Source organism: Streptomyces sp. NPDC091412, from assembly GCF_044756885.1.
GTDB lineage: Bacteria > Actinomycetota > Actinomycetes > Streptomycetales > Streptomycetaceae > Streptomyces.
This window is the reverse complement of record NZ_JBIVTV010000015.1, coordinates 56,549-113,598: the sequence shown is the minus strand read 5'-3', so window position 1 is coordinate 113,598 and position 57,050 is coordinate 56,549. Positions and strand designations below refer to the sequence as shown.

General features: G+C 71.8%; 52 protein-coding genes and 1 tRNA gene (2 of these 53 running past the window's edge). 34 read left to right on the top strand and 19 right to left on the bottom strand.

From position 1 onward, the window contains the following. A protein-coding gene (locus ACIQMV_RS29125) for a DEAD/DEAH box helicase (protein ID WP_402596303.1) crosses the window boundary here: on the bottom strand, positions 1–1,046 show its beginning. The gene continues 1,471 nt to the left of window position 1, outside the view; the window shows 1,046 of its 2,517 coding nt (coding positions 1–1,046); its start codon is at positions 1,044–1,046; the stop codon falls past the left edge of the window. Between the two features lie 82 nt (positions 1,047–1,128). On the opposite strand from ACIQMV_RS29125, the gene bldG reads away from it, so the two are divergent. The 13 genes from bldG to ACIQMV_RS29060 all read left to right on the top strand — a co-directional run bounded on the left by bldG (position 1,129) and on the right by ACIQMV_RS29060 (position 21,684). Further along, a complete protein-coding gene (gene bldG, locus ACIQMV_RS29120) occupies positions 1,129–1,470 on the top strand; it encodes an anti-sigma factor antagonist BldG (protein WP_009189842.1) in 342 nt (113 codons plus the stop codon). A gap of 106 nt (positions 1,471–1,576) precedes the next feature. Then, positions 1,577–2,008: an ATP-binding protein gene (locus tag ACIQMV_RS29115; protein WP_141359642.1), complete on the top strand. Its 432-nt coding sequence runs from the start codon at positions 1,577–1,579 to the stop codon at positions 2,006–2,008. A gap of 313 nt (positions 2,009–2,321) precedes the next feature. Next, entirely contained in the window at positions 2,322–4,727 is a 2,406-nt protein-coding gene (locus ACIQMV_RS29110; protein WP_402596302.1) for a sodium-translocating pyrophosphatase, read from the top strand. Positions 4,728–4,918: 191 nt separating this feature from the next. Beyond that, positions 4,919–5,536 (top strand): small secreted protein, encoded by a 618-nt coding sequence (locus tag ACIQMV_RS29105; protein WP_402596301.1) that lies wholly within the window; start codon positions 4,919–4,921, stop codon positions 5,534–5,536. A gap of 132 nt (positions 5,537–5,668) precedes the next feature. Continuing rightward, complete coding sequence (locus tag ACIQMV_RS29100; protein ID WP_402596300.1) at positions 5,669–7,213, top strand: methyltransferase; 1,545 nt, start codon at positions 5,669–5,671, stop codon at positions 7,211–7,213. Positions 7,214–7,538: 325 nt separating this feature from the next. Continuing rightward, entirely contained in the window at positions 7,539–7,736 is a 198-nt protein-coding gene (locus ACIQMV_RS29095) for a hypothetical protein (RefSeq protein ID WP_141359638.1), read from the top strand. A gap of 248 nt (positions 7,737–7,984) precedes the next feature. After that, a complete protein-coding gene (gene topA / locus ACIQMV_RS29090; protein WP_402596299.1) occupies positions 7,985–10,804 on the top strand; it encodes a type I DNA topoisomerase in 2,820 nt (939 codons plus the stop codon). A gap of 124 nt (positions 10,805–10,928) precedes the next feature. Then, positions 10,929–14,267 carry a dTMP kinase gene (tmk, locus tag ACIQMV_RS29085; RefSeq protein ID WP_402596298.1) on the top strand — a complete coding sequence of 1,113 codons (3,339 nt, stop codon included), beginning with the start codon at positions 10,929–10,931 and terminating at the stop codon, positions 14,265–14,267. A gap of 148 nt (positions 14,268–14,415) precedes the next feature. Continuing rightward, positions 14,416–15,621, top strand: a complete 1,206-nt coding sequence (locus ACIQMV_RS29080) for a DNA polymerase III subunit delta' (RefSeq protein WP_402596297.1) — start codon at positions 14,416–14,418, stop codon at positions 15,619–15,621. A 172-nt stretch (positions 15,622–15,793) separates the two neighbouring features. Then, on the top strand, positions 15,794–17,413 hold the full coding sequence (locus tag ACIQMV_RS29075) for an alpha/beta hydrolase (protein WP_402596296.1): 1,620 nt from the start codon (positions 15,794–15,796) through the stop codon (positions 17,411–17,413). Between the two features lie 117 nt (positions 17,414–17,530). Continuing rightward, positions 17,531–17,607 (top strand) — tRNA-Thr (locus ACIQMV_RS29070). 409 nt (positions 17,608–18,016) lie between these two features. Continuing rightward, positions 18,017–20,335, top strand: a complete 2,319-nt coding sequence (locus tag ACIQMV_RS29065; protein ID WP_402596295.1) for a SpoIIE family protein phosphatase — start codon at positions 18,017–18,019, stop codon at positions 20,333–20,335. A gap of 179 nt (positions 20,336–20,514) precedes the next feature. Next, the gene (locus tag ACIQMV_RS29060; RefSeq protein ID WP_402596294.1) at positions 20,515–21,684 is read left to right on the top strand and encodes a hypothetical protein; all 1,170 of its coding nucleotides are present in this window, start codon (positions 20,515–20,517) and stop codon (positions 21,682–21,684) included. A gap of 125 nt (positions 21,685–21,809) precedes the next feature. Here the strand turns inward: ACIQMV_RS29060 and ACIQMV_RS29055 are convergent, their stop codons facing one another. Continuing rightward, on the bottom strand, positions 21,810–23,456 hold the full coding sequence (locus ACIQMV_RS29055; protein WP_402596342.1) for an adenosine deaminase: 1,647 nt from the start codon (positions 23,454–23,456) through the stop codon (positions 21,810–21,812). 295 nt (positions 23,457–23,751) lie between these two features. Between ACIQMV_RS29055 and ACIQMV_RS29050 the strand changes: the two genes are divergently transcribed. Continuing rightward, complete coding sequence (locus tag ACIQMV_RS29050; RefSeq protein WP_402596293.1) at positions 23,752–24,645, top strand: glycosyltransferase family 2 protein; 894 nt, start codon at positions 23,752–23,754, stop codon at positions 24,643–24,645. Between the two features lie 258 nt (positions 24,646–24,903). Here ACIQMV_RS29050 and ACIQMV_RS29045 read toward each other — a convergent pair whose 3' ends face one another. Together ACIQMV_RS29045 and ACIQMV_RS29040 are read right to left on the bottom strand one after the other, a co-directional pair. Next, a complete protein-coding gene (locus tag ACIQMV_RS29045; protein WP_402596292.1) occupies positions 24,904–26,598 on the bottom strand; it encodes a bifunctional 3'-5' exonuclease/DNA polymerase in 1,695 nt (564 codons plus the stop codon). Positions 26,599–26,658: 60 nt separating this feature from the next. After that, positions 26,659–27,426: a Clp protease N-terminal domain-containing protein gene (locus ACIQMV_RS29040; RefSeq protein ID WP_402596291.1), complete on the bottom strand. Its 768-nt coding sequence runs from the start codon at positions 27,424–27,426 to the stop codon at positions 26,659–26,661. 125 nt (positions 27,427–27,551) lie between these two features. Between ACIQMV_RS29040 and ACIQMV_RS29035 the strand changes: the two genes are divergently transcribed. Continuing rightward, positions 27,552–28,673, top strand: coding sequence for a DUF2786 domain-containing protein (locus ACIQMV_RS29035; protein ID WP_402596290.1), 1,122 nt, complete (start codon positions 27,552–27,554; stop codon positions 28,671–28,673). Between the two features lie 10 nt (positions 28,674–28,683). On the opposite strand, the gene ACIQMV_RS29030 is transcribed toward ACIQMV_RS29035, so the two are convergent. The 4 genes from ACIQMV_RS29030 to rpmB form a co-directional block, all read right to left on the bottom strand. Then, the gene (locus tag ACIQMV_RS29030; RefSeq protein WP_402596289.1) at positions 28,684–29,253 is read right to left on the bottom strand and encodes a DUF4232 domain-containing protein; all 570 of its coding nucleotides are present in this window, start codon (positions 29,251–29,253) and stop codon (positions 28,684–28,686) included. Between the two features lie 89 nt (positions 29,254–29,342). Beyond that, complete coding sequence (locus tag ACIQMV_RS29025) at positions 29,343–29,870, bottom strand: hypothetical protein (RefSeq protein WP_402596288.1); 528 nt, start codon at positions 29,868–29,870, stop codon at positions 29,343–29,345. A gap of 76 nt (positions 29,871–29,946) precedes the next feature. Beyond that, positions 29,947–30,252, bottom strand: coding sequence for a 30S ribosomal protein S14 (gene rpsN, locus ACIQMV_RS29020; protein WP_401776350.1), 306 nt, complete (start codon positions 30,250–30,252; stop codon positions 29,947–29,949). 98 nt (positions 30,253–30,350) lie between these two features. Continuing rightward, the gene (rpmB, locus tag ACIQMV_RS29015) at positions 30,351–30,587 is read right to left on the bottom strand and encodes a 50S ribosomal protein L28 (protein ID WP_141359623.1); all 237 of its coding nucleotides are present in this window, start codon (positions 30,585–30,587) and stop codon (positions 30,351–30,353) included. 62 nt (positions 30,588–30,649) lie between these two features. On the opposite strand from rpmB, the gene rpmG reads away from it, so the two are divergent. The 8 genes from rpmG to ACIQMV_RS28975 all read left to right on the top strand — a co-directional run bounded on the left by rpmG (position 30,650) and on the right by ACIQMV_RS28975 (position 34,276). Beyond that, positions 30,650–30,814: a 50S ribosomal protein L33 gene (gene rpmG, locus ACIQMV_RS29010; protein ID WP_141359622.1), complete on the top strand. Its 165-nt coding sequence runs from the start codon at positions 30,650–30,652 to the stop codon at positions 30,812–30,814. An 8-nt stretch (positions 30,815–30,822) separates the two neighbouring features. Beyond that, positions 30,823–31,077, top strand: a complete 255-nt coding sequence (locus ACIQMV_RS29005) for a type B 50S ribosomal protein L31 (protein ID WP_141359621.1) — start codon at positions 30,823–30,825, stop codon at positions 31,075–31,077. Next, positions 31,074–32,258 carry a CobW family GTP-binding protein gene (locus ACIQMV_RS29000; RefSeq protein ID WP_402596287.1) on the top strand — a complete coding sequence of 395 codons (1,185 nt, stop codon included), beginning with the start codon at positions 31,074–31,076 and terminating at the stop codon, positions 32,256–32,258. Before ACIQMV_RS29005 ends, ACIQMV_RS29000 begins: the two co-directional genes overlap by 4 nt. A gap of 4 nt (positions 32,259–32,262) precedes the next feature. Beyond that, positions 32,263–32,496 (top strand): 30S ribosomal protein S18, encoded by a 234-nt coding sequence (gene rpsR / locus ACIQMV_RS28995; RefSeq protein ID WP_402596286.1) that lies wholly within the window; start codon positions 32,263–32,265, stop codon positions 32,494–32,496. A gap of 83 nt (positions 32,497–32,579) precedes the next feature. Continuing rightward, a complete protein-coding gene (locus ACIQMV_RS28990) occupies positions 32,580–32,954 on the top strand; it encodes a VOC family protein (protein ID WP_402596285.1) in 375 nt (124 codons plus the stop codon). A gap of 28 nt (positions 32,955–32,982) precedes the next feature. After that, the gene (locus ACIQMV_RS28985) at positions 32,983–33,330 is read left to right on the top strand and encodes an ArsR/SmtB family transcription factor (RefSeq protein WP_402596284.1); all 348 of its coding nucleotides are present in this window, start codon (positions 32,983–32,985) and stop codon (positions 33,328–33,330) included. Positions 33,331–33,398: 68 nt separating this feature from the next. Continuing rightward, positions 33,399–33,863 carry an SRPBCC domain-containing protein gene (locus ACIQMV_RS28980; protein ID WP_401776365.1) on the top strand — a complete coding sequence of 155 codons (465 nt, stop codon included), beginning with the start codon at positions 33,399–33,401 and terminating at the stop codon, positions 33,861–33,863. Positions 33,864–34,009: 146 nt separating this feature from the next. Next, positions 34,010–34,276, top strand: a complete 267-nt coding sequence (locus ACIQMV_RS28975; RefSeq protein WP_225076921.1) for a DUF397 domain-containing protein — start codon at positions 34,010–34,012, stop codon at positions 34,274–34,276. Between the two features lie 93 nt (positions 34,277–34,369). Here ACIQMV_RS28975 and ACIQMV_RS28970 read toward each other — a convergent pair whose 3' ends face one another. Beyond that, positions 34,370–34,876, bottom strand: coding sequence for an ATP-binding protein (locus ACIQMV_RS28970; protein ID WP_402596283.1), 507 nt, complete (start codon positions 34,874–34,876; stop codon positions 34,370–34,372). Between the two features lie 334 nt (positions 34,877–35,210). Between ACIQMV_RS28970 and ACIQMV_RS28965 the strand changes: the two genes are divergently transcribed. From ACIQMV_RS28965 to ACIQMV_RS28955, 3 genes are all read left to right on the top strand, one after another. Further along, positions 35,211–36,035: a helix-turn-helix domain-containing protein gene (locus ACIQMV_RS28965; protein ID WP_402596341.1), complete on the top strand. Its 825-nt coding sequence runs from the start codon at positions 35,211–35,213 to the stop codon at positions 36,033–36,035. A gap of 148 nt (positions 36,036–36,183) precedes the next feature. Beyond that, entirely contained in the window at positions 36,184–37,644 is a 1,461-nt protein-coding gene (locus ACIQMV_RS28960; protein ID WP_141359613.1) for an aldehyde dehydrogenase family protein, read from the top strand. Between the two features lie 97 nt (positions 37,645–37,741). After that, a complete protein-coding gene (locus ACIQMV_RS28955) occupies positions 37,742–38,383 on the top strand; it encodes a PadR family transcriptional regulator (protein WP_401868532.1) in 642 nt (213 codons plus the stop codon). Between the two features lie 37 nt (positions 38,384–38,420). Here the strand turns inward: ACIQMV_RS28955 and ACIQMV_RS28950 are convergent, their stop codons facing one another. Further along, on the bottom strand, positions 38,421–39,833 hold the full coding sequence (locus tag ACIQMV_RS28950; RefSeq protein ID WP_402596282.1) for a glutamate decarboxylase: 1,413 nt from the start codon (positions 39,831–39,833) through the stop codon (positions 38,421–38,423). A 120-nt stretch (positions 39,834–39,953) separates the two neighbouring features. Further along, the gene (locus ACIQMV_RS28945; RefSeq protein ID WP_402596281.1) at positions 39,954–41,237 is read right to left on the bottom strand and encodes an ion channel protein; all 1,284 of its coding nucleotides are present in this window, start codon (positions 41,235–41,237) and stop codon (positions 39,954–39,956) included. 108 nt (positions 41,238–41,345) lie between these two features. On the opposite strand from ACIQMV_RS28945, the gene ACIQMV_RS28940 reads away from it, so the two are divergent. Next, positions 41,346–42,107, top strand: a complete 762-nt coding sequence (locus tag ACIQMV_RS28940; RefSeq protein WP_141359609.1) for a MerR family transcriptional regulator — start codon at positions 41,346–41,348, stop codon at positions 42,105–42,107. A gap of 42 nt (positions 42,108–42,149) precedes the next feature. Here ACIQMV_RS28940 and ACIQMV_RS28935 read toward each other — a convergent pair whose 3' ends face one another. After that, positions 42,150–42,515, bottom strand: coding sequence for a YbjQ family protein (locus ACIQMV_RS28935; RefSeq protein WP_141359608.1), 366 nt, complete (start codon positions 42,513–42,515; stop codon positions 42,150–42,152). A gap of 161 nt (positions 42,516–42,676) precedes the next feature. Between ACIQMV_RS28935 and ACIQMV_RS28930 the strand changes: the two genes are divergently transcribed. Then, positions 42,677–43,609, top strand: a complete 933-nt coding sequence (locus ACIQMV_RS28930) for a DedA family protein (protein ID WP_401776382.1) — start codon at positions 42,677–42,679, stop codon at positions 43,607–43,609. 21 nt (positions 43,610–43,630) lie between these two features. Here ACIQMV_RS28930 and ACIQMV_RS28925 read toward each other — a convergent pair whose 3' ends face one another. After that, positions 43,631–45,370 carry a threonine/serine exporter ThrE family protein gene (locus ACIQMV_RS28925; protein WP_141359606.1) on the bottom strand — a complete coding sequence of 580 codons (1,740 nt, stop codon included), beginning with the start codon at positions 45,368–45,370 and terminating at the stop codon, positions 43,631–43,633. 120 nt (positions 45,371–45,490) lie between these two features. Beyond that, positions 45,491–45,982: an inorganic diphosphatase gene (locus ACIQMV_RS28920; protein ID WP_141366388.1), complete on the bottom strand. Its 492-nt coding sequence runs from the start codon at positions 45,980–45,982 to the stop codon at positions 45,491–45,493. 79 nt (positions 45,983–46,061) lie between these two features. Between ACIQMV_RS28920 and dacB the strand changes: the two genes are divergently transcribed. The 6 genes from dacB (at position 46,062) to folE (ending at position 54,573) form a co-directional block, all read left to right on the top strand. Continuing rightward, positions 46,062–47,678 (top strand): D-alanyl-D-alanine carboxypeptidase/D-alanyl-D-alanine-endopeptidase, encoded by a 1,617-nt coding sequence (gene dacB, locus ACIQMV_RS28915; protein ID WP_402596280.1) that lies wholly within the window; start codon positions 46,062–46,064, stop codon positions 47,676–47,678. Between the two features lie 751 nt (positions 47,679–48,429). Continuing rightward, positions 48,430–49,578 (top strand): zinc-dependent metalloprotease, encoded by a 1,149-nt coding sequence (locus ACIQMV_RS28910; RefSeq protein ID WP_225076911.1) that lies wholly within the window; start codon positions 48,430–48,432, stop codon positions 49,576–49,578. Between the two features lie 212 nt (positions 49,579–49,790). Beyond that, the gene (tilS, locus tag ACIQMV_RS28905; RefSeq protein ID WP_402596279.1) at positions 49,791–50,987 is read left to right on the top strand and encodes a tRNA lysidine(34) synthetase TilS; all 1,197 of its coding nucleotides are present in this window, start codon (positions 49,791–49,793) and stop codon (positions 50,985–50,987) included. A 75-nt stretch (positions 50,988–51,062) separates the two neighbouring features. Continuing rightward, entirely contained in the window at positions 51,063–51,623 is a 561-nt protein-coding gene (gene hpt / locus ACIQMV_RS28900; RefSeq protein WP_141366386.1) for a hypoxanthine phosphoribosyltransferase, read from the top strand. A 184-nt stretch (positions 51,624–51,807) separates the two neighbouring features. Continuing rightward, on the top strand, positions 51,808–53,847 hold the full coding sequence (gene ftsH / locus ACIQMV_RS28895; RefSeq protein ID WP_402596278.1) for an ATP-dependent zinc metalloprotease FtsH: 2,040 nt from the start codon (positions 51,808–51,810) through the stop codon (positions 53,845–53,847). 120 nt (positions 53,848–53,967) lie between these two features. Beyond that, positions 53,968–54,573, top strand: coding sequence for a GTP cyclohydrolase I FolE (folE, locus tag ACIQMV_RS28890; RefSeq protein WP_141359601.1), 606 nt, complete (start codon positions 53,968–53,970; stop codon positions 54,571–54,573). Positions 54,574–54,629: 56 nt separating this feature from the next. On the opposite strand, the gene ACIQMV_RS28885 is transcribed toward folE, so the two are convergent. The 5 genes from ACIQMV_RS28885 to folP form a co-directional block, all read right to left on the bottom strand. Then, positions 54,630–55,118 carry a DUF3180 domain-containing protein gene (locus ACIQMV_RS28885; protein WP_141359600.1) on the bottom strand — a complete coding sequence of 163 codons (489 nt, stop codon included), beginning with the start codon at positions 55,116–55,118 and terminating at the stop codon, positions 54,630–54,632. 65 nt (positions 55,119–55,183) lie between these two features. Further along, complete coding sequence (gene folK, locus ACIQMV_RS28880) at positions 55,184–55,795, bottom strand: 2-amino-4-hydroxy-6-hydroxymethyldihydropteridine diphosphokinase (RefSeq protein ID WP_402596277.1); 612 nt, start codon at positions 55,793–55,795, stop codon at positions 55,184–55,186. Then, positions 55,792–56,151, bottom strand: a complete 360-nt coding sequence (gene folB / locus ACIQMV_RS28875; RefSeq protein ID WP_141359598.1) for a dihydroneopterin aldolase — start codon at positions 56,149–56,151, stop codon at positions 55,792–55,794. Before folB ends, folK begins: the two co-directional genes overlap by 4 nt. Before the next feature lie 248 nt (positions 56,152–56,399). After that, positions 56,400–56,903 carry a nuclear transport factor 2 family protein gene (locus ACIQMV_RS28870; RefSeq protein WP_402596276.1) on the bottom strand — a complete coding sequence of 168 codons (504 nt, stop codon included), beginning with the start codon at positions 56,901–56,903 and terminating at the stop codon, positions 56,400–56,402. Continuing rightward, on the bottom strand, positions 56,900–57,050 hold the final stretch of the coding sequence (folP, locus tag ACIQMV_RS28865; protein ID WP_402596275.1) for a dihydropteroate synthase. The gene runs 806 nt beyond the window's last position; 151 of the gene's 957 nt are visible here — the last part of the coding sequence; the start codon falls outside the window, past its right edge; the stop codon is at positions 56,900–56,902. Before folP ends, ACIQMV_RS28870 begins: the two co-directional genes overlap by 4 nt.

The following is a 57,050-nucleotide window of genomic DNA, read 5'->3' as shown; positions in this document are numbered from 1 at the left end:
AAGGCGACCGAGCGCACGCCCTGGAGGGTGAGGTCGGTCAGCAGATCCGCCGTCTCGGCGGTGGCGGTGCGCCGGACGGGCGCGCCCCGTTCGCCCCGCAGCTCGGTCAGCGGGGGCTCCCAGAGGGCGAACACCAGTTCACCGCGGGGCGAGGCATCGTCCGCCACCTCCACCACGGGCACTCCGGTGAGGCGGCGGGCGGCCACGGCGGGCTCCGCGGCGGTCGCCGAGGCCAGCAGGAAGACCGGGGAGGCGCCGTAGCGCGCGCACAGCCGGCGAAGGCGGCGCAGCACCTGGGCGACGTGGGAGCCGAAGACGCCCCGGTAGGTGTGGCACTCGTCGACGACCACGTACTTCAGGGCCCGCAGGAAGGAGGACCAGCGCGGGTGGGAGGGCAGGATCCCGCGGTGCAGCATGTCAGGGTTGGTCAGGACGTGGTTGGCGTACTGGCGGATCCACTCGCGTTCCTCGGGCGGGGTGTCGCCGTCGTACACCGCGGGGCGTACGGCCTTGCCCAGCGGCCGGGCGAGTTCCTTCACCGCTCGGCACTGGTCGGCCGCGAGGGCCTTGGTGGGGGCCAGGTACAGGGCGGTGGCGCCGCGGCCGTTGGCCGCCTGGGAGCCGTCCAGCAACGTCGAGAGCACCGGGACGAGGTAGGCCAGCGACTTGCCGGACGCGGTGCCGGTGGCGACGACGACGGAGTCGCCGTCCAGGGCGTGTTCCGCGGCGCGCGCCTGGTGCGCCCACGGGTGCTCGATCCCGCACGCCTGGACCGCCGCGATCACCTCCGGCCGAATCCGGTCGGGCCAGACGGCATGGCGCCCCTCGCGCGGGGGCAAGTGCTCCGTATGAGTGATGCGCGCAGCCCGGCTCTGCCCCGCGGCGAGCCGGTCGAGAACCGTGCCCGGCGCCAGGCGGGTTGCGGGGGCAGCCGGGGATCGATCGGATCGGTGATTCTTGGCCATCGGCACCGAGTCTGTCACCGGCGTGCAGGACAATGGGACCAAGGCGTCGTGCACGCCTGCCGGTAAGTGATTGAATGCCATCGCGGCTGGCGAACCGTCCCGGGGGCTTCAAGCCGAGGTGTCCCGAGGGGCGACCGCTCGATAGCAAGGTGCTGGAGGATCCGTGGACCTGTCCCTGTCGACCCGTACCGTCGGCGATCGTACGGTCGTCGAGGTCGGTGGCGAAATCGACGTATATACCGCGCCCAAGCTGCGCGAGCAGCTGGTCGAGCTGGTGAACGACGGGAATTTCCACCTCGTCGTCGACATGGAGGGCGTGGACTTCCTCGACTCCACCGGGCTCGGCGTGCTGGTCGGCGGCCTGAAGCGCGTGCGTGCCCATGAGGGCTCGCTGCGCCTGGTGTGCAACCAGGAGCGCATTCTCAAGATCTTCCGTATCACCGGTCTCACCAAGGTGTTCCCGATCCACACCTCGGTGGACGAAGCGGTGGCGGCGACAGACTGACCACCGGCCCCGGGCCGGTGACCGGGGCGGAAGAGTCCGAACGGGGGGCCGGGCATTTCGGCGGCCCGGTCCTCCTACAGCACGCCCGTAGCTCCGAGGGGGATGCATGGCCACCGTCGAACTCCGCTTCAGCGCGCTGCCCGAGCACGTCAGGACCGCCCGTCTGGTGGCGGCAGCGGTGGCGCGCAGGGCCGGAGTGGACGAGGCCGTCCTCGACGAGGTCAGACTCGCCGTCGGCGAGGCCTGTTCCCGGGCTGTGGGGCTGCATCGCAACAGCGGGATCTCGGCACCGGTGACGGTGATGCTGACCGAGGAGGAGAAGCAGTTCTCCATCGAGGTCGGCGACGAGGCCCGGCACGCGCCGTACCACTCCGGGGATGCCCCGGGCGCGGCGGACGAGGCGGAGGCCGAGGAGGACGAGATGGGCCTCGCGGTCATCAGCGGACTCGTCGACGACGTGAAGGTGTCGGCAGGGGAGCACGGCGGGTTGATCAAGATGACCTGGCCGACCACATCGCCGGTCGCGACGCTTCCCTGACGCACCTCACCCGTTCGGCGCACTGCAGAAGGGCCCTGCTTCGGCAGGGCCCTTCTTGTTGCACGACCGCTTCCACCAGGTACATTGAATTCGTGAATGAATTCACGACCGGTCGGCAGATCATTTGATCAAGCAATGATCGAGGGTCAATGGTTTTGAACCATTACCTCTTTCGGGTTCCGTGGCGTGACGTCGATCATTTGCTGAAGAGCAGGTGAAGGGCAATTCGGTTTGCCGCGCTCTGTTTTGATCAGGTTCCGCTACCTACAATCCGTCCACATCTTGAGCTCAGCCCAAGCGTCAAGGAGGACGAATGGCGGGGCTTTCTACCCCTCATCAGTTGGGCCACCCCACAACCTTCGCAGCTGCAGTGCTGACCAACGACAATCGGATCATCGTGGCGGTCATCGCGGCCGTCGCGCTGGCCGCGCTCGTGGTCGCAGGCGTCCTGGTGCGCCAGGTGCTCGCGGCGGGCGAGGGCACCAGCAGCATGAAGAAGATCGCTGAAGCGGTCCAGGAAGGCGCGAACGCCTATCTGGGCCGCCAGTTGCGCACGCTCGGCGTATTCGCCGTGATCGTGTTCGTCCTGCTCATGCTGCTGCCCGCGGACGACTGGAATCAGCGCGCCGGACGATCGGTGTTCTTCCTGATCGGGGCCGCCTTCTCGGCGGCCACCGGCTATATCGGCATGTGGCTCGCCGTGCGCAGCAATGTACGTGTCGCCGCGGCGGCCCGTGAAGCGACACCTGCGGAAGGTGAGCCAGAAAAGGATCTCACCGCCGTCTCGCACAAGGCAATGAAGATCGCTTTTCGCACCGGCGGCGTCGTCGGCATGTTCACAGTGGGGCTCGGCCTGCTCGGCGCCTCCTGTGTGGTGCTGGTGTACGCGGCCGACGCGCCGAAGGTGCTGGAGGGCTTCGGCCTCGGTGCCGCGCTGATCGCGATGTTCATGCGGGTGGGCGGCGGCATCTTCACCAAGGCCGCCGACGTCGGCGCCGACCTGGTCGGCAAGGTCGAGCAGGGCATTCCGGAGGACGATCCGCGCAATGCCGCGACCATCGCCGACAACGTGGGCGACAACGTCGGCGACTGCGCGGGCATGGCGGCCGACCTCTTCGAGTCGTACGCCGTCACGCTGGTCGCGGCGCTCATCCTCGGCAAGGCGGCCTTCGGCAACGACGGGCTCGCCTTCCCGCTGCTGGTGCCGGCCATCGGTGTGATCACCGCCATGATCGGGATCTTCGCGGTGGCGCCGCGCCGCGCCGACCGCAGCGGTATGAGCGCGATCAACCGCGGTTTCTTCATCTCCGCGGTGATCTCACTCGCCCTGGTCGCGGCCGCCGTCTTCGTCTATCTGCCGTCGTCGTACGCCGGACTCACCGGTGTCACCGACGCGGCGATCAGAGGCAAGGACGGCGACCCGCGGATCCTCGCCCTGGTCGCGGTGGGGATCGGCATCCTGCTGGCCGCCGTGATCCAGCAGCTGACCGGCTACTTCACCGAGACCAACCGGCGTCCGGTCAGGGACATCGGCAAGACCTCGCTCACCGGTCCGGCCACCGTCGTCCTCGCCGGTGTCTCCGTGGGCCTGGAGTCCGCGGTCTACACCGCCCTGCTGATCGGCCTCAGCGTGTACGGGGCCTTCCTGCTCGGCGGTACGTCGATCATGCTGGCGCTGTTCGCGGTGGCGCTGGCCGGCACCGGGCTGCTCACCACGGTCGGCGTGATCGTCGCCATGGACACCTTCGGCCCGGTCTCCGACAACGCCCAGGGCATCGCCGAGATGTCCGGCGACGTCGAGGGCGCGGGCGCCCAGGTGCTCACCAACCTGGACGCGGTGGGCAACACCACCAAGGCCATCACCAAGGGCATCGCCATCGCCACCGCCGTCCTCGCGGCCTCGGCGCTCTTCGGGTCGTACCGGGACGCCATCACCACCGGCGCGCGTGACGTCGGGGAGAAGGTGACCGGTTCGGGTGCGCCGATGACCCTGATCATGGACATCTCGCAGCCCAACAACCTGGTCGGCCTCATCGCCGGCGCGGCGGTCGTCTTCCTGTTCTCGGGGCTGGCGATCAACGCGGTGTCCCGCTCGGCGGGTTCGGTGGTGTACGAGGTGCGCCGGCAGTTCCGTGAGAAGCCCGGGATCATGGACTTCACCGAGAAGCCGGAGTACGGCAAGGTCGTCGACATCTGCACCAAGGACGCCCTGCGCGAGCTCGCCACACCCGGGCTGCTCGCCGTCATGGCGCCCATCTTCATCGGGTTCACGCTCGGTGTCGGTGCGCTCGGCTCCTATCTCGCGGGCGCGATCGGCGCGGGCACGCTGATGGCGGTGTTCCTCGCCAACTCCGGTGGCGCCTGGGACAACGCCAAGAAGCTGGTCGAGGACGGCAACCACGGAGGCAAGGGCAGCGAGGCCCACGCGGCCACGGTGATCGGGGACACGGTGGGCGATCCCTTCAAGGACACCGCCGGCCCCGCGATCAACCCGCTGCTGAAGGTGATGAACCTGGTGTCGCTGCTCATCGCGCCCGCGGTCATCAAGTTCTCTTACGGCAGCGACAAGAGCCTCGGCGTACGGATCGTGATCGCGGTCCTGTCGCTGGCCGTGATCGTCGGCGCGGTCTACATCTCCAAGCGGCGCGGTATCGCCGTGGGCGACGACGACAACGCCGAACGGGTCTCCAAGCCGGCCGATCCCGCGGTGGTTTCGTAGGCGGTCTCATCCCGGGCCCAGCTCAGGAGACGGGCGGGCGGCGCGTACGACGCGTCGCCCGCCCGCCGTGTGCGCGGATGCTCTCCGTGAGCCTTCTCTCGCTTGGTGCAAATGGTCGCAAGACACCACACAAGGGGCGACCGAGTCCCGAGTGTGGCCGACACGACGTGTATGTTCCGGGGCCGAGAGCCATGGAAGGGACCAAACCGTTGAACAAGAAGCTCGCGGCCGCAGTGTCCGGCGGTGCGGTACTCGTACTGGCACTGACGGGCTGCACCAGCAGCGCTGCCGACAGCAAGAACGAGGCGCTGAACACCTGGGCCAAGCAGGTGTGCGACGCGGTGCAGCCGCAGGCGAAGAAGATCGAGGCCGCCAACGCCGCCATCCAGAAGGAGACTTCGGACAACAGCGAGCCGGCCCAGGTCCAGAGGACCGACGCGCAGGCCTTCCAGGACATGGCCGACGCCTACAAGGCCATCGGCCAGGCCGTGAACAACGCCGGCGCACCCGAGGTCGACAACGGCCGGAAGAAGCAGCAGGACGCGGTCAAGGAGCTCAACGGCCTGGCGGCCTCGTACACCTCCCTGAAGCAGCAGGTGGACAAGCTCGACACCAAGAACCAGGCCAAGTTCGCGGACGGCCTCAAGGACATCGCCACCCGGCTGGACACGCTGAGCCGGACCGGGAACGACGCGCTGAAGAACCTCGAGGAGGGCGACGTCGGCCGGGCGATGGCCCAGCAGCCGAGCTGCAAGTCCGCCTCCGCCACCCCGTCCACCTCGGCCTCGTCCCCGGCGACCGGCGGCTGACGCCCGCAGAGACGCGCACCACGCGCACAGACGCACGCACGGACTCACGCAGAGACGCATCGCAGACGCGCGCGCAGACACACGCAGGCACACGCGCGCGTGCGCTGTCGGAGTAGCCGACACAATGGGGGCGTGAGTGACACCAGCCTGCCCGCACTGCCCGCCTCCGACCGACCGGACGTCGCCACCCGGCTCCGGGACGCCCTGCTCGGCGTCTCCTTCACCGCCGACGGACTGCTGGAGCTGCTCGGCGCTCCCGCGTACGCGGCCCTGGCGCGTGCCGAGACCGTGCCCGCGCTCCGGGCCACGCGCGGCGACACGCCGCTGGAACTGCTGGTCCGGCTGTTCCTGCTCCAGCAGCCGGTGCCGTACGCGCGCGTGGCGGGCGTCCTGCCCGTCGAGGCGTGCCTGGAGACCGGCTGGCTGGTCCGCGCCGGCGCGGACGAGGTCGCCGCGACGGTGGACGTCCGGCCCTACGGCGGACTCGACGGCGAGGACTGGTTCATCGTGTCCGACCTGGGCTGCGCGGTCGGTGGCGCGGGCGGGATCGGCAGCCGCGACGGGGGCGTCGTCCTCGGGGTCGGCGGTGCCTCCACGACCCTGGCCGGCATCACGGTCCGCACGCCGGTCGGCTCCGCGCTCGACCTCGGAACCGGCTCCGGCATCCAGGCGCTGCACGCCGGCCGGCACGCCACGCGCGTGACCGCGACCGACGTCAATCCGCGCGCGCTGCACATCACCGCCCTGACGCTCGCGCTGTCCGGCGCGCGGGCGGCCGATCTGCGCCAGGGCTCGCTGTTCGAGCCGGTCCACGACGACGAGCGGTTCGACCTGATCGTGTCGAACCCGCCCTTCGTGATCTCCCCGGGCGCCCGGCTGACGTACCGCGACGGCGGGATGAGCGGGGACGATCTGTGCCGCACGCTCGTTCAAGAGTCGGGCGACCGCCTGAACGAGGGCGGGTTCGCGCAGTTCCTCGCCAACTGGCAGCACGTCGAGGGGGAGGACTGGCAGGACAGGCTCAGGTCATGGGTGCCCCGCGGGTGCGACGCGTGGATCGTGCAGCGCGAGGTGCAGGACGTCACGCAGTACGCCGAGCTGTGGCTGAGGGACGCGGGCGACCACCGCGGTGACGCCGCGGAGTACCAGGCGCGGTACGACGCCTGGCTGGAGGAGTTCGAGGCGCGCAAGGTCAGGGCCGTGGGCTTCGGCTGGATCACGCTGCGCAGGACGGGCTCCGCGACGCCCTCGATCACCGTGGAGGAGTGGCCGCACCCGGTGGAGCAGCCGCTCGGCGACACCGTCCGGGCGCACTTCGCCCGCGTCGACTATCTGCGGGACCACGACGACGCGGCCCTGCTCGACGGTCACTTCCGGCTCGTGCGCGAGGTGGTCCAGGAGCAGGTCGGGCTCCCCGGCGCCGAGGACCCCGAGCACGTCGTGCTGCGCCAGAACCGCGGGATGCGCCGGGCCACCACGGTGGACACGGTGGGCGCCGGCTTCGCCGGTGTCTGCGACGGCACGCTGAGCGCCGGCCGCATCCTGGACGCCATCGCTCAGCTGATGGGCGAGAACCCTCTCCTCCTGCGCGACCGCACTCCGGCCCAGATCCGCCTGCTGGTGGAGCAGGGTTTCATCGAACCGGCGCAGAAATCGGTGGAGGAAGCGGCTCGCTGACCGGTTCACGCGACCGATGAGGCCTGCGCGCCCCTGAGTGCTCGCCGGGTCCACAGGGGCTGCCGGGACAGCGGCGAGTTCTCGTCGTTCTCGGGGCGTGTGGGCCGTTTCGATGGTGCTCGGACAAGGTTTTTGATCTTTGCCCGGGGCCGAGCCGAAAAAACACGGGAAAAAAGTGGAGAGCTTGATTCCCGTCACTTCGCGGAGGGCGGTCGGGCGCCGCCCCGGGAGAGGGTCGACTCCTGTTCACCGCGGGTTGGCGTCGTCGTCGCCCGCGGGTGTCAGCCTCCCGTACCGGGGCATCCGGGGAGGGGAGGGGACGTACATGGAGAGCGGGCCGGCGATCTTCGCGGGAACGGTGTTCTCCCTGTTCGGAGCGGCCTTGCTGGTGTGGACGGCGGTCCGGGTCCGGCACCGGGAACCCGTCGCCCACGGACTGCCCCGCGGCGCGTCGGCGACCGTCGCGACCCTGGCCGCCGTGACCGCCCTGACCGTCGGCGTGTGGTGCTTCGGCCGCCTGTGACGGCCGCCGCTCCTGTCCGGTCTCCGTAACTGAGAAATCACCTTCCGCATCAGCCCGAACGGCCTGGTGAGCACTCCGGGCGGCAGGAAGGGGGGTAGTCGGGTTACCGTTCGAGTGGCCGTTGCGGGCTTTTCCCGTTTGACACGGGGGCGGGATGTACCGTCACACTCCGCAGCGTCACCACCACCCGACCCCCGGGAAATCAAGGCCTGGGGAGGCCCAAGCGTCGACCGGAGAGAAGAGCGAAGTTGTCCCCGACCAGCGAGACCGCACAGGGCGGCCGCCGACTCGTCATCGTCGAGTCGCCTGCCAAGGCGAAGACGATCAAGGGCTACCTCGGCCCCGGCTACATCGTCGAGGCGAGCGTCGGGCACATCCGCGACCTTCCCAACGGTGCCGCGGAGGTACCCGAGAAGTACACCGGCGAGGTCCGCCGCCTCGGTGTGGACGTGGAACACGACTTCCAGCCGATCTACGTCGTCAACGCGGACAAGAAGGCCCAGGTCAAGAAGCTCAAGGATCTGCTGAAGGACTCCGACGAGCTCTTCCTCGCCACCGATGAGGACCGCGAGGGCGAGGCCATCGCCTGGCACCTCCAGGAGGTGCTCAAGCCGAAGATCCCGGTCAAGCGGATGGTCTTCCACGAGATCACCAAGGACGCCATCCGGGAGGCGGTCGCCAACCCGCGCCAGCTCAACCAGCGGCTGGTCGACGCCCAGGAGACCCGGCGCATTCTCGACCGCCTCTACGGCTACGAGGTCTCGCCCGTGCTGTGGAAGAAGGTCATGCCGCGGCTTTCGGCGGGCCGGGTCCAGTCCGTCGCGACACGCCTCGTGGTCGAGCGGGAGCGCGAGCGCATGGCGTTCCGTTCCGCCGAGTACTGGGACCTGACCGGCACCTTCGCCACCGGCCGGGCCGGTGACGCGAGCGACCCGTCGTCGCTGGTCGCCCGGCTGCAGACCGTCGACGGCAGGCGGGTCGCGCAGGGCCGCGACTTCGACTCCCTGGGACAGCTCAAGAGCCCGAACACCCTCCACCTCGACGAGGCCACCGCCCGAGCCCTGGCCGCCGCCCTGGAGGACACCCGCTTCTCCGTCCGGTCCGTCGAGTCCAAGCCGTACCGCCGCTCGCCGTACGCGCCGTTCCGTACGACGACGCTCCAGCAGGAGGCCAGCCGCAAGCTCGGCTTCGGCGCCAAGGCGACGATGCAGGTCGCGCAGAAGCTGTACGAGAACGGTTACATCACGTACATGCGTACGGACTCCACGACGCTGAGCGACACGGCGATCGCCGCCGCCCGCGCCCAGGTCACCCACCTGTACGGCGCCGACTACCTGCCGCCGCAGCCCCGTACGTACGCCGGGAAGGTCAAGAACGCGCAGGAGGCGCACGAGGCGATCCGTCCTTCGGGTGATCGTTTCCGCACGCCCGCCGAGACCGGCCTGACCGGCGACCAGTTCAAGCTCTACGAGCTGATCTGGAAGCGGACGGTCGCCTCCCAGATGAAGGACGCGACCGGGAACAGCGTGACCGTGCGGATCGGCGGCGCCGCGGCCGACGGCCGGGACGTCGAGTTCAGCGCGTCCGGAAAGACGATCACCTTCCACGGCTTCCTCAAGGCGTACGTCGAGGGCGCCGACGACCCCAACGCCGAACTCGACGACCGCGAGCGCCGGCTGCCCCAGGTCGGCGAGGGCGACGCGCTCACGGCCGAGGAGATCACGGTCGACGGCCACGCCACCAAGCCGCCGGCCCGCTACACCGAGGCCAGCCTGGTCAAGGAGCTGGAAGAGCGGGAGATCGGCCGCCCGTCGACGTACGCGTCGATCATCGGCACGATCCTCGACCGCGGCTACGTCTTCAAGAAGGGCACGGCCCTGGTGCCGTCCTTCCTGTCCTTCGCCGTGGTCAACCTCCTGGAGAAGCACTTCGGGCGGCTCGTCGACTACGACTTCACCGCCAAGATGGAGGACGACCTCGACCGCATCGCGCGCGGCGAGGCGAAGGCCGTGCCGTGGCTGAAGCGCTTCTACTTCGGCGAGGGCACCGGCCACGGCGGCGCCGCCGAGGCCGGCAACGGCGACGGGGACCACCTCGGCGGGCTCAAGGAGCTGGTGACCGACCTGGGCGCGATCGACGCGCGCGAGGTGTCGTCGTTCCCGGTGGGCAACGACATCGTGCTACGGGTCGGCCGCTACGGCCCGTACATCGAGCGCGGTGAGAAGGAGACCGACACCCACCAGCGCGCCGACGTCCCGGCCGACCTGGCCCCGGACGAGCTGTCCGTCGAGTTCGCCGAGGAACTGCTCGCCAGGCCGAGCGGCGACTTCGAGCTGGGCACCGACCCGGCCACCGGCCACACGATCGTCGCCAAGGACGGCCGCTACGGCCCGTACGTCACCGAGGTGCTCCCCGAGGGCACCCCGAAGACCGGCAAGAACGCGGTCAAGCCCCGTACGGCCTCGCTGTTCAAGTCGATGTCCCTGGACACCGTCACCCTGGACGACGCCCTGAAGCTCATGTCGCTGCCGCGCGTCGTGGGCGCCGACGCCGACGGCCAGGAGATCACCGCGCAGAACGGCCGCTACGGCCCGTACCTGAAGAAGGGCACGGACTCGCGCTCGCTCCAGTCCGAGGACCAGCTCTTCACGATCACGCTGGAGGAGGCGCAGGCGATCTACGCCCAGCCCAAGCAGCGGGGCCGCGCGGCCGCCAAGCCGCCGCTGAAGGAGCTCGGCGACGACCCGGTCAGCGGAAAGCCGGTCGTGGTGAAGGACGGCCGCTTCGGCCCGTACGTCACCGACGGCGAGACCAACGCGACCCTGCGTTCCGGCGACAGCGTCGAGGCGATCACCCCGGAGCGCGGTTTCGAGCTCCTCGCGGAGAAGCGCGCCAAGGCCCCGGCCAAGAAGACCGCGAAGAAGGCCGTCGCCAAGAAGACGACGGCGAAGAAGACGGCGTCCACGGCCGCGAAGAAGACCGCGGCGAAGAAGACGACCACCGCCAAGAAGACGGCCGCCAAGAAGACCACCGCGAAGAAGACGGCCGCCAAGGCGGCGGAGGACTGATCGCGCGGCGGATCCCTCACGGCTCCTTTGCGAAAGGCACGCCCCGGCATCACTTTGATGTCGGGGCGTGCGCGCCTCCGGACGGTCACTCCAAGCTGTCGGTGGGTCCCGATAGGCTGAACGCATGACGCGAGCCGAGCAGCCAACGGCCCACCCCTCCGCACCCGACGACGCACTCATGGCCGATTCCCGCGAGCGCGCCGTCCGCGCCCTGCTGCGCCGGCCGCAGCTTCGGCGGCTGTGGAGCGCCCAACTGGTGGGAGGCGTCGGGGACACCCTCGCGCTCCTGGTCCTGGTCGTCCTCGCCCTCCAGGCGGCGGTCGCCGCGGGCCCCTTCGGCGGTGGCTACCGGGGCGTGGCCTTCGCAGTGGCGACGGTCTTCGGAGCGCGCGTCCTGGCGACGCTGCTCTTCGGCGCGGTCCTCCTCGGACCCCTCACCTCGCTCACTTCCCAGGAGGGACCGCTCGACCGGCGCTGGACCATGGTCGGCGCCGACGGTCTGCGCGCCGCCCTGCTGATCGTCGCGCCCCTGTGGATCGACTGGACGCCGGACGACGCCCTGGCCTTCCTCCTCGTCACCGTCTTCGTGACCGGGGTCGCCGAGCGTTTCTGGAGCGTGTGCCGGGAGGGCGCGGCCCCCGCGCTGCTGCCCGCCCCGCCCCCGGAGGGCGCCACGGTGCGCCCGCTGCCGGACCACATGGACGCCCTGCGCCGCCTGTCGCTGCGGACCACCTTCCTGGCGGTCCCGCTGGCGGCCGCCGCCCTGGTCACCGCCTCCCTGCTCAACAACCTCCTGGGCACCGGCATCGCCTGGTTCGACCAGCACCAGGCGGCCCTCGGCGCGTACGTCGCGGCCGGCCTGTTCGCCGCGTCCCTGTCCGTGCTGACCTACCTGGAACTGCCCGGCACCCGCACCCCGCGCCCGCGCTCACCGCTGGAGGGGCTGCGCCGCCCGAAGACGGGTTCCGGCGTCGACAAGGGCCGCACGGGTGCCGTTCCGCTGCTCGTGCTCGCCTGCGCGTCTGTCGCCGGGGCGATCGCCGCCGCGGTCGCCGTCTGCGTGCTGCACGCCACGGACCTGCGCGGCGGCCCGGTGCTGTACGGGCTGGCGGTGCTCGCCCTGACCGGCGGGGTCGCCGCCGGCATCCGTACGGCGCCGAAGGCGCTGGTCTCCCTGTCGCGGCGGCGGCTGCTGGCCCTGACGATCGCGCTCACCGGCGTCGCCCTGCTCGCCGCCGGGCTGGTCCCCGACGTCACCACGGTCCTGCTGATCCTCGCGCTGGCCGGAGTGAGCGCGGGCGCCGCGGCCAACACCGGGCACACGCTGCTCGACCAGGAGGCCGAGGACTACCGCAAGCCGCGCATGACCGAGCACCTGCACGCGGTGGTACGGGTCTTCGTGGCGCTCGGTGCCGTGCTCGCTCCCGTGGTCGCGGCCGGAATCGGCCCGCACCGCCTCGAGGACGGCCGGTTCGTGTTCGCGCACGGCGGCGCCGCGTTCACGCTGATGCTGGTCGGCGCGCTGCTCCTGCCGGTGGCCGCGCTGGTCCTCGCCAAGGTCGACGACCGCTCCGGCGTACCGCTGCGACAGGACCTCGTCGACGCCCTGCGGGGCGGCGACGACCCGGTGACGGCCCCCGCGGAGTCCGGATTCTTCATCGCCCTGGAAGGCGGTGACGGCGCCGGCAAGTCCACGCAGGCCGAGGCGCTCGCCGACTGGATCAGGGCCAAGGGCCACGAGGTCGTCCTCACCCGCGAGCCGGGCGCCACTCCCGTGGGCAAGCGGCTGCGCTCGATCCTGCTGGACGTGTCCTCGCAGGGCCTGTCCCACCGTGCGGAGGCGCTGCTGTACGCCGCCGACCGCGCGGAGCACGTCGACACGGTCGTACGGCCCGCGCTGAAGCGGGGCGCCGTCGTGATCACCGACCGGTACATCGACTCCTCCGTCGCCTACCAGGGCGCGGGCCGCGACCTGTCCCCGACGGAGATCGCGCGGATCTCCCGCTGGGCGACGAACGGTCTTGTGCCGCACCTGACGGTCCTGCTGGACGTCTCGCCGGAGACCGCCCGTGAACGGTTCACGGAGGCTCCCGACCGTCTGGAGTCGGAGCCGGCCGAGTTCCACGCGCGCGTGCGGTCCGGTTTCCTGGCGCTGGCCGCCGCCGACCCCGGCCGTTACCTCGTGGTGGACGCCGGGCAGGAGCCCGAGGCGGTGACCACGGTCGTCCGGCACCGGCTCGACCAGATGCTGCCGCTGTCCGAGGCCGAGCTGAAGGCGCAGGAGGAAGCGCGGAAGAAGGCCGAGGAGGAGGCGCGCCGCAAGGCGGAGGAGGAGGCCCGGCGCAAGGCCGAGGAGGAGCGCCTGGAGCGCGAGCGCCAGGAGCAGCTGGCACGGCTGCGCGCCGAGGAGGAGGAGCGCAAGCGGCGCGAGCTGGAGGAGGCGCAGCGGCGCGAGGCCGAGCGGCAGGCCGAGGAGGCCCGGCAGCGCGCCGAGGAGGCCCGGCGCAAGGCCGAGGAGGAGCAGGCCCGGCTGCTCGCGGAGGAGCGGGCACGGGCGGAGGCCGAGGCGCGCCGCAAGGCCGAGGAGGAGCAGCGGCGCCGGCAGGCCGAGGAGGAGGAGCGGCTGCGCGCCGAGGCCGAGGCGCGGCGGCTGGAGAAGCAGCGCAAGGCCGAGGAGGCCCTGCTGCGGGCGGAGGAGGCCCGGCGGGCGGCGGAGCAGGCCACGGCCACCGCGCAGGCGGGGCCGCGCCGGTCCACCGAGCCGACGGCCGCTGCGGTGCCGCCGGAGGAGGTGACCGCGCCGACGCCGCTGGTGACGCCGGCGAACGCGTCGGGCGGGCCCGCCGACGAGACGGCGGTGCTGCCGCCGGTGCGGGACGAGCGGGGGAGCGGCAAGCCGTCGGGCGACGGCCCCGACCACTCGGCCCACTCGGCCCAGGGGGCGGGCCGGGCCTCGGGCGAGGACTCCCGTGGGACGTCGCGCGGGTCGGCGGAGTCGTGGCTGCGGACGGCGGGCGAGTCCGAGTCCGAGGTGACCGCGAAGCTGCCGAAGCCCGTGGTTCCGCCGGGGGCCGCCGACGAGACGGCCGTACTGCCGCCTGTCCCGCCGGGCGTCACGGACGAGACCGCCGTACTGCCGGCTTTCCCGCCGGGCGCCGCGGACGAGACGGCGGTCCTGCCGCCGGTGCGCGGGGAGGACCCCACGGACCGGGTTCCGCCCGGGTTCTTCCGGGACGAGCGGGGCGAGCGGTCGCCGGCCGCGCGGCCCGACCAGGGCGACGACCGTACGCGGGAGCTGCCCCGGGTCGACGCCGAGGCGGTCGCCAGGCGGCGGCCGCGGCCGGACTGGGCCGAGGAGACGCCGCTCGACGACCTGCCGACCCTGGCGGACGAGCTGCTGGGCATGCGCGAGGACGGCAAGGGGTTCGACGACGGCGACGACGGCCGGGGCCGGCGGCGCTGAGCCATCGGACGGGCGCCGATCGGGCCGATCGGGCGATCGGGGCGGTGGTGCGCCTGCCGATGCGCGCGAGGCCGCCCGCCGTGTTGTCAGTGGTGCCCCGCACAATGGATCCCGCACCACGAACCATGACGAAAGGGCGGCGTGACCCATGAGCGTGTGGGACGACCTCGTCGGGCAGGAGAAGGTCAGCGAACAGCTGAGCGCCGCTGCGCGGGACGCCGACGCCCTGGTCACCGCGGCCGCCACGCACGCGCCGCCCCCGGAGGCGTCGAAGATGACGCACGCGTGGCTGTTCACGGGGCCGCCCGGCGCGGGGATCACGCAGACGGCGCGCGCCTTCGCAGCCGCCCTCCAGTGCGTGAGTCCCGACCGCGCCCTCGGCGGCGTCCCCGGCTGCGGATTCTGCGACGGCTGCCACACGGCGCTGGTCGGAACCCACGCCGACATCAACACGGTCGCCGCCGTGGGTACGCAGATCCTCGCCGATGACATGCGGGACACCGTGCGCAAGTCGTTCACCGCCCCGGCGACCGGCCGCTGGCAGGTGATCCTCGTCGAGGACGCCGAGCGGCTGAACGAGAAGTCCGCCAACGCCGTGCTGAAGGCGGTCGAAGAACCCGCCCCGCGCACGGTCTGGCTGCTGTGCGCCCCCTCGGTCGAGGACGTCCTGCCCACGATCCGCTCCCGCTGCCGCCACGTGAACCTGCGTACGCCGTCGGTGGACGCCGTCGCGGACATGCTCGTACGCCGAGAGGGTGTCGACCCCGCCGTCGCCGCCGCCGCGGCCCGCGCCACCCAGGGCCACATCGATCGGGCCCGCCGCCTGGCCACCGACCCGGCCGCACGCGAACGCCGCAGCTCCGTCCTGAAGCTCCCGCTGCGCGTGGACGAGATAGGCGGCTGCCTCAGGGCGGCCCAGGAACTGGTCGACGCGGCGGCGGACGACGCCAAGGCACTCGCGGAGGAGAGGGACGCCAAGGAGGCCGAGGAGCTGAAGGCGGCGCTGGGCGCGGTCCAGGGCGGCCGGCTGCCCCGTGGCACGGCGGGCGTGATGAAGGACCTGGAGGACAAGCAGAAGCGCCGCCGCACCCGCACCCAGCGCGACAGCCTCGACATCGCCCTGACCGACCTGACCGGCCTCTACCGGGACGTCCTGGCCCTCCAGCTCGGCTCCCGCGTGGCCATCGCCAACGCGGACGTCGAGGACACCCTGGAGCGCCTCGCCCGCGGCGGCTCGCCCGAGTCCACCCTGCGCCGCATAGAGGCGATCGCCGCCTGCCGCGACGCCCTCGACCGCAACGTGGCCCCGCTGCTGGCGGTGGAGGCGATGACGATGGCCCTGAGGGCGGGCTGACGAGAACGCCGAGTACGCCGAGTACAACGCCGAGAACGCCGAGGCCACGGAGTACACGGAGTACGCCGGGACGCCGGGAACGCCGAGGCCACCGGCGCCGATGGCGTCACTCGTACGGGGAACGCCCCGCACGTAACGCACTCACGCGATCGCGGAGAGTTACGCTCGCTGGATGCACATCAGGCGCGCCCTTCGTCCGAACAGCAGCACAGGCCCCCGGCCCCGAACCCCGCTCCGTGCGGCCCGTGCGGGCGGCACCCTCCTGGCGGCCGCCGCCCTGCTGGTCTCGGCCTGCACCCCCGGCACCACGCAGCGCCGGACCGAGCCCGCGGCGGACGCGGCGCTGGCCGCCCTGCCGCGGGCCACGCCACCCATCCTGTCGCCGTACTACGAGCAAAAGCCGGCTTGGCGCAGCTGCGGGGTGCCCGGCTTCGAATGCACGACGCTCAAGGCGCCGCTCGACTACGACCGGCCCGCCGCCGGCGACGTCCGGCTGGCCGTGGCCCGCAAGAAGGCGTCCGGCCCGGGCAAGCGGCTCGGCTCACTCCTGCTGAACCCGGGCGGACCGGGCGGCTCGGCCGTCGCCTACCTCCAGCAATACGCCGGTGTCGGGTACCCGGCCGAGATCAGCGCCCGCTACGACCTGGTCGCGATGGACCCGCGCGGTGTCTCCCGCAGCGAGGCCGTGCAGTGTCTCGACGACCGGGACATGGACACGTACACACAGACCGACTTCACGCCCGACGACAGCAAGGAGACCGACGCGCTCGTCGCCGCGTACCGCAAGTTCGCGGAGGGCTGCGGCGCGCGCGCCGCCCGCCTGCTGCGGCACGTCTCCACGGCGGAGGCGGCACGCGACATGGACATCCTGCGCGCGGTGCTGGGCGACGGAAAGCTGAACTACGTCGGCGCCTCGTACGGGACGTTCCTCGGGGCCACGTACGCCGGTCTGTTCCCGGACCGTGTCGGCCGCCTGGTCCTGGACGGGGCGATGGACCCCTCGCTGTCGGCGCGCCAGATGAACCTGGACCAGACGGCGGGCTTCGAGGAGGCCTTCAAGTCGTTCGCGAAGGACTGCGTACAGCAGAGCGACTGCCCGCTCGGCGGCCGCGGCGCGACGCCGAAGCAGGTCGGCGACCAGCTCGCCGCCTTCTTCCGCAAACTCGACGCCCGGTCGATCCCCACCGGTGACGCCGGGGGCCGCCGTCTCGGCGAGTCCCTCGCCACCATCGGGGTGATCGCGGCGATGTACGACCAGTCGGCCTGGCCGCAACTGCGCTCGGCGCTGGCGTCGGCGATGAAGAAGAACGACGGCTCCACGCTGCTGGCCCTCTCCGACAGCTACTACGAACGCGACTCCGGCGGCCACTACAGCAACCTGATGTACGCCAACGCCGCCGTGAACTGCCTGGACCTGCCGGCGCCCTTCGCAGGCCCCGAGCAGGTGGAGGAATCCCTCCCCGCCTTCGAGAAGGCCTCCCCGGTCTTCGGCCGCGGCCTCGCCTGGAACACGCTGAACTGCGCGTACTGGCCGGTGCAGCCCACCGGCCGGCCGCACCGCATCGAGGCCAAGGGCGCGGCCCCCATCGTGGTCGTCGGCACCACCCGCGACCCGGCGACCCCCTACCGCTGGGCCCAGTCCCTGTCCCGCCAGCTCTCCTCGGCCCGCCTGCTGACCTACGACGGTGACGGCCACACCGCCTACCGCCGCGGCAGCCGCTGCATCGACTCCGAGATCAACACCTATCTCCTCCGGGGCACCCCTCCGACGAACGGAAAGCGCTGCTCGTGACCACCGCGCGGCACCCCGGAGCCCCGGCCCCAGGGACGCTCCGGGGGGCGTGCGAAGCACCCCCGGAAACTGTGTAGACTTACCGAAGTTGCCGATCGCATCATGATGCGGCAGCGCGCCGCTTTAGCTCAGATGGCCAGAGCAACGCACTCGTAATGCGTAGGTCTCGGGTTCGAATCCCGAAAGCGGCTCCATCGGAAAGACCAGCTGGGAATGCTCCTGGCTGGTCTTTCGGTGTTCGGCCGTGGGCTGCGGAGGCGCGTGGACGCGGCGGGCGGTGAGTGTCACGCTCGCGGTGTCCTCGACTCTCGTCGTGCGTAAGTCCCGGGTTCGAATCCCGTAAGCGGTTCCACCGGAAGGACCAGCGGGGAACGCTCCCAGCTGGTCCTTTGTCGTTCCGTGGTCCCCGGCCGAGTTCGCCGCCACGACGGGCAGGCGTACTTTTGGAATCAGGCAAAGGTGACTCCCGGTCGGAACGTCCAGGCCTCGGTGGAACCACGAGGGCGCATGCGAGATCTTCGGGCGGCCTGGCGGTCCCGGGCCAAGGCCCTGGACCGCGGATCCGAGCGGGGTGCGTACTCACACAGCAGGCGCGGAGGGGTCATGGCCGAGCTCGGTAAGGCGGGCAACCCGCCGAACCCTGCCACGGTGCTGCGCGAGCCCTCACGGCTGGCCGCGGTGGACGCCGTCCGCGCGGTCGACGAGCTGACCACGGACTCCTTCGCCCGGTCCGTGTGCCTGGCCGTACGGCTGCTGGACACCCGAATGGCCCTGATCAGTCTGGCCGGGGCGGACCGGCAGTTCATCCGGGGCGGGATCGGCAGAGCCGTACCGCGGCACGGAGAGCAGGAGCGAGTCGACTGGGGTTTCTGCTCCGAGGTGGTGGTGTCGGGCCGGCCACTGGTCATCGACGACGTCCGGAACGACTGCGCGCACCGGTCCGACCCCGCGGTCGCCGCCACCGGCATGCGCGCGTACCTGGGCGTGCCGCTGCTGCTGGAGGAGCTGTCGATCGGCGCGCTGTACGTGATCGACACCAGGCCGAGGGTGTGGGACACGGGGCAGCGGTGCGCCCTGGAGCAACTGGGCGCCTCGGTGATGAGCGAGATCCGGTTGCGGCTGGACGCGGCCGAACACGGGCGGCTCTACGAGCAGGCCGCGGCCGCCGCCGTGGTCGAGCACAGAAGGTCCCAGCAGTTGCAGGACCTGGCCCGGTCCAGTCTGCGGATCAATGCCGCGCCGTCACTGGACTACGCCCTCCAGACGGTCACCGAGGAGGCCAGGTCGCTGGTGGGCACGCACCAGTCCGTCACCAGCATGACCACGAACCTCCGCTGGGCCCAGGCGATCAACGCGGTCTCCCTGTCGGACAAGTACGGCGAGTACCGCTTCTTCGACGCGCCCCCGGTCGGAGAGGGGATCTATGTCCTGGTGTGCAAGGAGAACCGGCCGATGCGGATGACCCAGGACGAGCTGGAGGCCCACCCGGCCTGGCGGGGCTTCGGCTCCTACGCCGCGGTTCATCCGCCGATGCGCGGGTGGCTGGCCGTCCCGCTGATCGCCACCGACGGTCGCAACCTGGGGCTGATCCAGCTCTCGGACAAGAAGGACGGCAGCGACTTCACGGCCGACGACGAGGCGATCCTCGTCCAGCTCTCCCAGCTGGCCTCGGCGAGCATCGAGAAGGCCGCGGCGCTGGAGAACCAGTACGAGATCGCCCGCACCCTGCAGAGCAGTCTGCTGCCGCAGCAGCTGCCTGAGCACTCGGCGGTGTCGGCCGCCTCCCGATATCTGCCTGCCGCACCCCGTGCCGGGGTCGGCGGCGACTGGTTCGACGTGATCGGGCTCTCCGGTGCCCGGGTCGCGCTGGTGGTCGGGGACGTGGTCGGCCACGGCATCCACGCCGCCGCGGCCATGGGCAGGCTGCGCACGGCCGTGCGCACCCTCGCCGATGTCGATCCCACCCCGGAGGAGCTGCTCACCAGGTTGGACGACCTGGTGAGCCGGCAGTCCGCGGAATCGGGCGCCGACGACGGTGCCGACCCGGCCGGCGGAGGCGCCGTGGACGTCGGCACCACCTGCCTGTACGCGGTGTACGACCCGGTGACCGGGTGTTGTTCCCTGGCCGGTGCCGGCCATCCGGCGCCCATCATCGTGGCCCCGGACGGCAGCGCCGACTTCCTCGACCTGCCCTCCGGGCCGCCGCTCGGTGTCGGCGGCGTGCCGTTCGAGACGGCGGAGTTGGAGGTGCCGGAGGGCTGTCTGCTCGCCTTCTACACCGACGGCCTGGTCGAATCCCGGCAGCGCGACCTGGAAGCGGGGCTGGAAGAACTGCGCGAGGCACTGACCGAGCCGTGCGACTCGCTGGAAGCGCTGTGCGACCACGTGGTCAAGACGCTGCTGCCCGAGCCCCCGACCGACGACGCGGCCCTGCTGCTGGTCCGGCCGCACAGCCTGGACGAGGCGCGGGTCGTCACCTGGGACATCGCCGCGGAACCGGCCGAAGTGGCCCGGATCCGCGCTCGGACCGCCCGCCTGCTGGCGGCCTGGGGGCTGGAGGAGATCGGCTTCGTGACCGAGCTGGTGGTGAGCGAGCTGGTCACCAACGCCATCCGGTACGGCCAGCCCCCCATACAGATGCGGCTCATCTACGACCGGAAGATCATCTGCGAGGTCTCCGACACCAGCAGCACCGCCCCGCATCTGCACCAGGCCCGCATCTTCGACGAGGGCGGACGCGGCCTGATGCTGGTCGCCCGGCTCACCCAGCGCTGGGGCACCCGCCACGCCCGTGACGGCAAGACCATCTGGTGCGAGCAGGCCCTGCCCGCGGAAGGCCTGCCGGTGGAAGTGCCCATGGAGGGTCTGCTCGCGGAGGACCTGCTCGTGGACGACCTGCTGCCGCCCGACGCACAGCAGTGACCCTGCCTTTCGTGTCGTCTTCCGAGTTCCGGGGGTGCGGGCGCGCGCCCGGTCGGGCCGCGGTGCCGGAGCATGCCCGGTCGGGCCGCCCGCCGTGATCCGTATGTGATCGGGGAGCCGTAGTCTCACCGCCCGGCTGTGACATGCGCGGAACGCGCGGACAAGGGCGGGGGACGGTCATGACGTATCGGCGCGCGGCGATACCGGCGCTGGTCGGGGGTCTGCTGATCACGGCGTTGCTGTGGTGGGCGGGGGCGAGCGTGCAGGCGCTGCACCTGGCGGGCACCGCCGACGCGATCGGCGGCCGGACCGCCGCCGAGCTCGAATACTGGCTCATCCCCTGGTCGTACGACCCTCCGGACGTCGTGCGGTTCGGTGGCGAGGCGTCCGACTGGGTCAATGGCACGCCTGCCCCGGACGGAGCGCGCTACCTGGTGCTCCACCACACCGCGATGCAGATCCGTTTCGGCGCGGTGTTCGCCTTCTTCGTGCCCGGCGCGCTGCACCTGGTCCGCAGGCTTCCGCCGGTGCACGGCCGGCTGCCCGCCACACTGCTCGCGGTATGGGCCTGGGGACTGGTGGCGGGGACCCTGGCGGTGGCCGTCTCCGCGCCGTGGCTGATCGCCTCGCGGGGGCGCGGCAGTTACCGCTTCCTGCCCCAGTTGGCGGGCACGATCTCGTCCGGGCGGCAGATCCTGGTGGTGGCCGCGCTGGTCGCGGCGGTGGGGACGGTGTTCGCGGCCCGGATCACCGCGAAGGGGGCCGGTCCGTTGCCGCGGCAGGCCGTCCCGGCGCGCGCCGCCCGTGTTGCCGCCACCGCCGGGACCGCGATCATCGCGCTGTCCCTGGTCGTTCTCTCGTACCAGTCGGTGGCAGCCGCCATCCAGAGGATCGACCCGGTCGGTGGGCTGTTCGCCGAGCCGGGTGAGCTGCTGCGCCAGTGGCTGCTGCTCGGCGGCTGGGCGGGCCCGGCGGGCGCGCCGTTCGGTGACTGGTTCCTGCACCGGCTTCCCGACGTACTGGTGCTCGTGGTGGTGTGGTGGGGGCTGCGGTGGCTGCCCGTGCTGCTGACCCGGGCCACCGTCCCGGCGATGGCGGTCGGCGCGGTGTGCGCGACCGTCCTCGGACTGCTGGCGAGCCAGTTGCTGCGGATGGCGACGGACGGGGCGGGCCTGCGCTGGGGGTTGACGTATCTGTCCGCGGGCCTCGGGAACGGCGTTCCCGCCGCACTGACCTGCGGTCTGGTGGCGGGGGTCGTGGCCGCCACGACGCTGCGGCTGACCGTGGCCGGACGAGCTGACGACGTCCCCGAAGCCGCACCCTCCGCGGAGAGCCCCGCCCACCCCTGAGACGGCCTGCGGACGACGGGGCCACGGGTCACGGGCCACGGGGGCACGCCGGGGCTCGCGCCGCGGAGTGCCCCCGTGGGGTGGGAGTGCCCTCGTGCCCACATGGGAGAGGGCACGGAGGGTGTTCAGCGCATCGCGCGGGCGTGTGTGCGCTCGAAGACGGCGAAGGCCGCCTCCTGGCGCCACTCGAGTTCCGCCTTGGGGCTGCGGGACAGCAGGAGCTGACAGGCCCGGGTCCGTACGGGCAGGCCGGGGCGCTCACCGCGGCAGGCCGGCACGACCCGGTAGCCCGTGGTGGTGGGATTGCCCTGCCACAGGCTCGCACCGGGCAGGAAGGCGTACTGGAGTGAGGCGCGCGCGAGGTCCTTCAGCTCGGCGTAGGAGAGGCCGTAGGTCGTGGCGGCGTACTGGTACTCGTGGCTGATGTCGATCCGGGACACGCCGGGGTCGTCGGTGGCCAGCACGATGGGGACGCCGTAGCGGCGATACGTGGTGAAGGGGTGGTCGGCGCCCTTCACCCCGAGGATCTGGGCGTTGCTGGTGAAGGGCACTTCGACGGCGACCTGGCGGGCGGCCATGGTGCGGGCCGTGCTCCGCCAGCCGTCCTCGTGGATGAGGTCGACGCCGTGCCCGACGCGCTCGGTGCGGGCGACGTCGACGGCCTCCTCGATGTGGAACCTCAGGTCCTTGGGCTTGACCAGCCCGGGCCACAACTCGCCTGCGTGCAGGGTGACATGGGCCTTCGGGTACTGGCCGCGCAGATAGCGGACCATGTGCATCTGGAGGCTGTAGTCGCGCAGCGCGACGTCTCCGTCCTCCGGCTGGACGAGGTTGACCGCGACGAAGCGCGGGTCGCGCTCGGCCAGCCGCAGGCCCAGGGCGAGTTGGGTGAAGACCCGCTCCGGGGCGCTGCCCCGGGAGGCCTGGGAGATCCAGCGGACGGTGAGCCGGCAGCCGGGCCGGGCCTTGCGGGTGCCGCAGCGCTCGGTCGCGCGGAACTCGGCGTCGCCGTCGTCGGCCTCCTTGCGGGCCGCGGCGACCAGCTTGTCCAGCTTGCCGCCGGCCACCAACTTGCGGTGCAGCGCGGCGAGATCGCTGTCCCAGCCGACCTCGGCGGCCAGCTGCTTCGCGCCGTCGGAGGCCGGGGTGACCATGGTCTCCAGATAGAACTGGTTCTGGCCCGCGACGTGGTCGGCGACCTGGGCGAGCAGCTTGCCCCGGTGCCGCCAGGTCACCTCGCCGAACTTCCCGAAGGTGTCGAAGAAGTGGTCGTGGCCGTTGCCGCCGGGCGGGAAGTCCTCCATGGACCACGCGCGGACCAGCGCGTCGTGGAAGGCGCGGTCGGTCCGGGCGTCCGCCGCGGGGCGGGTCCCGGGCCTGCATGGCGGCGCGACGGCGGTCAGCGTCGCGGTCTCGACGCACAGCCCGTCCTCGGCGGCCAGTTTGATCAGGTACTCCGTGGACACCGCGCCGGAGAGGTGGTTGTGCAGGTCCCCGCCCTTGGGCAGGCTCACGAAGAACCCGCGCAAGCGCACGGGCCGGGAGCGCAGCGATCTCAGGTAGGCGTCCGTACGGGCTTCCGCGACCGTCATCGGCCTGGACTGCGGCACGGCACGCGACGGGAGCCCGCCGCCGGTCTGTTGCGAGTCGGCGGTCTGTTGCGCACCGGCGGGCTGCGCGTCGGCGGACGGGGCGGTCAGGAGGGACAGGGCGAGGAGGGAGCCCACGGCGGCCGGAACGGCCCGGCGGCGTGCGGCACTTCGGAGTTGCATGCTCACTCGGGCATGATCGGGGAACAAACGCGGCCGAACCGGTTCTCCCGGACATTTTTCTCCGGACAGTACCCGACCGGGTGACCGCGCGGAATCTCGCGGACATCACCCGGGCGGCTGACGGACTCGCGGCGTGAGGTGCGGTTTTCGTACCGGTTCCGGGAGGGTTGCGGTGAGGCGGGGGCAAGAGGCCGCAAAGTGAGGTGGCGTCAGAGCAACCGGCGCCGCCCGGGCGACATCCTGGTGAACGAGGGGCGCCGCGCGGGCGCCGTTGTCGTCGGATGGGGTGAGGGCCGTGGTGGAGCCGAGGATCGCTGTCGCGGTGGTGACCATGGGCAACCGGCCTGCCGAGGTCGACGCCCTGCTGGAGTCCGTGGCCAAGCAGGATCTCGCGCCCGCGCGCATCGTGATCGTCGGCAACGGGTGCCGGCTGCCCGAGTTCGCGCGCCGGCTGTCCCTGCCCGGCGAGGTCACGGCGGTCGATCTCGACGAGAACCTCGGCTGTCCCGGCGGGCGCAATGTCGCCCTGGCCCGGCTGCGGGAGTTCGGGGACGTGGACGTGGTCGTGGAGCTGGACGACGACGGGCTCCTGGTCGACGCCGACGTACTGCGCCGGGTACGGGATCTGTACGCCGCCGACCCGCGCCTCGGCATCGTCGGCTTCCGCATCGCCGACGAGTGCGGCGAGACCCAGCAGCGGCACGTGCCGCGGATCGGCAGGTCGGACCCGATGCGGGGCGGGTACGTCACCGGGTTCCTCGGCGGCGGGCACGCCCTGCGGATGGCGATGCTGGAGCAGACCGGGGACTGGCCCGCGGAGTTCTTCTTCGCGCACGAGGAGACCGACCTGGCCTGGCGTGCCGCCGACGCCGGCTGGAAGATCCTCTACGCGCCCGAGCTGCTCCTGCGGCACCCGAAGACCTCGCCCGCCCGGCACGCGATCTACTACCGGGTCACCGCCCGCAACCGGGTCTGGCTGGTCCGGCGGCGGCTGCCGCTCCCGCTCGTCCCGGTGCACCTCGGCGTGTGGACGCTGCTCACCCTGGCGCGGACCCGTTCGCTCGCCGGGCTGCGGGCCTGGTTCGGCGGGTTCGTGGAGGGGCTGCGCGGGTCCGCGGGGGAGCGGCGGCCCATGCACTGGCGGACCGTGTGGCGGCTGACGAGGCTCGGCCGGCCGCCGGTCGTCTGACCGCCGGATCACGACGGGCGGGGGCCGCGCGAGGCCCGGTGCGTGCCGGGAGGGGGCGGGTCGCTGCGGAGTTCGGGCTGTCTGCCGGGGCCGTACGGTGTTCGGGCCGTTTGCTTTGCCGGGGCCGTACGGTGTTCGGGCTGTCTGCCGGGTCTGTACGTGGTTCGGTCCCATGTCGGGCCCCAGGCTCACGTCCTGCCCGGCGCACGTTCCGCCCCCGCGTTCACGTCCTGCCCGGCGCACGTTCCGCCCCCGCGCTCACTTCGCGTCGGCGTAGCACTCCACCACCGCCGTCGTGAACGGAAACCGCACCGGGGTCTCGCCGAACGTCAGCCGTCCCGCCACCTCCGCGGCCTGCCGGATCGCCTCGACGACCGTGTCCGCCTCCTCCTTCGGGCAGTGCACGATCACCTCGTCGTGCTGGAAGAAGACCAGCTCGGCCGCCATGTCCCGGCAGGCGCGGCGCAGCGCCGCGAGCAGCAGCAGGGCCCAGTCCGCGGCGCTGCCCTGCACGACGAAGTTGCGGGCGAACCGGCCTCGGGCACGGGAGTTGGTGGAGGCGTACCCCGGCATCCAGCCCTGGTCGGCGGGGGGCGCGGAGGCCGGGTCGTCCTGCGGAAGGCCCGCCTCCCCGGTCGCGTCCTCGGTCGTCCCGGCAGCCGGGGGACACGTGCGGCCCAGCCAGGTCCGTACGAGCCGGCCCTCCTCGCCCGCCCGCGCGGCCTCGTCGACGTACGCCACCGCCTTGGGGAAGCGGCGTCTGAGGGCGGCGAGGTTCTTCAGGCCGTCGCCGGAGGTCTGCCCGTAGACCGCGCCGAGCACGGCGAGTTTCGCCTGGGCGCGGTCGCCGGAGAAGGCCCGGTCGGACACCGACTGGTAGAGGTCGGCGTCCCGGCCCGCCACCTCCATCAGCCCCGGGTCGCGGGAGATCGCCGCCAGCACCCGCGGCTCCATCTGGGCGGCGTCGGCCACGACCAGCCGCCAGCCGGGGTCGGCCACCACGGCCCGGCGGATGACCTTCGGGACCTGCAGCGCGCCCCCGCCGTTGGTCACCCAGCGGCCGGTGACCGTGCCGCCGGCGAGGAACTCCGGTCTGAACCGCCCCTCCCGCACCCAGTCCTGGAGCCAGGACCAGCCGTGGGCGACCCAGATCCGGTACAGCCTCTTGTACTCCAGCAGGGGTTCGACGGCCGGGTGGTCGACGGACCTGAGCTCCCAGCGGCGGGTGGACTTCACCCTGATTCCGGCCCGGGCGAAGGCCTTGACCACGTCGGCGGGCAGATCCGGCCGCACCCGGTGGCCGAAGGCGGCGGACACCTCGTCCGCGAGTTCGGCCAGTCGGCGGGGCTCGCCGCCGCCCGCGTACCGCTCGCCGAGCAGTTCGTGCAGCACCTCGCGGTGCACGTCCGCGCGCCAGGGCAGGCCCGCGCGGTTCATCTCGGCCGCCACCAGCGTGCCCGCCGACTCGGCGGCGGTCAGCAGGCGCATGCGGTCGGGGTGCTCGGCTCGCTCGTGCCGCCGCTGCTGCTCGGCGTAGACCGTGATCAGGTCCGCCAGCGGCAGGCCCACGCCCTGCGGCTCGAAGAGCGAGGACTGCGCGCCGGGTTCGGCGGACCGGTGCGGCGGGTCCGGCGGTACGGGGCCGCCGCGCAGCCTGGCCAGGGCGGCGGCGGCCGAGCGGGGCTCGCCGTGGCGCCCCTCGTGGCCGAGGAGGAGCGTCTCGGCGTCCTCGACGTCGTAGCACCGCTCCACCCGCACGCCCGCGGCGAGCAGGCGTGGATAGACCTCGGCGGTGGACCGCCACACCCATCGTGTGACGTCCGGTCTGCCGCGGACCGCCTCCGCGAGGCCGGCGGCACGGTGCACCGGACCGGCGGGCAGGCCGTCCCGGCCGAGGGGGGCGACCTCGGCGCCGCCGTCCTCGGCCGGTGCCAGAGCCCACCGGTCGGTCATGTCGGCGAGTGTCGCAGGCGGGTCTGACAACGGGCTCCGGCCCGCTGCCCGGGAGGGTGGTCAGCCGTCCTGTCCGTCGTCGTGCGGCTCCTGGTCCTCGTCCTGCCGGGCGCGGTCCTTCACCAGCTCCGCCAGGGCCGCCGCGACGTACTCCTCGGTGCGTGCCTTGTCCAGGCCGAGCCCGCTGAGGACGCCCTCGCCGTTCTCCAGCTCCAGCAGGGCCAGCAGGATGTGCTCGGTGCCGATGTAGTTGTGGCCGAGGCGCAGGGCCTCGCGGAAGGTGAGTTCCAAGGCCTTCTTGGCGGCCGAGCCGTACGGGACCAGCTCGGGAGCGTCGGCGGACGCGGGTGGCAGGGCGGCGGTCGCGGCCTCGCGGGCGGCGTCCAGGGTGACGCCCTGGGCCTCGATGGCCTGCGCGGCCATGGCCTCCGGTTCGGCGAGCAGCCCGAGGACCAGGTGCGCGGGCGTTCCCTCGGCGCTCCCGGCGGCCTTGGCCTCCTCGTGGGCGATCATGACCACCTTGCGGGCGCGGGGCGTGTAGCGGCTGAAGCCCTGGCTGGGGTCCAGGTCGGCCGACTCCTTGGGCACGAACCGCTTCTGCGCGGCCTGCCGGGTGACGCCCATGCTCCTGCCGATGTCGGTCCAGGAGGCACCGGAACGGCGGGCCTGGTCGACGAAGTGTCCGATGAGGTGGTCCGCCACCTCGCCGAGGTGCTCGCCGGCGAGTACGGCGTCCTGGAGCTGTTCGAGGGGTTCCTGGTGGACCTTCTTGATGGCCGAGATGAGGTCGTCCAGACGGACGCTCGACCTGATGGTGGGGTTCGTCATGTGTCAACCGTAGGTTGCGCTTTCCGGGGTGTCAACCCGAAGTTGACACCCCGAGGGGCGCTCCGCGGCTGGTTTGTCCACAGGGTGTGGACAGAGTCGCGCGTGCCTCATGGCACGATCGAGCGGTGAGTACGTCCAGCACCGTCGACCGGGCCTTTCGGGCCGCCCTGTACGCACCCTCCGGCGACGCCCTCGACACCGGCGCCTCCCTGCTGGCGGCCGACCCCGGGGCGGACGCCGAACTTGCCCGGCGCGGGCAGGAGTTCGTGGCGACGACGTGGCAGCGGGGCTGGCGGCCCGCCGATGTCGCCCGGATCGTGCGGCGGGAGCTCGACGAGGTCCATGTGCGACTGCTCGCGGCGCTCGTCCGCACGCAGGCGGCCGACGACCGGCCGCGCGGCCCGCGCTGGGCCGCCCAGCTCGACGGACTGCCGCCCGTTGAACCGCCCCGCACCGACCGTTTCTCGCATGCCACCGCCGTCCTGGAGCTCTACCGCCTGCTGCTGCGGCTGCCCGCGCTCGAACCCCTGGACGAGCCCGCGCCCGCGCCCCGGACCGAGTCCCGCATGCTCACCCGCATCCGGGCGCTGCTCGCCAAGGCGGAGGCGACCGGGTACCCGGAGGAGGCGGAGGCGCTGAGCGCCAAGGCGCAGGAGCTGATGGCGCGGCACAGTGTCGACGAGGCGCTGCTCGCCGCCCGTGCCCCGTCGCCCGACGCTCCCGGCGCCTGCCGGATCGGTGTCGAGCCGCCGTACGAACAGGCCAAGGCCGTGCTGCTGGACGCCGTGGCCACCGCGAACCACTGCCGCGCCGTGTGGAACGAGGCCCTCGCGTTCTCCACCGTCGTCGGCTTCGAGGCCGACCTGGAGGCGGTCGAACTGCTCTACGCCTCCCTGCTGATCCAGGCCACGACGGCGATGACCAGGGCGGAGGCCGCCCAGCGAGCTGGCGGGCGCAAGCGGACCAAGACCTTCCGGCAGTCCTTCCTCGCCGCCTACGCCCACCGAGTCGGCGCCCGCCTCGCGGCCGCCGCCGAGACCCAGGTGACCGCGGACCTGCTGCCCGTCCTGGCGAGCCGGGACGTCGCGGTCACCGACCGGGTGGACCGCTTGTTCCCGGAGACGACCACCACCCGCCTGCGCGGGGTGAGCGACACGGCGGGGTGGACGGAGGGCGCCCGGGCGGCGGACCGGGCCCAGGTGAAGTCCCGCCCGCCGCTCGGCCGACGTGCCGCGCCACCCGCGTGAACGGCGTCGGTCAGTCGCCGGCCTGCTGGAGGGCCGTCACCGACGCGTCCGGGTCGCCCACGTTCTTCCTTCCCTGGACCGGGCCGTAGGACCACGGGAAATCCTGGCTGCCGGACGCTCCGGGCAGGCTGACCTTCAGTGACGTCACCGCGAGGCTCTTGGCGTCGTTCTCCTTGCCCCGCACGTAGGTGAGAGTGAAGGAAGCCGTGTCGTCCTTGGCGAGAGTGAGCTTCTCCGGCTTGCCGGACTTGTCCTGCGGGACGGTCGCCGTGACGTTGCCGGCGGACAGGGTGACGCCCGGGAAGCCCTCAAGGGTGCACCGCGCACCCCGGTTGGTGACGGTGACGGGCACATTGCCCGTGTCCCCGGCGGCGGGCGCGGCGTTGGCCGGACCGACCTGAACCCCGAACTCGGTGATCCGGCAAGCCGTGCCGCCGGTGTTCTTGTCCCCGGAGCCGGAGCCGGAGCCGGAGCCGGAGCCGGAGCCGGAGCCGGTGCCGCTGCCGCCGCTGTCGCAGGCGGTGAGCAGGAGGGCCGCGGCGAGGGCGGTGACGGTGATCGGAATCGGAATGGCGTGCATGAACTGGTCCCTTGGATCGTGACGATGCCCGAGGATCATCACGCACGAGCGGGCGGCGCGGTTGCCCGCCCCGCGATCGGCCCCGCGCGTCAGGAGCCCAGGCTCGCCGTCGGCAGGCCCGACGGTAGCGCCCCGCCCGTCGACCGGGTGTACGTCTCCGAGCCGAGACCACCCTCCCAGGTAACGCGGAGCGTGGTCTTGTTGACGGAGTCCACCGTGCCGGACGTACGGGCCTTGCACGCGTCGAGGCGGATCACATGCCTCGCGCCCTCCTCGACCGCCCTCCCGGTGCAGATGGTCCGGTCGGTCGAGAAGAGCGCGGCCCGCCGGCCGGTGACGATCAGGACCACGGCCTTGCCGCCGGTGGTGGCGAGCCAACTTCCCTCCACGCCGTCCCCGTTGGCGGTCGGACCGCCCGTACCGCCTGCGCCGCCGCCGTCATCGCCGGTCGCGGTCACGCTCGCGTCGGGGGTGGCGGAGGTCTTGCCCGTGGCACCGGAGCCGCCGCTGTCGCACCCGGTGAGGGCGAGCGCCCCGAGCAGGGTCACGGCCGCGATCCGCGTCGCCGCGCACGCCCCCGTTGCCGCCGCCTCGGCCGCCCTGTTCGCCGCAGTCATCGGAAAGCCCCCAAGCCCTGACCGGCCGGCCGTCCGGCGGCCGGTACGACCGCAGCAAGCTACCAGGACCTGGCGCTTACCAGGAGGCCTTCCGGACCCCGGGCAGATGCCCGGCGTGAGCCTGCTCCCGCAGGCTCACCCGGGACAGGCCGAAGGTGCGCAGGTAGCCGCGCGGCCGACCGTCGATCTGGTCGCGATTGCGCACGCGCGTGGCGCTCGCGTCCCGCGGCTGCCCGCGCAACTCCCGCTCGGCGGCGAGCCGTTCGTCCGGCGTCGAGGACGGCCTGCGGATGGTCTCCTTCAGCTCGGCCCGGCGGGCGGCGTACCGCTCGACGATCTGCCGCCGCTTCTCGTTCTTCGCGATCTTGCTCTTCTTCGCCATGGTGTCTCCCTGTTCTTCGGGGTTCCTCGGGGTTCTTCGGGGTTCTTCGGGTCCGGGTTCTTCGGGGTGCTTCAGGTTCCTCAGGTGGCTCGGGTTCCTCAGACCTTCACCCCGCGCGCGCGGATGCGTGCCACGGCCGCCTCGACGCCGATCGTGTCGACGGTCCTGACCGCCCTCGCGCTCAGCCGCAGCCGCACGTGGCGGCCCTCGCTCGGCAGCCAGTAGCGCTTGGTCTGGATGTTCGGGTCGAAGCGGCGGGAGGTCCGCCGGTGGGAGTGCGAGATGTGGTTGCCGAAGCCGGGCCGGGCGCCGGTCAGCATGCAGTGGGCGGACACGGGTGACGCACCTCTCCTCGTTCGATGATGTAAATGGAATTCATTTTCAGTAGCATAGCGGCATGGCACGCAACGAACTCCGCCCGGTCGTCAAACTCCGGTCCACCGCTGGGACCGGCTACACCTACGTCACCCGCAAGAACCGGCGTAACGACCCGGACCGGCTGACCCTGCGCAAGTACGACCCGGTCGCCGGCCGGCACGCCGACTTCCGAGAGGAGCGCTGAGGTCCGCCGTGCGCAACGGAATCCACCCGGCCTACGGTCCCGTCGTCTTCCGTGACCGTGCCGCGAACCACGCCTTCCTCACCCGCTCGACGATGACCAGCGAGAAGACGATCGAGTGGGAGGACGGACACACCTACCCCGTCGTCGACGTCGAGATCTCGAACGTCAGCCACCCCTTCTACACCGGCACCGCCCGCGTCCTGGACACCGCCGGGCGCGTGGAGCGCTTCGAGCGCCGGTACGGGAAGCGGGGCGGGGCGTGAGTCTGCCGGTGGTGATCGTCGGCGGGCTGCACGCCGACGCCCGGAAGGCGGCCGTCGCGCGGCTCCTCGCCGAGGTGCCCGGCAGCGTCGCGCTCCACCACGACCTGGCGACGGCCCCCGCGGGCACGGTCGTGCGCACCGTCCGGGACGCCGCCGGAGTGCTGTCCCGCGGCGAGACGCCCCTGGTCAACGACTGCGCGTGCTGCGCGCTGCGCGAGGACCTGGTGCCGGAGCTGCGCGGGATCGCCGCCGCCGGACACGCCCCGCTCGCGGTGGTCGAGCTGTGGGACTCCGTGGAGCCCAGGGCGATGGTCGAGGTGGTGGTGGCCGGCGGGCTCACGGTCACCGGCGTGATCACCGCCGTCGATCCGGCCCTCGTCCTGCCGTACCTCAGCAACGGCGACGATCTGGCCGACGGCGGGCTCGCCGCGGCCGCCACCGACCAGCGGACCGTCGCCGACACCTTCGCCCGGCAGTTGGAGTACGCGCCCGTGCTCGCCGTCACCGACTCCCCGGAGGCCGACGACGAGGACCGCGAACTGCTGGCACAACTGCACCCGACGGCCCGCCGGGTCCCGATCGGCCACGGTGACCCGGCGGGCGCCACTCCTGCCCCGGCACGTGCGCGGGAGGCCGCCCCGCGTTCGGAGCTGGTCCGCGCCGCCCTCGCCGGATTCGACGTCGAGGCGGCCGCGGCGGCCCAGCACCCGGCGTGCGCGCTGCTGCCCGCCGAGGCGGACACGCACGGCATCTCGACGCTGGTCTGGCGCCGCCACCGCCCCTTCCACCCGGAGCGGCTGTACGCGGCCCTGGAGGACCTGACCTGCGCCGCCGCGCGCAGCCGGGGCCGGTTCTGGCTGGCCGACCGGCCCGACACGCTGCTCCACTGGGACGCGGCCGGCGGCGCGCTGTGCGTGGAGGGCGCGGGCCCGTGGCTCGCCGCCCTGCCGGACGCGGCCTGGGACCTGGTCCCGCCCGTGCGCCGGGCCGCCGCCGCGCTGGACTGGCACCCGGAGCACGGCGACCGCTGCCAGCACCTCGTGTTCACGTCCCCCGGCCTCGATCGCGACGGCCTCGAACGGCTGCTGGAGTCCTGCCTGCTGACGGACGCCGAGTACGCCGCCGGGCGCGAGGCCTGGAGGGGCCTGGCGTCCGCCTTCGACACCCTCCTGGAGGTCTGACCCGATGCCCCGCAAGAGCGACCGCAAGCCCGCCAAGGACCGCCCCAACCCGTTGGAGCAGGCCGGGATCTCGTACATCGACTACAAGGACACCGATCTGCTGCGCAGGTTCGTCTCCGACCGCGGCAAGATCCGCAGCCGCCGGGTCACCCGGGTCACGGCCCAGCAGCAGCGGCTGCTGGCGCGGGCGGTCAAGAACGCGCGGGAGATGGCACTGCTGCCGTACTCCGGCCGCTGAGCGGGCCGGCGACGCGCACGAGCGATAGGTAGGAGATTCCCTACGGTTGACACGTAGGGAATCTCCTACCTAATCTCGTTCGCATGCACATCACTCACGCCTCCTTCGTCACCCTCCCCGTCGGCGACCAGGACCGCGCGCTGCGCTTCTACGCGGACGTCCTCGGTTTCGAGACCGTCGCCGACCGGGACATGCCCCAGGGGCGCTGGCTCCAGGTGGCACCCGTCGGCGCGCAGACGGTCTTCACGCTCTCCGGGCCGGGGATGGGGGGTTTCGAGCCCGGATCGGCACGGGGGATCATGTTGGTCACGACCGATGTCGACGCCGCCTGCGCGCGGCTCGCGCAGGCGGGGGTCTCCGTGCAGGGCCCGGACGAGCTGCCCTGGGGCCGCATGGCCTCCTTCACGGACCCCGACGGCAACGGTCTGATGCTGCTGACCGAGAAGGAAGGTTTCTGACCGCCGCCATGAACGGGACGAGTTCCGTATGAAGGGGACGGGTACCGCCGCGGAGGACCGCGTCTTCGCCGCGCTCGCCAACGCCACCCGCCGCGAGGTGCTGCGGCTGCTGCGTGAGGACGGGCCCCAGTCCGTCCAGGACCTGGCCGACCGCTTCGCCATGCGCCGCCCCAGCCTCTCGGAACATCTCAAGGTGCTCCGGGAGGCCGGTCTCGTCTCCGAGCAGCGCTCCGGCCGCCGGCGCATCTACCGCCTGGAGGCGGCCCCGCTGGCCGAGGTGCAGGACTGGCTCCACCCGTACGAGCGGTTCTGGCGCGGCCGGATGAAGGAACTCGGCGCGCTGCTGGACCGTATGCCCGACGACGACCGCAGCTGAGCCCCGATCCTTGCGGTGACCGCACCGGGGCACCGACCCCCACGACGACCACACGGGCACGACCGCACATGAGCACCGACCCCCACGACGACCTCACCACGATCCGCGTCGACCAGTTCTATCCGCACCCCCCTGCCAAGGTCTGGCGGGCCCTCACCGAGCCCTCGCTGCTCGCGCAGTGGCAGATGCCGGGCGCCGCGGACTTCCGCCTCCGGGTCGGCCACCGCTACCGGATGACCTCCGTCCCGCGGCCCCACTCCAAGTTCTCCGGCGTCGTCGACGTGGAGGTTCTCGCCTACGACGCCGAGCGGATGCTGTCCGTCCGCTGGAGGGACGCCGATCCGGCCAATCCCGCGGACTGGACGCTCACCTGGACGTTGGAACAGGAAGGCCGCGGTACGCGTCTCTTCCTAGTGCACGACGGATTCGATCCGGACGACCCGGCACAGATGATGGCGCGGAAGATCATGGACGGGGGCTGGCGTTCGCATGTCCTGCGCGTTCTGGGGCAGACGCTCGACCGGCTCGGGTGAGGCGGACGCCAGGACTGTAACCGCTGAACCACTCCCCGTGCACGTGCATCTGCGCACGCATCTGCATGTGAACAGGGCTATGATCCCGATCAGTTGACCGATGCATCAATGGCCACACCAGCCAGTGCACCACCGGGGAGCGACCTGTGGACCACGACGTTGAGGGCGGGTACGGGGGCGACGTGTACAACGGCATGGCGGCCGCACGGCTGCGCGGGGTGGCCTGGCAGAAGAGCCGGCACAGCAACTCGCAGGGCTCCTGCGTGGAGTTCGCGCGACTGCCGGGCGGGGACGTGGCGGTGCGCAACTCCCGCTTCCCCGAAGGTCCCGCGCTCGTCTACACGCGTGCGGAGATCGAGGCGATGCTGCTGGGCGTCAAGGACGGGGAGTTCGACCACCTGATAGCGGGCTGACGTGCCCTCGAAGCGGGTGGGCGACTCGGGGCGATCGGCGCGCGACGCGCGGTGACGCGCGTAGAACCGCGGCGTCGAAGAAGGCCCGGTTCGTCATTCGGCGGGTGGAAACCGGAAGAGCGCCCAGACCACCTTGCCGTCCAGGGTGCCGGTCAGCGGGTGCCAGCCCCAGCTGTCGCTGAACGAGTCGACGAGGAAGAGGCCGCGGCCCGACTCCGCCGAGAAGTCGTCCGTCTCGCGGGCGACCGGGCTCTCCCGGCTGGGGTCGCGCACCGCGCACACCAGCCGCCCGGTCCATCGCAGCAGGTGCAGCCGCACGGGCGAGTCGTGGTCGCGCGAGTGCGCCGGCGACGCCGGGGGCACCGGCAGGCCGTGCCGCAGGGCGTTGGTGACCAGCTCGGAGACCACCAGGCAGACGTCCTCGAACCGGTCGCCCAGCTCCCACCGGTCGAGCGTCGTGCGGGTGAACTGTCTTGCCTCACGCACCGCTTCGTAGCGGGCGGGCAGCGCGCAGGAGGCGGCGCTCGACACGGCCGCGGGATCCAGCGGGGGAAGGCCCTGCCGTAACGGCTCGAGCATGGTCGATCCATTCGTCCCCATGCGAGGCACTCCCGGTAATCCGCGGTCGTTGCGATGCAGCGGTGGCGCACGACCATGGTTTCGGATGCGTACAGCAGATGCAAGGGCAGATGCACGTGCACGTGACCGAATTGGACCTCCCCGTACCGCTTACTGGCCATTTTTTTCCGCCATCTTCTTGTCATCCGCCGGACTCCTGCCCGGCTGCCGCCGTGCGGATTCCTTGATCTCTTTCCGTTTCCGTAATCACGCGAGTACAGCTCGGAGTGAATTAGTGGCAGACTGCGGGCCTTGAAGACGGTTGGGGAGGCTGGCGAACGTGAGCGCGGGAGAGCCCGGATCGGTGGTGCGGCGCATGCTGCTCGGCTCGCAACTCAGGCGACTGCGTGAAGCGCGGGGGATCACGCGCGAGGCGGCCGGGTACTCGATCCGCGCCTCGGAATCGAAGATCAGCCGGATGGAGTTGGGTCGGGTGAGCTTCAAGACCCGAGACGTGGAAGACCTGTTGACGCTGTACGGCATCACGGACGAGACCGAGCGCATCTCGCTGCTCTCCCTCGCCAAGGAGGCCAACGTCGCGGGCTGGTGGCACAGTTACTCCGACGTCCTGCCCAGCTGGTTCCCCACCTACGTGGGACTGGAGGGCGCGGCGTCGCTGATCCGCGTCTACGAGGTGCAGTTCGTGCACGGGCTGCTGCAGACCGAGGCGTACGCGCGGGCGGTGGTCCGGCGCGGTATGCAGGGCGCGAGCGAGGCGGACGTGGAACGGCGGGTGGCGCTGCGCATGGAGCGGCAGAAGCACCTCGTCTCGGAGAACGCTCCCGACCTCCGCATCGTCCTCGACGAGGCCGCCCTGCGTCGCCCCTACGGCGACCGCGACGTGATGCGCGGGCAGTTGCAGCACCTGATCGAGATCTCCGAGCGCCCCAACGTACGGCTTCAGGTCATGCCGTTCAGCTTCGGCGGGCACGCCGGTGAGTCCGGCGCCTTCACCATCCTCAGCTTCCCCGAGTCCGACCTGTCGGACGTGGTCTACCTGGAGCAGCTCACCAGCGCCCTCTACCTGGACAAGCCCGAGGACGTCGCTCAGTACGAGAGGACGCTGGAGGAAATCCAGCACGACGGACCCGGTCCGGACGAGAGCCGCGACCTGCTGCGCGGGCTGCTCCAGCTCGCTTAGGGAAAACCCCTCGGAAACGTGTAGGGGACCCCCAACTCGGTTCGCGCGCAAGTACGATGACGTGTGATCAGACCGTGAAGAAGTGATCGGGGGTTGATCGGGCTCCGACTGCTTCGACCGTCTCGACAGCAGGGGATCGAGGGAGCACATGTCGTCCTACTTCACCGACCTGGCCCAGCAGTACATCGACGGCGAGTGGCGCCCCGGGACCGGCTCCTGGGACATCATCGACTTCGACCCGTACGACGGGGAGAAGCTGGCCTCGATCACCATAGCCACGGTCGACGAGGTGGATCAGGCCTACCGCGCGGCCGCCCGCGCCCAGAAGGAGTGGGCCGCGACCAACGCCTACGCCCGCCGGGCCGTCTTCGAGAAGGCGCTGCGGCTGGTCGAGGAGCGGGAGCCGGAGATCACCGACGTGATCATCGCCGAGCTCGGCGGCACCCGTCTGAAGGCCGCTTTCGAACTGCACCTCGCCAAGGAGTTCCTGCGCGAGTCGATCCACCTGGCGCTGCGCCCCGAGGGCAAGATCCTGCCGTCCCCGGTCGACGGCAAGGAGAACCGGGTCTACCGGGTGCCGGTCGGTGTCGTGGGCGTCATCAGCCCCTTCAACTTCCCCTTCCTGCTGTCCCTGAAGTCGGTCGCCCCGGCGCTCGCCCTCGGCAACGGCGTGGTGCTCAAGCCGCACCAGAACACCCCGGTCACCGGCGGTTCCCTGGTCGCGAAGATCTTCGAGGACGCGGGTCTGCCGGGCGGTCTGCTCAACGTCGTCATCACCGACATCGCCGAGATCGGCGACGCGTTCATCGAGCACCCCGTCGCCAAGGTCATCTCCTTCACCGGCTCCGACAAGGTCGGGCGGCACGTCGCCACCGTCTGCGCCTCCCACTTCAAGCGCTCGGTCCTGGAACTCGGCGGCAACAGCGCGGTCGTGGTCCTGGACGACGCCGATCTCGACTACGCGGTCGACGCGGCCGTCTTCAGCCGGTATGTCCACCAGGGCCAGGTCTGCATGGCCGCGAACCGGATCATGGTGGACCGCTCGGTCGCCGAGGAGTTCACCGCGAAGTTCGTCGCCAAGGTGAGGTCGCTGAAGGTCGGCGACCCGCGCGACCCGGAGACGGTCATCGGCCCGGTGATCAACTCCACCCAGGCGAACGCGGTGTCGGGCGCCGTCGAGCAGGCGATCGCCGAGGGGGCCACGGCCCTGCTGCGCGGCACCACCACCGACAACCTCGTCGAGCCGTCGGTCCTGACGGACCTGCCCGCCGACTCCTCCCTGCTCCGCCAGGAGGTCTTCGGCCCGGTCGCCTTCGTCATCCCGTTCGACGGCGAGGAGGAGGCGGTCCGGATCGTCAACGACACCCCGTACGGCCTCAGCGGCGCCGTCCACACGGCGGACATCGAGCGGGGTGTGGCCTTCGCCAAGCGGATCGACACCGGCATGTTCCACGTGAACGACGGCACCGTCCACGACGAGCCGCTCGTCCCCTTCGGCGGCGAGAAGCACTCCGGCATCGGCCGGCTGAACGGCGAGACGACCCTGGACGCCTTCACCACGCTGAAGTGGATCTCGGTACAGCACGGCCGGAGCGGGTTCCCGTTCTAGGGTCTTCCGACTGGATCAGGCCGGCTCCGGGAGCGGTGCCAGGGCCCGCGAGCCCGGCTTGATCCGAACGAGAGGCCCTGGCTCTAACCTGGAGCGCATGTCAGCGATCCGTCTCCTCGTGCTGGGCGCCGTCCGCCAGCACGGGCGGGCCCACGGCTACCAGGTGCGCGGCGACCTGGAGTACTGGGGCGCGCACGAGTGGTCCAACGCCAAACCCGGCTCGATCTACCACGCCCTGAAGCAGATGGCCGGGCAAGGACTGCTGCACGCGCACGAGACCGCCCCGTCCACGGCCGGCGGCCCGCCCCGCACGGAGTACGAGATCACCGACGCCGGCACCGAGGAGTACTTCCGGCTGCTGCGGGAGGCCCTGGTCTCCTACGGCCAGAAGGCGGACGTCCAGTCCGCGGCCATCGGCTTCCTCGTGGACCTGCCCAGGGACGAGGCGATCGCCCTGCTCCAGGAGCGGATCCGGCGGATCGGGCAGTGGCGGACGTCCGTCACCGAGCACTACGTTCCCGAGGACGGACCCGAACAGCTGGGCCACATCGGCGAGATCATGAACCTGTGGGTCCACACGGCCGACTCCGACGCCGCGTGGACCCGGGGACTGATCGGACGCCTGGAACGCGGCGCCTACACCTTCGCGGGCGAGGGCGAGCCGTTCGTCGGCGTCCTGGCCGAGGGCGAGCGGAACCCGTACGCGACGGGCGAACGCCATCCGGAGGACGACCGCTGATCCCGCACGGCACGGCCTGGGGTCCAAACGAGAGGCCCTAGTGGTGGAAGCCGGTGGCCGCGTTCTTGTCCCGGATCAGCGGGTGCGGCTGGCGGCGCAGTTCGGGCAGCTGGCGCCCGAGGTCCTCCAGGAACAGCTCGGCGAGGTCCGCCGAGAACCCGTTGCGGCAGACCACGCGCAGGACGGACAGGTCCTGCCGGTTCGGCGGGAAGGTGTACGCGGGCACCAGCCAGCCGTTCTCGCGCAGCCGCCGGGAGACGTCGAACACGTCGAAGGCCCGCACCTCCGGCGCCGTGGTGAAGGCGAACACCGGCAACTGGTCGCCGCGGGTCAGCAGCCGGAAGTCGCCGAGTGCCTCGATCCGTTCGGCGAGGTGGCGGGCCACGTCCCGGGTGCTCTGCTGCACCAGCCGGTAGCCCTCGCGGCCCAGCCGCAGGAACGAGTAGTACTGGGCGACCACCTGCGCGCCGGGCCGGGAGAAGTTCAGCGCGAAGGTCGGCATGTCACCGCCCAGGTAGTTGACCCGGAAGACCAGCTCCTCGGGCAGCGCCTCCTGGTCCCGCCACAGTGCCCAGCCGACGCCCGGGTACACCAGCCCGTACTTGTGCCCCGAGGTGTTGATCGAGGCCACCCTCGGGAGCCGGAAGTCCCAGACCAGGTCCTTGTCGAGGAAGGGCGCGATCATGCCGCCCGAGGCGCCGTCGACGTGCACCGGGACGTCCAGCCCCGTGCGTTCCTGGAGGGCGTCCAGGGCCGCGCACAGGTCGGCGATCGGCTCGTAGGAGCCGTCGAAGGTGGAGCCCAGGATGCCGACGACCCCGATGGTGTTCTCGTCGCACAGCTCGGCGGCGGCCCGCGGGTCGAGGTGGTAGCGGTCGCCGTCCATCGGGACCTGGCGGGCCTCGACCTCCCAGAAGTTGCAGAACTTCTCCCAGCACACCTGGACGTTGACGCCCATGACGAGGTTCGGGCGCGCGTCCCGGCCGGGATAGCGGTCGGCGTTGCGCTGCGTCCAGCGCCGCTTGAGCGCCATCCCGGCGAGCATGCACGCCTCGCTCGACCCGGTCGTCGAACAGCCCACGGCGGCCGAGGGGTCCGGCGCGTTCCACAGGTCGGCGAGCATCGCCACACAGCGCCGCTCCAGTTCGGCGGTGCGCGGGTACTCGTCCTTGTCGATCATGTTCTTGTCGCGGCACTCGTTCATCAGGACACCGGCCTGCGGCTCCATCCAGGTCGTGACGAACGTGGCCAGGTTCAGCCGGGAGTTGCCGTCCAGCATCAGCTCGTCGTGCACGAGCTGGGACGCCGTCGAGGGCGGCAGGGGCGTGTCGGCGAGCCGGTGCTTGGGCGGCGCCTCGGCCATCTCGACGGCCGGATTCGCCTCCCCGTAGAAGGGGTTGACGGACAGGGGGCGCTCGTCGGGCTTCTCGTGTCCTTGGTGCAACGGCATGTGGCTGTCTCCTACTGGATCGACGTGATCGATGGGTTCGAGGGGCCGGGGGTGGGGGAGCCGAGGGAGTCGGAGGAGTCGTCGTACGGAAGGTTCGCGGAACCGGGGTGCGGGGCCCGGTCAGCGGACCGCCTTGCCGTCCTTCCCGAGCTGCATCAGCGGCCTGCCGGTCACCAGCAGCCAGGCCGGCAGCGAGGCGGCGCACAGCAGGGCGAGGACGGTCGGCGAGGACACGAGGACCGCGGCCGTGAACAGGCTCACCCAGCCCTGCCGGGTGACGGCCAGGAGCACGCCCAGCACGCCCGCCGCCACGCCGAGCGACTCGGGCACCGCGGGCACGAGGGCGTGCGCGGTCAGCCCGAACGCGGCGCCGACGAACACGGACGGAAAGATCCGCCCGCCGCGGAACCCGCAGGACGCGGCGACGAGCAGCGCGGCCAGCTTCACCACGGCCATGGTCGCGAACTGCCCCGCCGTCCAGGCGCCGGGCTCGCGGGTCAGCTCCGCGACCTCCGACAGCCCCTTGAAGAGCGTGAGGGGACCGCCCAGCACCGCCAGCAGGCCGAGTACGAGCCCACCGGCGGGAAGTGCCAGCATCGGGTGCCCGAGCCGGGAGAAGGCGCGGTGGACGTACGGGAAGGCGTACACGGCGAGCAGGCCGAGCAGCGCGGCCGCGGAGGCGATCACCAGCGCGGCCAGGAGCTCGCCCCCGTGCGGCCGGCCGAGGGGAGGAAGGCCCAGGTCGAAGGTGGGGCGGGAGACCAGCGCCGTGGTCATGGCGCCCGCGGTCCCGGCGGCCAGCGGCGCGAAGAGGCTGTCCCACAGCGCCCCCTTCATCGGCCGCCCGGCCAGTGCCTCGGAGATGACGAGCGCGGCGGCCACCGGGGTGCCGAACAGGGCGCCGATCGTCGCCGCCTCCGCCAGCGCCGGCCACAGCGCGCCCGGCAGCCGGGGCAGCAGCCGGCGGCCCAGCGCGAACGCCAGGGCCACGTTCGCCATGATGATGGGGTTCTCGGGGCCGAGGCTCGGCCCGCCGGCCAGCATCAGCATGGCGGCCACCAGCAGCCCCGGCAGCACGCCCGGCGCCACCGCGGCGGCCGTCAGGCCCAGCGTCGCCGGCTCCGGGCCCGCGTGCCCCGGCGCCCTCCACACCACGAGCCCCACCAGGACGCCGGTCGCGGTGAGCACGACCAGCATCCACACCACCGAGTAGCGCCCGATGCCCAGGGCATCGGGCAGGCTTTCCCACAAAACCCCCTGTAACTGCTCCGCCAGCCCGCTCACCAGCAGGAACAGCAGACTGGAGCCGACCCCGACGGTCAGTGCGGGCAGGAGCAGCGGCAGCAGGGCGCGGGCCGGGGTCGCCGGGGCGGGCGGTGCCTGCTGTGCGGTGTCCTGGGCCACGGGCTCACGATAAACGGACGAAAGCGACACAACGTCCGAGCGAAACACGCTTGCACCTCACGTGGCGTGAGGAGCCACCGTGGACCGCGTACCGAGAAAGGAGCGGAAGTGAGCTACTCCGTGGGACAGGTCGCCGGATTCGCCGGAGTGACGGTGCGCACCCTGCACCACTACGACGACATCGGCCTGCTCGTCCCGGGCGAGCGCAGCCACGCGGGCCACCGGCGCTACGGCGACGCGGATCTCGACCGGTTGCAGCAGATCCTGTTCTACCGGGAGCTCGGCTTCCCGCTCGAGGAGGTCGCGGCCCTGCTCGACGACCCGGAGGCGGACCCCGGCGCGCACCTGCGCCGACGGCACGAGCTGCTGACCGCCCGGATCGAGAAGCTGAGGAAGATGGCCGCGGCCGTGGAGAAGGCCATGGAGGCACGCAGGATGGGCATCGATCTCACGCCGGAGGAGCGGTTCGAGGTCTTCGGCGACCACGACCCCGAGCAGTACGCCGACGAGGTCCGGCAGCGCTGGGGCGACACCGAGGCGTACCGGCAGTCCCAGCGCCGTACCGCCTCGTACACCAAGGAGGACTGGAAGCGGCTCACCGAGGAGCAGGACGCGATCCACCGGCGCATGGCGGCGCTGCTCGACGCGGGCACGCCGGCCGGTTCCGAGGCCGCCATGGACGTCGCCGAGGAACACCGCCGGTTCATCTCCGGCAGCTATTACGACTGCGGGCACGAGATGCACACCTGCCTGGCGCAGATGTACGTCGCCGACCCGCGCTTCACCGCGACCTACGAGAAGATCCGGCCGGGCCTGGCCGCCTACCTGCGCGAGGCGATCCTCGCCAACGCCGAGCGCCACACCGCGTAGGAGACCGGGGGCCCGGGTCCCCGCACCCGGGCCCCCGGCCGGTCACTCCCGGGCCAGGACCACGGCCGTGCCGTAGGCGCACACCTCCGTGCCGACGTCCGCCGCCTCGGTCACGTCGAAGCGGAAGGCCAGCACCGCGTTGGCGCCCCGCGCGCGTGCCTGCTCGACGAGCCGTTCCATGGCCTGGTTGCGGGTCTGCACCAGTGTCTTGGTGAGCCCCTTGAGCTCACCGCCGATCATCGATTTCAGACCCGCTCCGATCTGGCTGCCCAGGTGCCGGGAGCGGACCGTCAGTCCGAAGACCTCGCCGATGACCTTCTCCACCCGGTGGCCGGGTACGTCGTTCGTCGTCACGACCAGCACGTCCGGCTGGGGCTCCTGGCCGCCGCCGTATTCATCGATGTTCATGGCGCACAGCTTGGCGTGAGCGGACCGCGCAGCGCCATCCCCCGGGCACCCGTGGAACCTTGGGCGTATACCTTGCGTTGGTAGCTTTGTGCGGCACCGCACGAGGCCCCGCCTCGACACCTCGACGCCGCACACCCCATCCCCCTCAGGAGTCCGGAACCGTGACGACGCTTGCCCTCGGCCCGAGCTGGCTGGATCCGAACCACCTGCTCAACTCGTTCGGCATCTGGGGACTGCTCCTCATCGTCTTCGCCGAGTCGGGTCTGCTCATCGGCTTCTTCCTGCCGGGTGACTCGCTGCTGTTCACCTGCGGTCTGCTGATCACGTCCAAGCAGCTGGACTTCCCGCTGTGGGGTGCCATCGGCCTGATCTGCCTCGCCGCGATCCTGGGCGACCAGGCGGGCTACATGTTCGGCAAGAAGGTCGGGCCGTCGCTCTTCAACCGGCCCGACTCCCGCCTGTTCAAGCAGGAGAACGTCACCAAGGCGCACGAGTTCTTCGAGAAGTACGGCCCGAAGTCCCTGGTCCTGGCCCGCTTCGTGCCCATCGTGCGCACGTTCACGCCGATCATCGCGGGCGTCAGCGGCATGCGGTACCGCTCGTTCCTGGTCTTCAACATCATCGGCGGTGTGCTGTGGGGCGCCGGTGTGACGCTCCTCGGCTCCTGGCTGGGCAACATCGGCTTCGTCAAGGCCAACATCGAGGCGATCCTCATCCTGATCGTCCTCGTCTCGGTGGTCCCGATCATCATCGAGTTCCTGCGCGCCCGCTCCAAGGCCAAGAACGCCCCCGAGGAGCCGGCCGCCCCCGTCCAGCAGCCCGCCGACCCGTACCAGCAGCAGCACGCGCAGCAGTTCCAGCAGCCGGTCATGGACGACGCCACGACCCGCCTGCGCCGCATCGAGCCGCCGCACCAGTACGGCAACCAGAACCACGCCCCGCAGGAGCAGCAGCAGTACGGCTACGGCCAGCAGTACGCGCAGCCGTACCCGCAGCAGCAGCCCTACCCGCAGCAGTCCTACGGCGAGCAGCAGGGCGACTACGACCAGAACCCGCAGTACCCGGACAACGGCGGCTACTACCGCGCCCCGTAGAGCACCGGTCGGACCCGCGGGTCAGAACCCGCGGGTCCGCTTCGCGGCCCGGCGCCCCGCGGCCGAGGCGGCGCCCGGCACCTTGAGGAACAGCCGGGAGATCTCCGAGCCGAGGTTCACCCCGATCGCGATGGCCATGGCGAGCGACACCGCCTTGGCCAGCGAGACCAGTCCCTTGTCGACGTGGTTCTGCGCGATCGACAGCAGACCGAAGTACGTCGCCGAACCCGGTAGCAGCGGCCCTATCGCGGCGGTCGTGTACGGCAGCGCGGAGGCGAACCGGTAGCGGGACAGCAACTGCCCGAACAGGCCCACCAGGCCCGCCGCCACGGCCGTGGACGCCACCGGGGAGATGTTGCCGACGTCGTGCATGGCGCCGTACACCGACCACGCGACACCGCCGTTGAGCGTCACCAGCAGCACGGTGGACCGCTCCTGCTGCAACAGCACGGCGAAGGTCAGCGACAGCAGCATCGCGGCGACGATCTGGAGCACCGGCCGCCGGCTCATGGCGAGCGCGGCGTCGGGATCGAGCGCGGCGCCCAGCTTCACACCGAAGTACAGGACCAGCAGGACGCCTGTGACGATGCCGACGAAGAAGTACATGACCTCCAGCAGGCGCGCGGAGGCGGTGATGTAGAAGCCGGTCAGCCCGTCCTGCACGCCCGCCACCAGCGCCCGCCCCGGCAGCAGCGCGAACAGTCCACCGGTGATGACGGCGGACGCCTTCACGTCGACGTGCGCCACGGTGAGCGCGACGCCGAGCGCGGCCGGCGGCATCGCGGCGACCGTGAACTGGTAGAACTCCGGCAGCCCGCGCCCCGCGCACAGCCACGCGAGCCGGTCGCCGAGCATCGCGCCGAGCGCCGCGGCCACGAAGACGATCAGGTCGCCGCCGACCAGGACGGAGGCCGTGCCCGCGAGCAGCCCGGCGGCCGCGGTCAGCGCCCAGCCGGGGTAGGGGTGCCGGTTGCGGCGGATCTCCGCCAGCCGCCGGTAGGCCTCCTCGAGAGAGAGGTGGGTCTCCGGATCGCTCAGGTCGTCGACGAGCCGGAAGACGGCCGCCAGGCGCGTGTAGTCGGTGCCCCGGCGGCGTACCGTCCGCGACGCCGTCACGGGATCGTCCACCAGGGACGGCTGGTGGGAGATCGACAGCAGGGTGAAGGTGACGGTCGGCTCGCAGCGGTCCAGGCCGTAGGAGCGGCAGACCGCGAACATCGCCGCCTCCACGTCCTCGGCGCCCTCACCGCCCGCGAGCAGCAGCTCGCCGATACGCAGGGTCAGGTCGAGCACGCGCGGGACGGCGGGACCTTCCTCCTCCGCCTTCTGCACCGGTTCGGGCGCGGGCCGGTCGGCCACCGACATGCGCAGCATGGTGCGCATCCGGTCCTGCCAGGGCACGTCCTTGGGCAGGTTGACCGCCGGGATGCCGCTCGCCGGGGTGAAGGCGGGCGGGGCCTGGCGGGCGCTGTAGGTCCGCGGCGTGCTGAAGGCGGACCCCTCCGGCTCCACGGCCGGCGGCGGCGTGACGTCGAGCCCGTCCGGCACGGCGAACTCGGACGTGGTCTCCGACTCGGTCCCCGTCCTGAGCGCCGTCAGCCCCTCGGGCACGGCGAACTCGGATGTCGTGGACGACTCGCCGTCGGCCGCCGGTACGACCGGAATCACCTGGGTCGCCTGGGTCACCGAGGGCCCGGCGGGAACCCTGAACGCACTCCGCGCCTCGTCCGACTGCGGCTTGCGGTCCTCCGCGTCCGTCACTGAGTAATGCTCCCTGAACGAAACCTTCCGTCAGCCTCAGTATGCGCAGACGGACGTACAGGTACGCGAACGGCCGCACCGCCCCCGTGGGGATGGTGCGGCCCGTGGGACGCGCGGGGCTCAGTGACCGCCGTGCTCCTGGAAACGCTTGATGGAACGCTCGATCTCCGCCTCGGCGTCGGTGCGGCCCACCCAGTCGGCGCCCTCGACGGACTTGCCGGGCTCCAGGTCCTTGTAGACCTCGAAGAAGTGCTGGATCTCCAGGCGGTCGAACTCCGACACGTGGTGGATGTCCCGGAGGTGCTCCACCCGCGGGTCGGACGCCGGCACGCACAGCAGCTTGTCGTCGCCGCCGGCCTCGTCGGTCATCCGGAACATGCCGATCGCGCGGCACTTGATGAGGCAGCCGGGGAAGGTCGGCTCGTCCAGGATGACCAGCGCGTCCAGCGGGTCGCCGTCCTCGCCGAGGGTGTTCTCGACGAAGCCGTAGTCGGCCGGGTAGCTGGTCGAGGTGAAGAGTCGACGGTCCAGGCGGATCCGACCGGTCTCGTGGTCCACCTCGTACTTGTTCCGCGAACCCTTCGGGATCTCGATCGTGACGTCGAACTCCACCGGTGGCTCCTCCATGATCAGCACATAGTTCTGGTGATTAAGTGTCCCTCACGCAGGTGTGTGATCGCGAAAGGGGCTGGTGGTCGTGCCGGAGCTGAGAGCCTGGCGGGCCGCGAGACCGCGCCTGGCCCGTCTCGCACGGGCCGCACGGCTGCGGCTCGTACGGGCCGCGCGGGCCGTGAAACCGCGGGTCGCGCGGCTCACGGGGACCGTCGGGTCGCGGCTCGTTGAGCCGAAGACCTGGCAGTACACCGCGGGTGCCGCCACGGCCGGGCTGGCACTCGCGGCCGGTGTGGTGACCGCCGCCGGGCCCTGGGACTCCACCGGCCAGCGTACGGCCGAGCGGGACCGGGCCGCGGCACTGGGGCGCACGGGTGGCGCAGATCACGGCCGCGAGACCGGTACGCCGGATCCGTCCCGTACGTCCGACGCGTCCAGGTCTGTGTCCGACGGCGGGGCGAAGCCCGCGCCCAGCGCCGTGCCGGTGCTCGTGGGTCTCGGCGGCTCCGGCGACCCGGTGCGGACCGCGTCGGACGCCTCGGCCGTCGCGGCCGCCCTGGACCCGCTGCTGGGGGACTCCGCCCTCGGCACCCACCACGCCGCGGCCGTCGTCGACATCACCAGCGGCGAGCGGCTCTACGGCCAGGACGCCGGCGACCCGCTCGTCCCCGCCTCCACCACCAAGATCGCCACCGCCGTCGCCGCGCTGTCCGCCCTCGGCCCCGACCACCGGCTCACCACCCGCGCCGCCCTGGAGCCCGACACCGGGAAACTCGTCCTGATCGGGGGCGGCGACCCCACGCTCACCGCCCGCAAGGACGCCGGGAACCTGGCGAGCCTGCGCACCCTCGCCGCCGACACGGCGACCGCGCTGACCAGGCGCGGCGTGACCGAGGTGACGCTCTCGCACGACACCACCCTCTACGCCGGTCCCCTCCTGCACCCCATCGGCGTGAACGACAACCTCGCCCCGGTCAGCGCCCTGATGACCGACGAGGCCCGCACCGACGGCTCGGCCAGCGGCCCGGCCCCGCGCGTGGCCGACCCGGCGGCGGACGCCGCCCGCGCGTTCGCCGACCTGCTGTCCGGCCACGGCATCCGGACCACGGTCGCCGGTCCCGCCAAGGCGTCCGGCCGCGCGGAGACCCTGGCCACCGTCTCCTCGCCCCCGCTGTCGAGCCTGGTCGAACGGATGCTCACCAACAGCGACAACGACCTCGCCGAGGCCCTGGCCCGCCAGACGGCCGCCGCGACGGGCGGACGGGCGGACTTCGACGGGGGCGCCGCCGCGATCGCCGCCCAGCTGAGGAAACTCGGCCTGCCCCTGACGGGCGCCGACTTCCACGACGGCAGCGGGCTCAACCGCGCCGACCGTCTCACCGCGGACCTGCTCACGGCCCTGCTGGCCAAGGCGGCCGATCCGGCCGACCCCGGCCTCCGCCCGGTTCTCACCGGCCTCCCGGTCGCCGGCTTCACCGGCACCCTGACCAGCCGCTACGCGGACGGCGCGGCCGGGCTCGTACGGGCGAAGACGGGCACGCTGACGGGCGTCAACACCCTCGCGGGCACGGTCGTCTCCCGCAACGGCCACCTGCTGGCCTTCGCCTTCCTCGCCGAGAACACCACCGGCCCGGACGCAGCCCAGTCGGCCCTGGACCACGCCGTCACGACCTTGGCCACCTGCGCCTGCGACTGACCCCCCACAGCTGCTCCATCCCCGTCCGACCCGCGCAACCCGCCCCGGCCGCACCCACGACGCCCCTGCCGCTCACGGACCCACGGAGCCCGCGGCACCGGCGCAGGAGCCTGCCCGGCTGCCGCCGCGCGGCTGTGGCGTCCCCGCGTCCGGCAGGGGGCGTGCCGCCGAGCCCCGCCGCGCGGGCATCGGTGGACCACCGCCCCGGTGCCCGCAGGGCAGGCCGTGCATGGCGCCGGGGGACGGGGGCGCACGACCGGCGCGCCATTCGGGGCACGGCCAGTCGGGCATGGGGCCGGACCGGCCGCGTCGGCCTTGCACGCTCGCAATCGGTCCTCCGCCAGGGCCACAGGGCCGGCGCAGCCCGTCCGCTGCCGCCGCACGGCCGTGGGGTTCCCGCGTCCGGCAGGGGCCGTGCCGCCGGGCCCCGCCGCGCGGGCGTCGGTGGATCACCGCCCCGGCGCCCGCACGGGCACGGCTACGGCGCCGTGGGGCGGGGGCGGCGTACGACCGGCGCGTCAGTCGGGCACGGGCCGGACGGGCCGTGTCCTCTGCCACGGCCGCACCACGGCCGGCCCAGCCCGTTCAGACACCGTCCGGCCGCCGCCGTCCCCGCCGTGAGTCAGGCTCGGCAGTCCCGAATGTCCCGGACGCGACTCGGCGCAGCCAGGACCACGGCCGGAACACAAAGGGCCCCCCAACCCAGCGTCACGGCCTGCCCCCAACGGCAGTGCTCACGTACCGTTGACACATGACGAGCATCGGTGGTGCTGCAACTCCCGGGATGGTCGACTGGAATCTCGCGGTCGCGACCGCGACCCGGCTGGTACGGCCGGGTCCCGAGGTGAGCCGGGACGAGGCCCGGGACGTCGTCGCGGAACTGCGCCGGCACGCCAAGGCGTCCGAGGGACACGTCCGCGGGTTCACCCGCCTGGGCACCCACGAGGCCCACGACACCCCCGTACTCGTGGTCGACCGCCCCGGCTGGGTCCGGGCGAACGTCGCCGGGTTCCGCGAGATCCTCAAACCGCTCCTGGACAAGATGCAGGAGCGACGCGGCGGCACCCCCGGCGGCGCGGTCCTCGGCGCCGTCGGCGGCAAGGTCACCGGCGTGGAACTCGGGATACTGCTGTCCTTCCTCGCCTCCCGCGTCCTCGGCCAGTACGAGACCTTCGCCCCCGCCACCCGCGACCTGCCGGCCGGCGGTCCCCCCGACTCGCCCGGCGGCGGCGGCCGGCTGCTGCTCGTCGCCCCCAACATCGTCCACGTCGAGCGTGAACTCGACGTCGACCCGCACGACTTCCGCCTGTGGGTGTGCCTGCACGAGGAGACGCACCGCACGCAGTTCACCGCCGTGCCCTGGCTGCGCGACCACCTCGAGGGCGAGATCCAGTCCTTCCTCGCGGAGACGGACGTCGACCCCATGGCGCTCCTGGAGCGCATCCGCGAGGCCGCCCAGTCGCTGGCCGGCGGCCGCCCCGAGGGCGAGGAGGACGACGGCGGCCACTCCCTGGTCGAGATGGTCCAGACCCCGGCCCAGCGCGAGATCCTCGGCCGCCTCACCGCCGTGATGTCCCTCCTGGAGGGCCACGCCGACTACGTGATGGACGGCGTCGGCCCGGACGTCGTACCGACCGTGGCGGAGATCCGCGAGAAGTTCCAGCAGCGCCGCGCCAGGGGCGCCTCCCGCCTGGACATGGCCCTGCGCAAGCTGCTCGGCCTGGACGCCAAGCTGCGGCAGTACCGCGACGGCGAGCGCTTCGTACGCGCGGTCGTCGAGCAGGTCGGCATGGACGGCTTCAACCGGGTGTGGACCTCCCCCAACACCCTCCCCACCAAGGCGGAGATCTCCAAGCCGGCGGACTGGATCGCACGGGTGCACCGCAGGGCCGAACCGTGACCACGAGTGCGAGGGAGCGCGAGGGCCGGGAAAGCGCGCCGCCGAATCCGGCCTACGGCAGGAGAACGCCACTTCAATCACTCGTCCGAGGGACCGTGAGCCATGCGTAGGCGTGCAATGCTCGGGGAGCGGCCTGTTTCTGTCACCATCGACGCACTCTGAGTGACCGATATCGGGCTCACCCCCCGAAGACTCTGTGAAGGGAACCGGACATGGGTCCCCATCCTGCGGTCGCGGCGATACGCCTGGCGGTACGCCGCGTCCTCCACGACATCCTCGACGAACAGCTCTCGTCCCACCCCGCGCCGGCGCCCGCGCCCGCCCGGCCGGGCCCCCTGCCCGCGCAGCTCCCCGGACAGCCCCCGCACGGCGCGTCGACGCCGGGCCCCGTCCGGGCGCCGGCCCCGCAGGCCTCCCACGGCTCGCCGGCCCCGCAGGCCGCATTGGCCTCGCCCGCCGCCGCACAGGACACACCGGCCCCCCACGAGCGTCCGCCGTCGCCGCTCGTGCTCGTGGCCTGCTCCGGCGGCGCCGACTCCATGGCGCTCGCCTCCGCCCTCGCCTTCGAGGCCCCCAAACTCGGCATCCGGGCCGGCGGCGTCACCGTCGACCACGGCCTGCAGGCCGGCTCCGACCTGCGCGCCGAGGAGGTCGCCCAGCGGCTGCGCGGACTGGGCCTGGACCCGGTCGAGGCCGTCGCCGTCAGCGTCGGCCGCGAGGGCGGGCCCGAAGCCGCCGCCCGCGCCGCCCGCTACGCCGCCCTCGACGCCGCCGCCGAACGCCACGGCGCCCACGCCGTCCTGCTCGGCCACACCCGCGACGACCAGGCCGAGACGGTGCTCCTCGGCCTCGCCCGCGGCTCCGGCATCCGCTCCCTGTCGGGAATGGCCGCGGTCTCGGGGGCCGGCGGCCGTTACCGCCGCCCCTTCCTGCACATCGACCGGCAGACCGCCCGCAAGGGCTGCATGGTCCAGTCCCTGCCCGTCTGGGACGACCCGCACAACACCGACCCGGCCTACACCCGCTCCCGGCTGCGCCACGAGGGCCTCCCGGCCCTGGAGAAGGCCCTCGGCAAGGGTGTCGTGGAGGCCCTCGCGCGCACCGCCCAGCTCTCCCGCGACGACGCCGACGCCCTCGACGCCTGGGCCGGTCAGGCCGAGGCCACCGTCCGCGACGACGCCGGCCGCCTGGAGTGCGCCAAGCTGTACGCCCTGCCCCCCGCCGTACGCCGCCGCATCCTGCGCCGGGCCGCCATCGACGCGGGCGCTCCGGCCGGTTCGCTGTTCGCCCGGCACATCGAGGAAGTGGACCGGCTGATCACCGGTTGGCGCGGCCAGAAGGCCATCAACCTCCCCGGCAGGGTCGTCGCCCAGCGGCAGGGTGGCAGACTGGTGATTCGGCAAGGCTGAATCGGGAACCTCGGCCGGCCCGCTGACGCGGAGCCCGGAGGAGGACCGTCAACGCCGGTGAGACGACCGAAAGTGATGCGGGTGGACGCGAAAGACATGGGTGCCGACCTCGAGAAGGTGCTCATCACCAAGGAAGAGATCGACGCGAAGCTGGCCGAGCTGGCGGCGAAGATCGACGCGGAGTACGCGGGCAAGGACCTGCTGATCGTCGGCGTCCTCAAGGGCGCGGTGATGGTCATGGCGGACCTCGCCCGGGCGCTGTCCACCCCCGTCACCATGGACTGGATGGCCGTGTCCTCGTACGGCGCGGGCACCCAGTCCTCCGGCGTCGTGCGCATCCTCAAGGACCTCGACACCGACATCAAGGGCAGGCACGTCCTGATCGTCGAGGACATCATCGACTCCGGGCTGACCCTCTCCTGGCTGATCTCCAACCTCGGCTCCCGGGAGCCCGCCTCCCTGAAGGTGTGCACGCTGCTGCGCAAGCCCGAGGCCGCGAAGGTCGCCATCGACGTGGAGTGGGTCGGTTTCGACATCCCCAACGAGTTCGTCGTCGGCTATGGCCTGGACTACGCCGAGAAGTACCGGAACCTGCCGTTCGTCGGTACGCTCGCACCCCACGTCTACGGCGGCTGACCCCGAAGGGCTCAAGCGCGGTACGTGATCGGGAACCCCGGCGGCACCGAAGCCGTTGGAGCAAGCAGACGGGTACGTCGGCCCTACGGTGCGGCTTCGAGCCCCAATGCTGGGGTACCGTCAGAAGAACTGTCTTATCAAACTCACTATGGCAGGAGGGACGGGGCGACACCGCTCCGTATGGATGGACGTGAAGCGATACTTCCGTGGGCCGGTCATGTGGATCGTGCTGGCCGTCCTTGCCGTGGTCGTGTTGATGAATGTCGTCGGTCAGTCCGGCGGCTACAAGACGGTGGACACGGGCAAGGTCGTAGCGGCGATCAATGACAACAGGGTCCAGCAGGCCAAGCTGACCACGGGCGACGAGCAGACCATCAAGGTCGAGCTCAAGGACGGCCAGAAGGTCGACGGCAGCTCGAAGATCCAGGCGAGCTACATCGGCGACCAGGGCGTGACCATCGCCAACACGCTGCAGACCAAGTACCAGGACAAGCAGATCCCGAAGGGCTACACGGTCTCGCCGTCGAAGCAGAGCCCCTTCGTCGGCATCCTGCTCTCCCTGCTCCCCTTCGTTCTCATCGTGGTCGTCTTCCTGTTCCTGATGAACCAGATGCAGGGCGGCGGCTCCCGGGTCATGAACTTCGGCAAGTCCAAGGCCAAGCTCATCACCAAGGACACCCCGAAGACGACGTTCTCGGACGTGGCGGGCGCCGACGAGGCCGTCGAGGAGCTCCACGAGATCAAGGAGTTCCTCCAGGAGCCGGCCAAGTTCCAGGCCGTCGGGGCGAAGATCCCCAAGGGCGTGCTGCTCTACGGCCCGCCCGGCACCGGCAAGACCCTGCTCGCGCGTGCCGTCGCGGGCGAGGCCGGTGTCCCGTTCTACTCGATCTCCGGTTCCGACTTCGTCGAGATGTTCGTCGGCGTCGGCGCCTCCCGCGTCCGTGACCTGTTCGAGCAGGCCAAGGCGAACGCCCCGGCGATCGTCTTCGTCGACGAGATCGACGCGGTCGGCCGTCACCGCGGCGCCGGCCTCGGCGGCGGTCACGACGAGCGCGAGCAGACGCTGAACCAGCTGCTGGTCGAGATGGACGGATTCGACGTCAAGGGCGGCGTGATCCTGATCGCGGCCACCAACCGGCCCGACATCCTCGACCCGGCGCTGCTGCGTCCGGGCCGATTCGACCGCCAGATCGCCGTGGACCGCCCCGACATGCAGGGCCGTCTGGAGATCCTGAAGGTCCACCAGAAGGGCAAGCCGGTCGCGCCCGACGTCGACCTGTCCGCCGTCGCCCGCCGCACCCCCGGCTTCACGGGTGCCGATCTGTCCAACGTCCTGAACGAGGCCGCGCTGCTGACGGCCCGCAGTGACAAGAAGCTGATCGACAACCACATGCTGGACGAGGCGATCGACCGTGTGGTCGCCGGCCCGCAGAAGCGGACCCGGATCATGTCGGACAAGGAGAAGAAGATCACCGCGTACCACGAGGGCGGTCACGCCCTGGTCGCGGCGGCTTCGCCGAACTCCGATCCGGTCCACAAGATCACGATCCTGTCCCGCGGCCGGGCCCTCGGCTACACGATGGTCCTGCCCGACGAGGACAAGTACTCCACGACCCGCAACGAGATGCTGGACCAGCTCGCCTACATGCTGGGCGGCCGCGCGGCCGAGGAGCTGGTCTTCCACGACCCGACCACGGGCGCGGCGAACGACATCGAGAAGGCCACCACCACGGCCCGCGCGATGGTCACCCAGTACGGCATGACCGAGCGTCTCGGCGCGATCAAGTTCGGCGGCGACAACACCGAGCCGTTCCTCGGACGTGAGATGGCTCACCAGCGCGACTACTCGGAAGAGGTCGCCGCGCTGGTGGATGAGGAAGTCAAGAAGCTCATCGAGAACGCGCACAACGAGGCCTGGGAGATCCTGGTCGAGAACCGGGACGTCCTCGACAACCTCGTCCTGGCCCTCCTGGAGAAGGAGACCCTGGGCAAGGAGGAGATCGCCGAGATCTTCGCCCCGATCGTCAAGCGGCCGCCGCGGCCCGCCTGGACCGGCTCCTCCCGCCGCACCCCGTCCACCCGCCCGCCGGTGCTCTCCCCGAAGGAGCTCGCACTGACGAACGGGGCCAACGGCTCGACGGCGGCGATCAGCACCGTCAAGTCCACGGCGACGGAACCCGCCCCGGCCACGGAGCAGGTGCCGGAGGACCGTTCGGACAACTGACCGGAGCCCGCGCCGGGCCCCCAACGGCCCCGGAATGCATGCCGCGCCCCCCAGGTTCTAGCCTGGGGGGCGCGGCATTTCGCATGTCCGCAGATCAGACACACAGGAACGAGGCTTCACATGACCGACCCCGTGACGCTGGACGGCGAGGGCTTCCTCGGAGAGTTCGACGAGAAGCGTGCCGAGAACGCCGTGCGCGAACTCCTCATCGCGGTCGGCGAGGACCCGGACCGTGAAGGCCTGCGGGAGACTCCGGGACGGGTGGCCCGTGCGTACAAGGAGATATTCGCGGGACTGTGGCAGCAGCCCGAGGACGTGCTGACGACGACGTTCGACCTGGGTCACGACGAGATGGTGCTGGTCAAGGACATCGAGGTGTTCTCGACCTGCGAGCACCACCTCGTACCGTTCCGCGGTGTCGCGCACGTCGGCTACATCCCGTCCACCAGCGGGAAGATCACGGGGCTGTCGAAGCTGGCCCGGCTCGTGGACGTCTACGCCCGCCGCCCGCAGGTGCAGGAGCGGCTCACCACCCAGATCGCGGACTCGCTGATGGAGATCCTGGAGCCGCGCGGGGTGATCGTCGTGGTGGAGTGCGAGCACATGTGCATGTCGATGCGGGGCATCCGCAAGCCCGGCGCGAAGACCATCACCTCGGCCGTGCGCGGTCAGCTGCGGGACGCGGCGACGCGGAACGAGGCGATGAGCCTCATCATGGCGCGCTGACGCGGACGGCGCCCGGCCGCGCCCGCCCGCTCACCCGCGTACGCCGCCCGCCGGGCTCATGCCGTCGGTTCCGACCCCGGCGGGTTCTGGTCGTCGTCCTCCGGGAGTTTGCAGACCCGTTCGAGGAACAGGGCGGCGGCTATCACCGCGATGCCGGCGAGGACCGAGAAGCCGGCGTAGACGGCCTGGTCGCGGCGGGCCGGGATGTCGAGGAGTTCCAGCAGGGCGACGCCCGTGCCGCCGTACACGCCGGCGACGAGGGCGGCGACCAGGGCGCTGGCCTGGCCGAAGACGACCGCGCGGGCGGCCATCATGAGGTCGACGCCCTTGGCTCCGGGCCGCCGCTCGCGCTGGGCCTTCAGCCGGGCGCGCAGGGAGAGCGCCGTGGACAGGAGGACCGCGGCGATCAGTGCGAGGACGATGGGGGCGGCCAGCGGGACGCCGGGGAGTGTCCCCACCGCGTTCCACAGCCGGGCGCCCGCCCAGGACAGCACCCCGGCGACGACGAACACGCCTGCCAGCACCCTGATACGCAGCTCTCTCACGGTGTCCCTTCAGCTCCCCCGGACCGAGGCCGGTCGCAGACCTTGCGTCGCCCTGACCTTAACGACTACTCGGGCAGCCGGAGTTCCAGGTCCGCCCGGGGCGCGACGCCCTCCCGGGTGAGCGCGGTCAGCAGATCGGCCACCGCGCCCCGGCCCGGGAGCTGCGCGTCCGGGTCCACGTCGTACCACGGGGCGAGGACGAAGGCGCGTTCGTGGGCGCGCGGGTGAGGGAGCGTGAGGAGCGGATCGTCGGAGACGGTCTCCGCGTGGGCGACGATGTCGACGTCGATGGTGCGCGGCCCCCAGCGCTCGTCGCGGACCCGGTTGAAGGCCTCCTCGATGGCGTGGGCGCGCTCCAGCAGCGAGGACGGCGGCAGCGTGGTCTTGAGGATCACCACCGCGTTGAAGTACGACGGCTGGCTGCCGGGCTCGACGCCCCACGGCTCCGTCTCGTAGACCGGGGAGACGGCCTTGACGCGGACGCCGGGCGTGTCCTCCAGGGCGTCGACGGCCCCCTGGAGGGTCTCCAGGCGGTTGCCGAGGTTGGAGCCGATCGAGATCACGGCACGCTTGGGGTTCTGCAGAGTGGTGTCCGCGGCGTCGACCTTCTCGACGACCGAGGCGGGCACCGGCTGCACGGTCGGGTCGGTGGGCCCTTTGGTGAAAGGCGCGTTCATACTCGGCTCCGGGTGATGGTGACGGTCACGTCGTCGAAGGGAACGGTGATCGGGGCGTCCGGCTTGTGGACGCAGACCTCGACCTCCAGGACCCCGTCGTGCTTCAGACAGACCTGGGCGATGCGCTCGGCGAGCGTTTCGATGAGGTTCACGGGCTCGCCCTCCACCACGGCCACGACCTCCTCGGCCACGATTCCGTAGTGCACGGTCTTCGCCAGGTCGTCGTCGGCCGCGGCCGGCCGGGTGTCGACTCCCAGGACGATGTCCACGAGGAAGGTCTGGCCCTCCTCGCGTTCCTTGGGGAACACACCGTGGTGCCCGCGGGCCCTCAGGCCGCGCAGCGCGACACGATCCACGCGAATCACTCCTGCAATCGTCGGCGGCGACCGGTCCCTGCCGCGTGCGGGCGGCACACCGGCCTGGCACGAATCTACCTGCGGGCACTGACGGAGCCGGGCCGCGGGGAGGCGGGGCGAGCCGGGCCCGGCAGGTTTCACCGTGTGTTTCCCCTGGAGAACCCGGTTGCTCACGGACCGGTGGGCGGCCCTTTTCCCGAAGTCCGTGATTCCGGCCACTCCGCGTTCCTGCTTCAGCGCCTACCCACTCAGGCGGGCGTGTCGTCGTCCTCGGCACCGTCGTTTTCGGCCAGAACGGGAGAGGCGTGGTGGGACCAGAGTTTCCAACCGAGACCAGTGCGACGGAACACGTTGGTGGCGACGACGAGCTGTCCCACCAGCGGGCCGAGCTCGCCGCCGGCCGCGGGGGCGGGGCCGCCGCTGAGGATGTTCTCGGTGCAGGTCACCAGAGCGGTGTTGCCGGTCACCGAGACGTGCACATCGGTGAGGAAGAACTGGATGTAGTCGGTGTTCGCCATGATCAGCGCGTAGGAGCGCAGCACCTCGCCGCGTCCCGTGAGGACCGGCCAGCCGGGGTGCACGCACGAGATCACGCCGGTGTCGGCGGGGTCGTGGTACTCCTCGTCGACACCCAGGTCGGAGGGGGTGAGCCAGAGCGCGGACAACTCCTCGAAGTCACCCCGCTCCATGGCCTCGTAGTAGGCGGTGTTGGCCGCCTCCACCAGCTCGACGTCGGTGTGGGGCGCGCTCACCGGTCTCCTTCGGCGGGGCCCTGCGCACCGCGTCTGCCGTCCGCCTCCCCGTCGTCGGAGGGGTGCGCCCGGTCCTCCGGTGTGCTCGCGGGGGTGCGTGCCTCTTCCACGGCGCGGGCGACGCGTACCGCGTCCGCCGTCGCGCGG

Excerpts from the sequence above, each read along its gene's own strand:
- ACIQMV_RS29110 (WP_402596302.1), top strand. The coding sequence starts at position 2,322 with ATGGCGGGGCTTTCTACCCCTCATCAGTTGGGCCACCCCACAACCTTC.
- ACIQMV_RS29080 (WP_402596297.1), top strand. The coding sequence starts at position 14,416 with ATGAGCGTGTGGGACGACCTCGTCGGGCAGGAGAAGGTCAGCGAACAG.
- ACIQMV_RS29045 (WP_402596292.1), bottom strand. The coding sequence starts at position 26,598 with ATGACCGACCGGTGGGCTCTGGCACCGGCCGAGGACGGCGGCGCCGAG.
- ACIQMV_RS29115 (WP_141359642.1), top strand. The coding sequence starts at position 1,577 with ATGGCCACCGTCGAACTCCGCTTCAGCGCGCTGCCCGAGCACGTCAGG.
- ACIQMV_RS29060 (WP_402596294.1), top strand. The coding sequence starts at position 20,515 with ATGACGTATCGGCGCGCGGCGATACCGGCGCTGGTCGGGGGTCTGCTG.
- ACIQMV_RS29030 (WP_402596289.1), bottom strand. The coding sequence starts at position 29,253 with ATGCACGCCATTCCGATTCCGATCACCGTCACCGCCCTCGCCGCGGCC.
- ACIQMV_RS28970 (WP_402596283.1), bottom strand. The coding sequence starts at position 34,876 with ATGGGGACGAATGGATCGACCATGCTCGAGCCGTTACGGCAGGGCCTT.
- tmk (WP_402596298.1), top strand. The coding sequence starts at position 10,929 with ATGACGCGAGCCGAGCAGCCAACGGCCCACCCCTCCGCACCCGACGAC.
- ACIQMV_RS28960 (WP_141359613.1), top strand. The coding sequence starts at position 36,184 with ATGTCGTCCTACTTCACCGACCTGGCCCAGCAGTACATCGACGGCGAG.
- ACIQMV_RS29065 (WP_402596295.1), top strand. The coding sequence starts at position 18,017 with ATGGCCGAGCTCGGTAAGGCGGGCAACCCGCCGAACCCTGCCACGGTG.
- ftsH (WP_402596278.1), top strand. The coding sequence starts at position 51,808 with ATGGACGTGAAGCGATACTTCCGTGGGCCGGTCATGTGGATCGTGCTG.
- ACIQMV_RS29040 (WP_402596291.1), bottom strand. The coding sequence starts at position 27,426 with ATGACGAACCCCACCATCAGGTCGAGCGTCCGTCTGGACGACCTCATC.
- rpmG (WP_141359622.1), top strand. The coding sequence starts at position 30,650 with ATGGCACGCAACGAACTCCGCCCGGTCGTCAAACTCCGGTCCACCGCT.
- ACIQMV_RS29055 (WP_402596342.1), bottom strand. The coding sequence starts at position 23,456 with ATGCAACTCCGAAGTGCCGCACGCCGCCGGGCCGTTCCGGCCGCCGTG.
- rpsN (WP_401776350.1), bottom strand. The coding sequence starts at position 30,252 with ATGGCGAAGAAGAGCAAGATCGCGAAGAACGAGAAGCGGCGGCAGATC.
- ACIQMV_RS29095 (WP_141359638.1), top strand. The coding sequence starts at position 7,539 with ATGGAGAGCGGGCCGGCGATCTTCGCGGGAACGGTGTTCTCCCTGTTC.
- ACIQMV_RS28955 (WP_401868532.1), top strand. The coding sequence starts at position 37,742 with ATGTCAGCGATCCGTCTCCTCGTGCTGGGCGCCGTCCGCCAGCACGGG.
- folK (WP_402596277.1), bottom strand. The coding sequence starts at position 55,795 with ATGAACGCGCCTTTCACCAAAGGGCCCACCGACCCGACCGTGCAGCCG.
- ACIQMV_RS29075 (WP_402596296.1), top strand. The coding sequence starts at position 15,794 with ATGCACATCAGGCGCGCCCTTCGTCCGAACAGCAGCACAGGCCCCCGG.
- ACIQMV_RS28935 (WP_141359608.1), bottom strand. The coding sequence starts at position 42,515 with ATGAACATCGATGAATACGGCGGCGGCCAGGAGCCCCAGCCGGACGTG.
- ACIQMV_RS29025 (WP_402596288.1), bottom strand. The coding sequence starts at position 29,870 with ATGACTGCGGCGAACAGGGCGGCCGAGGCGGCGGCAACGGGGGCGTGC.
- ACIQMV_RS28980 (WP_401776365.1), top strand. The coding sequence starts at position 33,399 with ATGAGCACCGACCCCCACGACGACCTCACCACGATCCGCGTCGACCAG.
- hpt (WP_141366386.1), top strand. The coding sequence starts at position 51,063 with ATGCGGGTGGACGCGAAAGACATGGGTGCCGACCTCGAGAAGGTGCTC.
- rpsR (WP_402596286.1), top strand. The coding sequence starts at position 32,263 with ATGCCCCGCAAGAGCGACCGCAAGCCCGCCAAGGACCGCCCCAACCCG.
- folE (WP_141359601.1), top strand. The coding sequence starts at position 53,968 with ATGACCGACCCCGTGACGCTGGACGGCGAGGGCTTCCTCGGAGAGTTC.
- ACIQMV_RS29105 (WP_402596301.1), top strand. The coding sequence starts at position 4,919 with ATGGAAGGGACCAAACCGTTGAACAAGAAGCTCGCGGCCGCAGTGTCC.
- ACIQMV_RS28990 (WP_402596285.1), top strand. The coding sequence starts at position 32,580 with ATGCACATCACTCACGCCTCCTTCGTCACCCTCCCCGTCGGCGACCAG.
- ACIQMV_RS28950 (WP_402596282.1), bottom strand. The coding sequence starts at position 39,833 with ATGCCGTTGCACCAAGGACACGAGAAGCCCGACGAGCGCCCCCTGTCC.
- ACIQMV_RS28985 (WP_402596284.1), top strand. The coding sequence starts at position 32,983 with ATGAAGGGGACGGGTACCGCCGCGGAGGACCGCGTCTTCGCCGCGCTC.
- ACIQMV_RS28910 (WP_225076911.1), top strand. The coding sequence starts at position 48,430 with ATGACGAGCATCGGTGGTGCTGCAACTCCCGGGATGGTCGACTGGAAT.
- tilS (WP_402596279.1), top strand. The coding sequence starts at position 49,791 with ATGGGTCCCCATCCTGCGGTCGCGGCGATACGCCTGGCGGTACGCCGC.
- ACIQMV_RS28965 (WP_402596341.1), top strand. The coding sequence starts at position 35,211 with ATGCTGCTCGGCTCGCAACTCAGGCGACTGCGTGAAGCGCGGGGGATC.